At 39.7% G+C, this 52,858-nt stretch carries 58 protein-coding genes; 36 read left to right on the top strand and 22 right to left on the bottom strand.

Going from position 1 to position 52,858, the window contains the following annotated elements; all coding sequences use genetic code 11:
- From FPQ10_RS13190 to FPQ10_RS06495, 3 genes are all read right to left on the bottom strand, one after another.
- On the bottom strand, positions 1 to 196 hold a 196-nt coding region (locus FPQ10_RS13190), incomplete at its 3' end, for a hypothetical protein (protein ID WP_222103057.1).
- Positions 193 to 351 (bottom strand): hypothetical protein, encoded by a 159-nt coding sequence (locus FPQ10_RS13030; RefSeq protein ID WP_186278585.1) that lies wholly within the window; start codon positions 349 to 351, stop codon positions 193 to 195. The genes FPQ10_RS13190 and FPQ10_RS13030, both read right to left, overlap by 4 nt.
- A gap of 18 nt (positions 352 to 369) precedes the next feature.
- Positions 370 to 762, bottom strand: a complete 393-nt coding sequence (locus tag FPQ10_RS06495; RefSeq protein WP_144088219.1) for a hypothetical protein — start codon at positions 760 to 762, stop codon at positions 370 to 372.
- 255 nt (positions 763 to 1,017) lie between these two features.
- Between FPQ10_RS06495 and FPQ10_RS06500 the strand changes: the two genes are divergently transcribed.
- The 3 genes from FPQ10_RS06500 to FPQ10_RS06510 all read left to right on the top strand — a co-directional run bounded on the left by FPQ10_RS06500 (position 1,018) and on the right by FPQ10_RS06510 (position 4,407).
- Positions 1,018 to 3,108, top strand: coding sequence for an MMPL family transporter (locus tag FPQ10_RS06500; RefSeq protein ID WP_144088218.1), 2,091 nt, complete (start codon positions 1,018 to 1,020; stop codon positions 3,106 to 3,108).
- A 182-nt stretch (positions 3,109 to 3,290) separates the two neighbouring features.
- Positions 3,291 to 3,992 (top strand): CAP domain-containing protein, encoded by a 702-nt coding sequence (locus FPQ10_RS06505; protein ID WP_255439758.1) that lies wholly within the window; start codon positions 3,291 to 3,293, stop codon positions 3,990 to 3,992.
- Between the two features lie 52 nt (positions 3,993 to 4,044).
- A complete protein-coding gene (locus FPQ10_RS06510; RefSeq protein WP_144162085.1) occupies positions 4,045 to 4,407 on the top strand; it encodes a hypothetical protein in 363 nt (120 codons plus the stop codon).
- Between the two features lie 13 nt (positions 4,408 to 4,420).
- On the opposite strand, the gene FPQ10_RS06515 is transcribed toward FPQ10_RS06510, so the two are convergent.
- Positions 4,421 to 4,942, bottom strand: coding sequence for a D-glycero-alpha-D-manno-heptose-1,7-bisphosphate 7-phosphatase (locus FPQ10_RS06515; RefSeq protein WP_144162088.1), 522 nt, complete (start codon positions 4,940 to 4,942; stop codon positions 4,421 to 4,423).
- Between the two features lie 76 nt (positions 4,943 to 5,018).
- Here FPQ10_RS06515 and FPQ10_RS06520 point away from each other — a divergent pair, with 76 nt between their 5' ends.
- Positions 5,019 to 5,513 (top strand): NUDIX hydrolase, encoded by a 495-nt coding sequence (locus FPQ10_RS06520; RefSeq protein WP_144162091.1) that lies wholly within the window; start codon positions 5,019 to 5,021, stop codon positions 5,511 to 5,513.
- Between the two features lie 82 nt (positions 5,514 to 5,595).
- Here FPQ10_RS06520 and FPQ10_RS06525 read toward each other — a convergent pair whose 3' ends face one another.
- A complete protein-coding gene (locus FPQ10_RS06525; protein WP_144088213.1) occupies positions 5,596 to 5,937 on the bottom strand; it encodes a YflT domain-containing protein in 342 nt (113 codons plus the stop codon).
- A gap of 72 nt (positions 5,938 to 6,009) precedes the next feature.
- Positions 6,010 to 7,578 (bottom strand): FAD-dependent oxidoreductase, encoded by a 1,569-nt coding sequence (locus tag FPQ10_RS06530; protein ID WP_255439759.1) that lies wholly within the window; start codon positions 7,576 to 7,578, stop codon positions 6,010 to 6,012.
- Between the two features lie 280 nt (positions 7,579 to 7,858).
- Between FPQ10_RS06530 and FPQ10_RS06535 the strand changes: the two genes are divergently transcribed.
- Both FPQ10_RS06535 and FPQ10_RS06540 read left to right on the top strand, forming a co-directional pair.
- The gene (locus FPQ10_RS06535; protein ID WP_144162094.1) at positions 7,859 to 9,535 is read left to right on the top strand and encodes a sensor domain-containing diguanylate cyclase; all 1,677 of its coding nucleotides are present in this window, start codon (positions 7,859 to 7,861) and stop codon (positions 9,533 to 9,535) included.
- A gap of 44 nt (positions 9,536 to 9,579) precedes the next feature.
- Positions 9,580 to 9,837, top strand: coding sequence for a hypothetical protein (locus FPQ10_RS06540; protein ID WP_144162097.1), 258 nt, complete (start codon positions 9,580 to 9,582; stop codon positions 9,835 to 9,837).
- A 265-nt stretch (positions 9,838 to 10,102) separates the two neighbouring features.
- Here the strand turns inward: FPQ10_RS06540 and FPQ10_RS06545 are convergent, their stop codons facing one another.
- Both FPQ10_RS06545 and FPQ10_RS06550 read right to left on the bottom strand, forming a co-directional pair.
- Positions 10,103 to 10,957, bottom strand: a complete 855-nt coding sequence (locus FPQ10_RS06545) for an MBL fold metallo-hydrolase (protein WP_144162100.1) — start codon at positions 10,955 to 10,957, stop codon at positions 10,103 to 10,105.
- Between the two features lie 159 nt (positions 10,958 to 11,116).
- Positions 11,117 to 12,634 (bottom strand): potassium/proton antiporter, encoded by a 1,518-nt coding sequence (locus FPQ10_RS06550; RefSeq protein ID WP_144162103.1) that lies wholly within the window; start codon positions 12,632 to 12,634, stop codon positions 11,117 to 11,119.
- 269 nt (positions 12,635 to 12,903) lie between these two features.
- On the opposite strand from FPQ10_RS06550, the gene FPQ10_RS06555 reads away from it, so the two are divergent.
- From FPQ10_RS06555 to FPQ10_RS06565, 3 genes are all read left to right on the top strand, one after another.
- A complete protein-coding gene (locus FPQ10_RS06555; RefSeq protein WP_144162106.1) occupies positions 12,904 to 13,878 on the top strand; it encodes an ABC transporter ATP-binding protein in 975 nt (324 codons plus the stop codon).
- Positions 13,856 to 14,629, top strand: a complete 774-nt coding sequence (locus FPQ10_RS06560) for an ABC transporter permease (protein ID WP_144162109.1) — start codon at positions 13,856 to 13,858, stop codon at positions 14,627 to 14,629. Before FPQ10_RS06555 ends, FPQ10_RS06560 begins: the two co-directional genes overlap by 23 nt.
- A gap of 760 nt (positions 14,630 to 15,389) precedes the next feature.
- Complete coding sequence (locus FPQ10_RS06565; protein WP_144162112.1) at positions 15,390 to 16,322, top strand: DMT family transporter; 933 nt, start codon at positions 15,390 to 15,392, stop codon at positions 16,320 to 16,322.
- Positions 16,323 to 16,487: 165 nt separating this feature from the next.
- Here FPQ10_RS06565 and mreBH read toward each other — a convergent pair whose 3' ends face one another.
- Together mreBH and FPQ10_RS06575 are read right to left on the bottom strand one after the other, a co-directional pair.
- Positions 16,488 to 17,495 carry a rod-share determining protein MreBH gene (mreBH, locus tag FPQ10_RS06570; RefSeq protein WP_144162115.1) on the bottom strand — a complete coding sequence of 336 codons (1,008 nt, stop codon included), beginning with the start codon at positions 17,493 to 17,495 and terminating at the stop codon, positions 16,488 to 16,490.
- 302 nt (positions 17,496 to 17,797) lie between these two features.
- Positions 17,798 to 18,628, bottom strand: a complete 831-nt coding sequence (locus FPQ10_RS06575) for an HAD family hydrolase (protein ID WP_144162118.1) — start codon at positions 18,626 to 18,628, stop codon at positions 17,798 to 17,800.
- A 175-nt stretch (positions 18,629 to 18,803) separates the two neighbouring features.
- On the opposite strand from FPQ10_RS06575, the gene FPQ10_RS06580 reads away from it, so the two are divergent.
- Together FPQ10_RS06580 and FPQ10_RS06585 are read left to right on the top strand one after the other, a co-directional pair.
- A complete protein-coding gene (locus tag FPQ10_RS06580; protein ID WP_255439760.1) occupies positions 18,804 to 19,529 on the top strand; it encodes a lysophospholipid acyltransferase family protein in 726 nt (241 codons plus the stop codon).
- Between the two features lie 147 nt (positions 19,530 to 19,676).
- Complete coding sequence (locus FPQ10_RS06585) at positions 19,677 to 20,342, top strand: SOS response-associated peptidase (protein WP_144162121.1); 666 nt, start codon at positions 19,677 to 19,679, stop codon at positions 20,340 to 20,342.
- A 63-nt stretch (positions 20,343 to 20,405) separates the two neighbouring features.
- Here FPQ10_RS06585 and FPQ10_RS06590 read toward each other — a convergent pair whose 3' ends face one another.
- Positions 20,406 to 21,761 (bottom strand): alanine/glycine:cation symporter family protein, encoded by a 1,356-nt coding sequence (locus FPQ10_RS06590; RefSeq protein ID WP_144162124.1) that lies wholly within the window; start codon positions 21,759 to 21,761, stop codon positions 20,406 to 20,408.
- A 188-nt stretch (positions 21,762 to 21,949) separates the two neighbouring features.
- Between FPQ10_RS06590 and FPQ10_RS06595 the strand changes: the two genes are divergently transcribed.
- The 3 genes from FPQ10_RS06595 to FPQ10_RS06605 all read left to right on the top strand — a co-directional run bounded on the left by FPQ10_RS06595 (position 21,950) and on the right by FPQ10_RS06605 (position 23,641).
- Positions 21,950 to 22,435 carry a low molecular weight protein-tyrosine-phosphatase gene (locus FPQ10_RS06595; protein WP_144162127.1) on the top strand — a complete coding sequence of 162 codons (486 nt, stop codon included), beginning with the start codon at positions 21,950 to 21,952 and terminating at the stop codon, positions 22,433 to 22,435.
- The gene (locus FPQ10_RS06600; RefSeq protein WP_144162130.1) at positions 22,435 to 22,695 is read left to right on the top strand and encodes a YtxH domain-containing protein; all 261 of its coding nucleotides are present in this window, start codon (positions 22,435 to 22,437) and stop codon (positions 22,693 to 22,695) included. Before FPQ10_RS06595 ends, FPQ10_RS06600 begins: the two co-directional genes overlap by 1 nt.
- 97 nt (positions 22,696 to 22,792) lie before the next feature.
- Positions 22,793 to 23,641 (top strand): YihY/virulence factor BrkB family protein, encoded by an 849-nt coding sequence (locus FPQ10_RS06605; RefSeq protein ID WP_144162133.1) that lies wholly within the window; start codon positions 22,793 to 22,795, stop codon positions 23,639 to 23,641.
- A gap of 499 nt (positions 23,642 to 24,140) precedes the next feature.
- Here FPQ10_RS06605 and FPQ10_RS06610 read toward each other — a convergent pair whose 3' ends face one another.
- Positions 24,141 to 25,316: an MFS transporter gene (locus FPQ10_RS06610; protein WP_144162136.1), complete on the bottom strand. Its 1,176-nt coding sequence runs from the start codon at positions 25,314 to 25,316 to the stop codon at positions 24,141 to 24,143.
- A 106-nt stretch (positions 25,317 to 25,422) separates the two neighbouring features.
- On the opposite strand from FPQ10_RS06610, the gene FPQ10_RS06615 reads away from it, so the two are divergent.
- From FPQ10_RS06615 to FPQ10_RS06635, 5 genes are all read left to right on the top strand, one after another.
- Positions 25,423 to 25,809: an OsmC family protein gene (locus FPQ10_RS06615; protein WP_144162139.1), complete on the top strand. Its 387-nt coding sequence runs from the start codon at positions 25,423 to 25,425 to the stop codon at positions 25,807 to 25,809.
- 209 nt (positions 25,810 to 26,018) lie between these two features.
- Positions 26,019 to 27,332 carry a Na+/H+ antiporter family protein gene (locus FPQ10_RS06620; protein WP_144162142.1) on the top strand — a complete coding sequence of 438 codons (1,314 nt, stop codon included), beginning with the start codon at positions 26,019 to 26,021 and terminating at the stop codon, positions 27,330 to 27,332.
- A gap of 105 nt (positions 27,333 to 27,437) precedes the next feature.
- A complete protein-coding gene (gene pdaA, locus FPQ10_RS06625; protein ID WP_144162146.1) occupies positions 27,438 to 28,217 on the top strand; it encodes a delta-lactam-biosynthetic de-N-acetylase in 780 nt (259 codons plus the stop codon).
- Between the two features lie 108 nt (positions 28,218 to 28,325).
- Positions 28,326 to 28,610 (top strand): hypothetical protein, encoded by a 285-nt coding sequence (locus FPQ10_RS06630; protein ID WP_144162149.1) that lies wholly within the window; start codon positions 28,326 to 28,328, stop codon positions 28,608 to 28,610.
- Between the two features lie 34 nt (positions 28,611 to 28,644).
- The gene (locus FPQ10_RS06635) at positions 28,645 to 29,514 is read left to right on the top strand and encodes a DNA-3-methyladenine glycosylase family protein (RefSeq protein ID WP_144162154.1); all 870 of its coding nucleotides are present in this window, start codon (positions 28,645 to 28,647) and stop codon (positions 29,512 to 29,514) included.
- 451 nt (positions 29,515 to 29,965) lie between these two features.
- Here the strand turns inward: FPQ10_RS06635 and FPQ10_RS06640 are convergent, their stop codons facing one another.
- Complete coding sequence (locus tag FPQ10_RS06640; RefSeq protein WP_186278586.1) at positions 29,966 to 31,447, bottom strand: prepilin-type N-terminal cleavage/methylation domain-containing protein; 1,482 nt, start codon at positions 31,445 to 31,447, stop codon at positions 29,966 to 29,968.
- Between the two features lie 46 nt (positions 31,448 to 31,493).
- Here FPQ10_RS06640 and FPQ10_RS06645 point away from each other — a divergent pair, with 46 nt between their 5' ends.
- The 9 genes from FPQ10_RS06645 (at position 31,494) to pilO (ending at position 39,178) form a co-directional block, all read left to right on the top strand.
- A complete protein-coding gene (locus FPQ10_RS06645) occupies positions 31,494 to 31,910 on the top strand; it encodes a type IV pilus modification PilV family protein (RefSeq protein WP_144162160.1) in 417 nt (138 codons plus the stop codon).
- On the top strand, positions 31,907 to 32,428 hold the full coding sequence (locus FPQ10_RS06650) for a hypothetical protein (protein WP_144162163.1): 522 nt from the start codon (positions 31,907 to 31,909) through the stop codon (positions 32,426 to 32,428). The genes FPQ10_RS06645 and FPQ10_RS06650 overlap by 4 nt, the downstream gene beginning before the upstream one ends.
- Before the next feature lie 429 nt (positions 32,429 to 32,857).
- The gene (locus FPQ10_RS06655) at positions 32,858 to 34,516 is read left to right on the top strand and encodes a GspE/PulE family protein (protein ID WP_144162166.1); all 1,659 of its coding nucleotides are present in this window, start codon (positions 32,858 to 32,860) and stop codon (positions 34,514 to 34,516) included.
- Between the two features lie 15 nt (positions 34,517 to 34,531).
- On the top strand, positions 34,532 to 35,740 hold the full coding sequence (locus FPQ10_RS06660) for a type II secretion system F family protein (protein WP_144162169.1): 1,209 nt from the start codon (positions 34,532 to 34,534) through the stop codon (positions 35,738 to 35,740).
- Positions 35,741 to 35,825: 85 nt separating this feature from the next.
- A complete protein-coding gene (locus FPQ10_RS06665; RefSeq protein WP_144162172.1) occupies positions 35,826 to 36,254 on the top strand; it encodes a type II secretion system protein in 429 nt (142 codons plus the stop codon).
- A 79-nt stretch (positions 36,255 to 36,333) separates the two neighbouring features.
- Entirely contained in the window at positions 36,334 to 37,092 is a 759-nt protein-coding gene (locus FPQ10_RS06670) for a prepilin peptidase (protein WP_144162175.1), read from the top strand.
- An 11-nt stretch (positions 37,093 to 37,103) separates the two neighbouring features.
- Positions 37,104 to 38,078 carry a type IV pilus biogenesis protein PilM gene (pilM, locus tag FPQ10_RS06675; protein ID WP_144162178.1) on the top strand — a complete coding sequence of 325 codons (975 nt, stop codon included), beginning with the start codon at positions 37,104 to 37,106 and terminating at the stop codon, positions 38,076 to 38,078.
- Positions 38,079 to 38,612 (top strand): PilN domain-containing protein, encoded by a 534-nt coding sequence (locus tag FPQ10_RS06680; RefSeq protein WP_144162180.1) that lies wholly within the window; start codon positions 38,079 to 38,081, stop codon positions 38,610 to 38,612.
- Positions 38,609 to 39,178, top strand: coding sequence for a type 4a pilus biogenesis protein PilO (gene pilO, locus FPQ10_RS06685; RefSeq protein WP_144162183.1), 570 nt, complete (start codon positions 38,609 to 38,611; stop codon positions 39,176 to 39,178). The genes FPQ10_RS06680 and pilO overlap by 4 nt, the downstream gene beginning before the upstream one ends.
- Here pilO and FPQ10_RS06690 read toward each other — a convergent pair.
- From FPQ10_RS06690 to FPQ10_RS06705, 4 genes are read right to left on the bottom strand one after another with little or no spacing between them, the layout of a single operon-like run.
- Positions 39,143 to 39,421: a hypothetical protein gene (locus tag FPQ10_RS06690; protein ID WP_144162186.1), complete on the bottom strand. Its 279-nt coding sequence runs from the start codon at positions 39,419 to 39,421 to the stop codon at positions 39,143 to 39,145. The genes pilO and FPQ10_RS06690 overlap by 36 nt on opposite strands.
- Positions 39,422 to 39,435: 14 nt before the next feature.
- Positions 39,436 to 40,209, bottom strand: a complete 774-nt coding sequence (locus FPQ10_RS06695; protein WP_144162189.1) for an ABC transporter permease — start codon at positions 40,207 to 40,209, stop codon at positions 39,436 to 39,438.
- On the bottom strand, positions 40,209 to 41,117 hold the full coding sequence (locus FPQ10_RS06700) for an ABC transporter ATP-binding protein (protein ID WP_144162192.1): 909 nt from the start codon (positions 41,115 to 41,117) through the stop codon (positions 40,209 to 40,211). Before FPQ10_RS06700 ends, FPQ10_RS06695 begins: the two co-directional genes overlap by 1 nt.
- A gap of 3 nt (positions 41,118 to 41,120) precedes the next feature.
- Complete coding sequence (locus FPQ10_RS06705; protein WP_144162195.1) at positions 41,121 to 41,324, bottom strand: PLD nuclease N-terminal domain-containing protein; 204 nt, start codon at positions 41,322 to 41,324, stop codon at positions 41,121 to 41,123.
- A gap of 56 nt (positions 41,325 to 41,380) precedes the next feature.
- Here FPQ10_RS06705 and FPQ10_RS06710 point away from each other — a divergent pair, with 56 nt between their 5' ends.
- Positions 41,381 to 41,704 carry a hypothetical protein gene (locus FPQ10_RS06710; protein WP_144162198.1) on the top strand — a complete coding sequence of 108 codons (324 nt, stop codon included), beginning with the start codon at positions 41,381 to 41,383 and terminating at the stop codon, positions 41,702 to 41,704.
- A 130-nt stretch (positions 41,705 to 41,834) separates the two neighbouring features.
- Here the strand turns inward: FPQ10_RS06710 and FPQ10_RS06715 are convergent, their stop codons facing one another.
- From FPQ10_RS06715 to FPQ10_RS06725, 3 genes are all read right to left on the bottom strand, one after another.
- Positions 41,835 to 42,254 carry a helix-turn-helix domain-containing protein gene (locus FPQ10_RS06715; RefSeq protein ID WP_144162201.1) on the bottom strand — a complete coding sequence of 140 codons (420 nt, stop codon included), beginning with the start codon at positions 42,252 to 42,254 and terminating at the stop codon, positions 41,835 to 41,837.
- Between the two features lie 975 nt (positions 42,255 to 43,229).
- Complete coding sequence (locus FPQ10_RS06720) at positions 43,230 to 43,781, bottom strand: GNAT family N-acetyltransferase (RefSeq protein WP_144162204.1); 552 nt, start codon at positions 43,779 to 43,781, stop codon at positions 43,230 to 43,232.
- Positions 43,782 to 44,032: 251 nt separating this feature from the next.
- Positions 44,033 to 44,929: a TIGR01777 family oxidoreductase gene (locus FPQ10_RS06725; RefSeq protein ID WP_370512029.1), complete on the bottom strand. Its 897-nt coding sequence runs from the start codon at positions 44,927 to 44,929 to the stop codon at positions 44,033 to 44,035.
- A 66-nt stretch (positions 44,930 to 44,995) separates the two neighbouring features.
- Between FPQ10_RS06725 and recX the strand changes: the two genes are divergently transcribed.
- Both recX and FPQ10_RS06735 read left to right on the top strand, forming a co-directional pair.
- Complete coding sequence (gene recX, locus FPQ10_RS06730) at positions 44,996 to 45,817, top strand: recombination regulator RecX (RefSeq protein WP_144162209.1); 822 nt, start codon at positions 44,996 to 44,998, stop codon at positions 45,815 to 45,817.
- A gap of 16 nt (positions 45,818 to 45,833) precedes the next feature.
- Entirely contained in the window at positions 45,834 to 46,172 is a 339-nt protein-coding gene (locus tag FPQ10_RS06735) for a YfhH family protein (protein ID WP_144162212.1), read from the top strand.
- A gap of 46 nt (positions 46,173 to 46,218) precedes the next feature.
- On the opposite strand, the gene FPQ10_RS06740 is transcribed toward FPQ10_RS06735, so the two are convergent.
- On the bottom strand, positions 46,219 to 47,202 hold the full coding sequence (locus FPQ10_RS06740; protein WP_144162215.1) for a metal-dependent hydrolase: 984 nt from the start codon (positions 47,200 to 47,202) through the stop codon (positions 46,219 to 46,221).
- 54 nt (positions 47,203 to 47,256) lie between these two features.
- Here FPQ10_RS06740 and mutY point away from each other — a divergent pair, with 54 nt between their 5' ends.
- Positions 47,257 to 48,339 (top strand): A/G-specific adenine glycosylase, encoded by a 1,083-nt coding sequence (mutY, locus tag FPQ10_RS06745; protein WP_144162218.1) that lies wholly within the window; start codon positions 47,257 to 47,259, stop codon positions 48,337 to 48,339.
- A gap of 94 nt (positions 48,340 to 48,433) precedes the next feature.
- Positions 48,434 to 48,607, top strand: coding sequence for a gamma-type small acid-soluble spore protein (locus tag FPQ10_RS06750; RefSeq protein ID WP_144162221.1), 174 nt, complete (start codon positions 48,434 to 48,436; stop codon positions 48,605 to 48,607).
- Between the two features lie 956 nt (positions 48,608 to 49,563).
- Here FPQ10_RS06750 and FPQ10_RS13290 read toward each other — a convergent pair.
- Positions 49,564 to 49,689, bottom strand: a complete 126-nt coding sequence (locus FPQ10_RS13290) for a hypothetical protein (protein ID WP_255439762.1) — start codon at positions 49,687 to 49,689, stop codon at positions 49,564 to 49,566.
- A gap of 137 nt (positions 49,690 to 49,826) precedes the next feature.
- Here FPQ10_RS13290 and ntdP point away from each other — a divergent pair, with 137 nt between their 5' ends.
- The 3 genes from ntdP to FPQ10_RS13295 all read left to right on the top strand — a co-directional run bounded on the left by ntdP (position 49,827) and on the right by FPQ10_RS13295 (position 52,687).
- Positions 49,827 to 50,351, top strand: a complete 525-nt coding sequence (gene ntdP, locus FPQ10_RS06755) for a nucleoside tri-diphosphate phosphatase (RefSeq protein ID WP_144162224.1) — start codon at positions 49,827 to 49,829, stop codon at positions 50,349 to 50,351.
- A 116-nt stretch (positions 50,352 to 50,467) separates the two neighbouring features.
- Positions 50,468 to 52,255, top strand: coding sequence for an ABC transporter ATP-binding protein (locus FPQ10_RS06760; protein ID WP_144162227.1), 1,788 nt, complete (start codon positions 50,468 to 50,470; stop codon positions 52,253 to 52,255).
- A 258-nt stretch (positions 52,256 to 52,513) separates the two neighbouring features.
- On the top strand, positions 52,514 to 52,687 hold the full coding sequence (locus FPQ10_RS13295) for a Fe3+ hydroxamate ABC transporter substrate-binding protein (RefSeq protein WP_144162230.1): 174 nt from the start codon (positions 52,514 to 52,516) through the stop codon (positions 52,685 to 52,687).
- The last annotated feature ends 171 nt before the right edge of the window (positions 52,688 to 52,858 follow it).

Below are 52,858 nucleotides of genomic sequence, written 5' to 3' on the forward strand. Positions count from 1 at the left end.
AAGCGTTCGAGCCGCTCGACGAAGCGCGGTAACCGCTCGACAAAACGCCGGAACCGCTCGACAAAGCGTCGGAGCCGCTCGACGAATCGCCGGAACCGCTCGACAAAGCGTCAGAACCGCTCGACGAATCGCTGCAACCGCTCGATAAAGCCTTCCAACCGCTCGACGGTCTCACAAAGATATCGTTCAAGTTCATCGGTTTTGCTCTTCTAGTTGTCTTTCGAGTTCGTCAACGCGTTGTTGTAACTTTTCTGTAGGTTCTTGAAGTCGATGTGTAAAGCTTCTGATCATCGCAACAACGGTCAAAATAATCACAACGAAAGCAAGCCCGAACATGACATAAATAATCATTAGGAAACCTCCTAAAAATTAATCGTTAGACAGGAAAAACGTTAGTAAGAAAAATAGGATGAAACTGAGTAATAAAATGGAACCACCGATAATATAAACGAGTAGGTTAATTGTATCTGAAATCGGAAGTGGATTTAAAAATTCCAACCACATACCGACCGTAAGTCCGATGGAGCCGATAATGCCTGTAATAGCATGGGCGATGGCGAGTTTCGGTGCTCTTACTTCAACGACACGGTAAAAAATGCCCCAAGCAAAAACAGTTAGCCATCCAGCTACAAGAATGTGAGCGTGAATAGGTTTAAGTGCGTACGAACCTGCACCGGCCATGTGTGCACCTAATCCAGCGCCAATTGCTCCAAATAATGCTGCTAATCTAATCAGTGTATTACTCCAAAAACGTTGATTCATCTTGTTCACTCCAAAACATGTTGTTTTCTTTACTATAACAATGAATAATATGAATTCATAGAAGGGTGTAGCAATTTTTTGAAGTTACTATCTTACAGTGGGCTTCTTGCTTAAAGCAAAGTATAATAGGGAAGAGTTTTGAGAGCTTGTACATAAAATAATATCTTTCTCAAAAATAAAACTGCTCGTTCAAACGAATAAAGTGCAACATGAAACTGTATAAGAAAAACGATACTGAAGAAAAGAGGCGAGTATATGAAAGCAATTATACAAAGCGTTACAAATAAAGTGACGACTAAGAAAGGTATGTGGGTGACTCTTTCTGCTTGGCTACTTATTTCAATTTTACTTGCACTGTTGGCACCTAGTGCGAAAGATTACGAGGTTACAAGTATTGAATCTTTGCCGGAAGATGTTCAATCTGTCATTGCACAAAATAAAATTGATAAACATTTTGGTAAAGAAGAAGATATTCCTGCCTTGCTAGTTTTTAAGGCGGAAAATAACGAGGTTGAATGGCAGGAGCTGACGAATATTGTGGATGCAATCCGCCAATCTGAAGTAGAAGGATTGAAAAGTATCCCACCATTAAGTGAAATGCCTCCACAGGCAGCAGCTTCTTTTCTTTCGGAAGATAAATCGACGGCTTTGATTCCGATGGCATTCGATCAGTCGATGGAAAACGCAGATCTTGTCAAAGAAATAGAAACGATTCATGAAGTTGTTGCTAGTGAAACAGATATAAGTTTATATGTAACAGGTCCTGCCGGAATTTCAACGGATACATTGGACTTGTTTTCCCGTGCAGATCTCGTATTGATTTTATCTACAGTTGGGTTAATTTTAGTCCTTTTAATTATCATTTACCGTTCACCACTATTGGCACTGATCCCATTACTCGCCGCGGGTTTCGTATATTTTGTTACGCTACAAGTGTTAGGGATTTTCGGGGCGTTCGGTCTCGATTATTCCAATCAAACGATCTCAATTATGTCTATTTTATTGTTTGCCGCTACAGTCGATTACTCCTTGTTTGTTTTCTCCCGCTTTCGAGAAGAGTTGAAGATCCATGAAAACAAGCATGATGCCATGCAAGCAACGATGAGTGCATTAGGACTGCCATTATTCATATCAGGAGGGACAGTGCTTGCCGCTATGCTCGTCTTGTTTTTCGCTCGATTAGGAGACTACCAAAATTTCGCTCCGAGCTTTGCGACGACGATGCTTGTCATTATTATTTCTTCACTGACACTCATACCTGCATTGTTTGCGCTGTTCGGAAGAAAATCCTTTTGGCCAAAAATTCCCAATGTCGGTGATGATAACATAAAACCAAACTCTTTCTGGCATAAAGTTGGTGAAGGAGTAACGAAAAAGCCAGGAGTTAGTGTTGTGGCTACACTAATCGTAATAGGTATCGCTGCAAGCAATTTAATGAACTTAGAATATGATTTTAATTTGCTCAATTCGTTTCCGGATGACATGGAATCGAAGGAAGGCTATGAATTAATTGAGGAAAAATTCGCAAGTGGTGACTTGGCTCCGACGACCGTTCTCTTTGAAGGAAAAGAAGAGGCCGCAGAAGAGGATTTACAAAAATTACGTGACGAGTTATCTAATGTAGAAAATGTCCAATCTGTTGAGCTACTAGGAACGACGGAAGGCAATAGGGCAGCTCGGTTTACACTGACTTTCATGGGTAACCCTTATGAAAAAGAAGCCATGGATCAACTAGAAACGATGGTTGATGAAGAACAAACGTATGTAAAAGCGGCAGGTTTAAAAGGAGATTTATATTTTGCAGGTGAAACCGCAGCCCAAGTGGATGATCGAGCACTGAACCTACGTGATTTTTTCGTCATCGTTACGTTAGAAACATTGTTGATTTTAGGTATGTTGATGTTTTTGACGAAGTCATTTAAACGTGCGTTTTTAATGATGGCGACAAACTTGATTTCCTTTGTTGCAGCAATCGGAGCAGGAATCTTTTTAACGGAGTTATTCTTTGATATCGGAACGATCAGTAACCGGGTGCCACTCTATGCTTTCGTTTTCTTGGTGGCATTGGGAATAGACTACAGTATTATGCTCGTTTCACGGTATTTGGAGGAACAAGAGCAACTAGATACTAGAGAAGCAGTTCATACTGCAATTGCAAATACAGGTGGTGTCATATCCTCAGCAGGGCTATTATTGGCGGCAACATTTGCTGTTCTTATGACACAACCGGTCCAGCTATTGTTTGTTTTCGGCTTTATCGTTGCCGTCGGAATTTTAATTGATACGTTTATTATTCGAGGTGTTTTACTACCTGGATTGTTGGTCCTTTTTGATAAAAAGAAGTAGCATTAAAAAACGCTGCAACAGTGTCATTCTGATGCAGCGTTTTTAAGTGCGGACGAAACACTGGTTGGGCATATTGTAGTAGAATAGAGATAAAAGGTTTAATCACATATGAATCTGTGAAAACTGATAATAGTTTTTACTGATTGCAAGCAACAAAGAGGAACACCAGGGGAGGAACCGAGATGAGGCTACTGCGTTTTATTGGAATGATTGCTATTCTAATTTTTATATTTTTTGTTCTTCCGATCAATGAATGGATGGCCAAGCCGAGCGGTGAATTGACGGTTTCAACCATGTGGGAAGATACAAAAGACAGTGTTCGACAAATCGATTTAAAAGAAATTGGTGACCGGATGGAATCAACCGCGAAGCGTGCAAAGTTTTTGATTTCCAGCTTAATGGACGACGAATCATCCGTGCAATTTCAAGAAATGCCCAAGCATGAACCGACGAAACAAGGTCATAACAATAAACCTGAAATTGAATTGACGGAAGCGGATATACAAGAATTCGAATACCGAGTATTGGAGTTAGTGAATGAAGAACGAAAAGCAGAAGGATTAGAGCCACTTGAATTTTCAGTGGAAGTTAGCGAGGTAGCTCGTGCTAAATCTCATGACATGGCGGACGCTAATTATTTCGATCACCAGTCACCGAATTATGGGTCGCCTTTTGAAATGATGCAAACGTTTGGTGTGGATTACCGGGCGGCGGGTGAGAATATTGCCATGGGACAACGGACGCCTGAAGAAGTCATGAATGGTTGGATGAATAGTGAGGGTCATCGAAAAAATATTTTGCATGATCAATTCACACATCTTGGGATCGGCTATGTCGAGAAAAATGGCACAACGTACTGGACGCAAATGTTTGTCGGACGATAATTTTTATGAAAAAGGGGAAGATGTACTATAGAGTCACAAAGGAGGGATTCAATTGCATCTTATTAAACCACATGATTATATTATTTTAGGCATTTATACGGTGGTCCTTCTATGGGATTATGTGACGACTGGAGATTTTGGTGAATTCTTGATTTTTGTCTTGGCTGGTGTTGTTATTTATGCGCTGAATTACAAAAAATATAAAGGCGTATCCAATAAAGAAATCATGAATTGGCAATTGTTCAGTACAGGGTGGATTGTTGTACTTGTCGGTCTGTTGGCATTAATCTTTGGCTATGACCAGGCAGCAATATTTTTCGACCACGGTCTATTGATCTTCATCATTCTACTGACGCTATTTGAAGTCTTCTTATCATCTGGAAGGCAGAAAAGAAACGAAGATCCTGCACGCTAAAGCAGGATCTTTTTTATGTTTCACTAATAATCCAATCCGCAGCTTCTCCGAGATCCTTAAAAGACTTGTAGGCCAAATCAGATTCATCGGAGACCATTAAACTTTTAAGCCCTGCAGCATTTCCGGCTTCTAAATCAACTTCACGGTCGCCAATCATGTAACTTGAATTGGGATCAACGTCATAAGCTTCAACCAAATCTTTGATCATTCCAGGTTTCGGCTTTCTACATGCACAGTTCGATTTTGGATGGTGAATACAAGCTTTGACTTCAGTAATTTTCCCGCCAGCTTTCTCTAGTTCATAAACCATTTTGTCATGGATATCAATCAGCTCTTGGTCTGTCATATACCCTAATCCGACGCCACCTTGGTTGGTTACGACAAATAACTGATAGCCTGCCTCATGTAGCTTTTTGACGGCTTGCTTAACGGTTGGAAGAAAATAAAGATCTTTAGGCTTGTTTACATACTTCACACGGTCCGTAAGTACTTCATTAATGACACCATCTCGGTCCAAAAATACAGCTTTGTTCATGAAATCACCCTCCTACCAATATGCTCTAAGCTTATGATATCCTAAAACACAACAAAGATAAAAATAGGAGATAAAAATGAAAATAAGACAAATGGCTGTCGCTTTATTATATAAAAATGGAAAAGCTTTATTTGTGCAACGAAATCAACACAGGATGTTTTTACCAGGTTACCTTGTACCTGTCGGAGGCCATATTGAACCCTATGAGTTAAATGAACCCAAACATGCCTGTGTCAGAGAAATTTATGAAGAAACGAGTATTCGCGAAGAGGAGATTGACGGACTACGATTAAAATATATTATTTATCGAATGAAAGACGAAGAGGTTCGAGTTCAGTACATGTTTGTAGGTGACGTATTGACGGACCGGAAACTCGTTAATAGTGACGATGAGGAGTTGGTCTGGTTATCGTTGAATGAGCTGCAAAATAAAAAAGTCACCTTTGCGTGTTATTCAGCCGTTCGCCATTTTGAAGAGCTTGGTATTCAGGATCATGAAATTTATGTCGGAACGATGAATAGGGTGGACGGTGAACTCCATATGAGTTGGGCCATGTTACAGGACGGTTGAGGTACCATTCGGTTGGAGAGACATCGAATTATTCAGTAAAAATCCCTCGACTTATGGCAAGTCGAGGGATTTTCAATACTTATTAAAAGCCTAATACATTTTCCACATTTTCATCTTCATCAACGATTAATAGGATTTTACCTTTATCCATTTCTTTTTCATAATTTGTTGCTTCTGCTTCAGAAAAACCAACTTCTTCTAACTTGCTGCGAAGCTCGTCACCTTTTTTGTTGAACATATTGCCGACAGCATCAGAGAAGTCCTGTTTGATTGTACTTGCATCAGCATTATCTGCTACGCGATTTGTTCTGTCATCATCGTGGGACAATACATATACATTGTCTTTATTTACACCGTTATCTCTAAGCTTTTGAACATCTTTTGCTAATTCTTCATCATTATTGTACTCTTTTACAAATGGCATGTTGATCACTCCTTGTTTGATTTGTCTACTAAGTGTTTACCACGTGAAAATGGATATAAACATTCGAATATTTTATTCCTTCCAATCACTAGGCATCAAGCTATCGAGCATGGTGTGATCATGTTTTTGTAAAGGTTCCTTGGCTGGTCCTTCCAACACTTCACCAGTATATGAAAACCGTGAACCGTGGCATGGGCAATCCCATGACTTCTCACCACTGTTCCAATTGACCTCGCAACCAGCATGGGTACAAGTCGTATCGACAATATGAAGTTCACCAGAAGAATCACGATAGGCACCTTTACGGCCACCATCCATTCGGAAAGTAGTTGCTTCGTCATTATTTAGTTCATCAATATTATTGTTTTTTCGGTCCATTTTTCCTTTGACTAATTCTTTAGCGACATTCACGTTTTCTTTTACAAATTGTTGGATACTCGGGTTAGCCTCAAAACGGGAAGGCTTGAATAAATCTGCATAAGGCGTAATTTCTCCAAGCACGAGGTCACTTAAAAGCTTTGCTGCAACCGTACCATTGGTCATACCCCACTTACGATAACCAGTTGCTATTAAAATATTCGGGTTATCTTTCGTCATCGGTCCGATATAGGGCACCTTATCCATGCTTGTTAAGTCTTGAGCCGACCATCTATTCAAAATTTCATAGTCATCAAAAAGCTCATCCGCAAATCGCCGTAATGCTTTAAAATGTTCCATCATGTCTTGTCCTTGGCCGGTCTTATGATTTTCTCCACCGATAATGTATAGTTCACCATCGTCTGTCGGTTGGTAACGGATGGAACGTTTCGGTGTGTCTGTTTTTAAATACATCCCACCCGGATAAGGTTTATTTGCTTTTATACTTAATGCATAAGAACGTTCTGGGTAAATACGTGTAGACCATAACGCTTTTCCTTCATAAAACGGAAAATGCGAACAAATGAGTACATAGTTGGCTTTAATTTCTTTTCCATTCTCTGTTTTAATCGTCACTCGCTTGTCATCTTTTTGGATATCGACTGCACTCGTATTCTCAAACAATTTCACACCGCGCTGGTCGACTAAATTGATGATATGTTTTAAGTATTTGACTGGGTGAAATTGATATTGGTTTTTCATGGATAAGGCATTTTCAATCGTCAAATCCATCGGAATTTTAGTTGTTAAATCACCTTTAATATTCAATTGATCATAAGCTTTATATTCCGTTTCCAACTTATTTGCGTACTCACCAGTCGTAGCATATAAAAAAGCATCTTGCTGTTCAAAATCACAGTCAATTTGATTTTCCTCAATAAGTTCCTTCATATATCGAATGGCGTTTTTGTTTGCTTCGTAATATTTTCGAGCAGGTTCAACACCGTGCTTGTTAATGAGCTCATCATAAATTAATCCGTGTTGAGCAGTTACTTTCGCTGTCGTATGACCAGTCGTTCCACTGACGAAGCGACTGGCTTCGATTAGAGCGACATTCAACTTTTCTTTAGATAATATCTCTACGGCAGTCAATCCGGTGATCCCACCACCGACAATAATCACATCCACGTCTAGATTATGCTCTAATGTCGGATAAGAAGATAGTTCAGTTGATTCGCGCCAAAAAGGGATGGCATCGGCAGGTAAGTCTGGCAAGCTAGACATCGAATTCCTCCTCATTCTTTTATGATTAACGTTTCCTAACAAATTCGATCTATACAATCCATACCACATTACATGAAAAATAAATTATCTTTGGAAAAAATTATAATTTTTACGGAAAGAATTTGGAAATATCACTACACTTTAGTATAATGAAAAATAAGTCAAAAAAATTGTCGATTATGAAAATTATGGAATAAATAGACAAGGGTACAAGTTGCTATCTAGTTCTTTTTACCTAAATATAAATTAGGTCTAAAAGTTAAAAAGGAGATAGGTGGATATGGACCAGACAAAGTTATTGCAAGATCTTTTCTTTGATGGAATCCAAGACGCTATGATTATCATTCGTGTAGGGGATCAAGAAGATTACTACTATGAAATGATTAATCATAAAGCATATGAATTAACAGGACTTTCTGAAGAAAACCTCGGAGAACAGCTTACGGAAAAAGTACCTGGAATTTCTCGTGTTTTTGTGTTGGATAAATTTGACGAGATTGTCCATACAAAACAATCCTATTCATTTACAATGGGCTTTCCACAACCTAATAAGGACACGATAGCTCTTCATGTGACTTTGCGACCGATAGAATTACAAGATAGTAATTTTATCCTTGTTCATGCACGCCAAATGGATTACAAAGGACCTGCTGAAAGTCAGTATTGGTTGGATGATCAAAATCTAGAATTGAGTAGGCAGCGTTATCGATCGCTTTTCGAGAATAATGCAGATGCTATTTTTTCATTGGATTTAGATGGTAACTTTTTAGAGGTTAATAAAGCATTTGAAGTTCTTTCAGGGTATCGGAAGTGCGAATTAATTGGCAACTCCGCTTTTAGCTATATCGAACGAAAACTGCAGCAAATACTTAAAAAGCATTTTATCAAAACGATACGTGGGGATGCACAAGTTTTCGAACTGACCGTTCCAGTAAAGAGTACAGTGAAAAAAGAACTTCACGTGACGATGACGCCATTAGTTATTGAAGAGGGAATTGTCGGGATTTATGTCATTATGAAAGATGTCAGTGAGCAACGAAAAGCTGAACGTGAATTGAGAGAAAGTGAAGAACGCTTTCGGATGATTGCTGAGAGTTCACATGACTTGATCACTTTGTTGGACCATGATGGTAATATTTTATATGCATCGCCTTCGTATGAATTTATTCTAGGCATACACCCAGATGAATATGTTGGTCAGTCACTTTTGTACAATATTCATGAAGAAGACAAAAACAAAATCATCAGTGAATTCATTCGATCGATCAATGAAAACGTACCAATCACCTTGGAATTTAAGCAACGACATACGGAAAAAGGATGGCTATGGTTTGAATTGCAAGGCAAACCGATTTTTGATGTAAGTGGCGGATTTCTCCACATGGTTGTTGTGACGAGAGAAATTTCCGAACGAAAGAAATATGAAGAGAAATTGCGTACGCTCGCTTATCAAGACCCATTGACCAACTTACCAAATCGAAGGTATTTCCAAGATCGATTGTCAGAACGATTAGCAGAAGCTCGTCGACAAGATCATTCTAATTTTGCTGTCATTATGGTCGATATGGATAATTTAAAAGAATTGAACGATCAATACGGCCACGACTTTGGAGATGAAGCATTACGCGTATTCAGTCGGCGAATTTTAAATAGCTTACGGAGTGATGACCAAGTAGCTCGTCTTGGTGGTGATGAATTCATCATTCTGTTAAGCCATGTGAAATCCAAGAAAGACTGTGTCGATGTCGTCAAAAGACTGCACAATAATATTCGCAAGCCGATTAAAATTAAAGACGTTACATTAACGTTGACAGCAAGCATGGGACTAACGATGCCGAAGAACCTTACATTTACGGAAGAAGAAATGATTAAACAGGCTGATAAGGCACTTTATCAAGCGAAGCAATCCGGTAAAAACACATATGAAGTTTTACTTACCGCAGATGAGGAAATATAGATATATAGATGGTATTCGTATTTCATCTGAGGAGGTAAAATAATATGGTTGTCACATTAGTTATTCTTATTGCGTTAGTTTCAATTGCTGCGTTAATTGCTACGTGGATGATCGGAAAGAAATATGAGGAACAAGAGCAAGAACGGCTGCGTGAAAATAATGCAACGTTTAGAGATGAACTGGAACGTTCTTGGGAATATGAAAAAACGGCGTTGAATCGAAATATTCCTAATCTGACATTTATTTATATTGCTTTCTTCGCGATTGTCATTTTGGCAGGCATCATTTTATATTTAACTTAACGAAATAGTAATCAAAATGTAACGTTCAGACGTTAGTTTATCTGCTAAACTATATGTGTTCCTTCCTTAGTAAAGTAAGGAATGACTTAAACATCCAAGAAGTGCAGAAATTGATAGCGTCTACTAGATACAAAGAGCTGGTTAAAGGATAGTATCCTTTGCCAGCTCTTTAATTTTTGTTGGGAGAATTAAAAATATATATGAAAAAAATTAAGCCCGATCGATTTCTTTACTTCATCGATCGGGTTTCGATTTGAATTTACGTTTATTTTTGATCGTCTTCATCGACGTAGTGGCCGTGGTCTGGGATGCCGACTTCTTTAAAATTATCCGCTAAATAATTCAAGCTTTTGTGTAATTCTTCACCTTGCATTGGATGTCCATGTCCTGTGATGGCAAGTTTTGGTTGTAGGTCTCTTAATTTTAATACAGATGTTTCTGCATCCTCCCAGTTCGGTGTCAAATAACGTGGAGGCGAGCTAATTTGCTTCTCTTGTGTAAATACGTCATATAAATTTTCCTGTTTGACAGTGACGAATGCGTCTCCGGCAATTAACGTTCTGTCTTTTTCTCTGAATAGAGCAATATGACCAGGTGTGTGCCCGGGTGTGTGAATCCAACGCCAATCTTTCATGTGTGGAATACTGCCGTCTTCTGGCAACGGTTGAACTTTATCCCCAAGATTAATTGGCTCTACAGGGAATAGAGGCGATAGTTTGGCGACCATGCCACCTTCAACTGTAGGGTCCGGTTCTGGATATTTCAACTCACCTTGCAAATATGGAAGCTCGTATTCATGTGCATAAACAGGAATTTTCCAGTAGTCAACGAGTTCTATAATGGCTCCGACATGATCAAAGTGTCCATGTGTCAAAACAATTGCGACAGGGGGCTTTGAAAAGTTTTCATTAACCGTATCAATGATTTTATTAGCTGACTTAGGCATGCCAGCGTCTACTAATACCCACTCATCATCTGACGGGTTATTTACGTAGTATAGATTCACAATTTGAATTGTTTGATACCAAAGGTCTTCGGCAATTTTTTCAAAATGTCCACTTTCTGTGGAAGTGGTTGGGATATATTTGTAATCATCGCCATAACTCATACTGTCTTTCATGCTGTTACCTCCTATAGGTGCTATTTCTATTCTATATATTTATCCGAAAATCGAAGTTATAAACAAAAAATTTCGTAACAATAAAACTTCTACATAAAAAATGCTCAGAAGTACATGTCAGCTTTTTTGCTAGAGCATGTAATCCTGAGCATTGCCAATTTATTTTGTTTTATTTTTTTTAGGAACTACACCGTTATCGTGGTGATCTTCATTTTTTTGGTTCAATATAACGCGCAAATCTTCTTTGAATTTACGTGTAACCAATATATACAAGTAATCCCCTTCTTGAATCTCTGTATCGCCGTATGGGGTGATTAAATTTCCATTACGAACAATCGCTGCAATGGAAGCTTTTTTTGGAAAATTAATATCTCGCAATTTATTACCGACGACGGCATGTGTTTCATTTGTTTGAAACTGAACCATCTCAGCATTCGCTTTGCCCAATGAAATCAATTCAATTGAATGTTCAGGCGTTACTTTCTTCGGTCCTAGTAAATCAAGCTTTTTGGCAAACAACGTTATCGTTGAGCCCTGTACGAGTGCAGAAATTAATACTGTAAAGAATACAATATTAAAAAACGTTTCTGAATGTTCTACACCTGCAACAATCGGAAAGGTGGCTAGAACGATTGGTACAGCACCACGTAGCCCGGCCCATGAGATGAAAATTTTCTCCTTAAACGTATAGCCCATCTTGAACGTGGAGATAAAGACAGCGATCGGGCGTGCGACCAAAATGAGAAATAAGGAAATCAAGACACCGGAGAAAACGATACTCCCTTCAAAAACTTGTTCGGGAAAAGCGAGCAAACCAAGAATCATAAACATAAAGATTTGTGCAATCCAGGCAAGTCCTTCGTTAAATTGAAAGATTGGATAGCGATAAGTCAGTTCGGAATTCCCGACGATTACACCAGCAACGTATACTGCCAAGAACCCACTTGCACCAATCAGAGAAGCTGCACTATAGATCATGAAAGCAAAAGCCAAAGCTAATATTGGATAAAGACCACTGGACTCCAGGCTAATTTTATTAATAATAAATGATGCGAAGCGCCCTAAGAAAATTCCTAGGATTAGACCAACACCCATTTGCCAAAAAAATGCGGGGATCATCACGATTAAACTTGAATCATAAACAATCATTTCTATGAAAATGAGTGTTAGAAAAACGGCCATCGGATCATTTGTGCCCGACTCGGCTTCTAGTGTCGAAGCGATTTTTGGTTTTACATTCCGTTCTTTGAATGTGGCAAAAACAGCTGCTGCATCTGTTGAACCGACAATGGAACCTAACAACAGAGCATGAAGCCAAGGAACGTCAAGTAAATAATGAGCAGCAAGACCAGTCAAAACAGAAGTGATAAAGACTCCGACCGTCGCAAGGGAAAGGGCCGGAACAATCGTCGGGCGCATCGTTTTCCATTTTGTCTGTAGTCCACCCTCGAAAAGAATCACAACAAGTGCTGCGACACCAATGATTTGAGCGATATCCGCATCATCAAAATAAATCCAACCAAAGCCATCACTTCCGATCGCCATACCGACGGCGATAAATAATACAAGGGAAGGGAGCCCCATTTGGCTGGAGAATTTTGCGGCAAGAACACCGCTAATTAAAAGAAAAGCGACTAATATAATTAATTGGTCATTTCCTACTGAATCTAAAAACATTAGAATCCTCCATTATTTTTCTGTTTTAATTTTATCATAATTAGTATTAATTTACTTATTAGATGACTGATATAATTTTTTTGAAAATAGTTAACAATTTGACATTTATTCGATATACTAAATACATCATTTTGCGTTTTTACATATTGTTATGAAATCGTTCCAATATTCAGACTGAAGACGGAACCAATACAGTGCTTCAGTCTGTTCGCTAGTTGCGAAGGGATTGCTAAACTACAGCTAAAGCTATACGGAAGGGTGGAAGTCGGTTGAAAGAATATTTAATTGAAGTGAAAGGTCTTAAGAAAGGTTACAAAAAAAGAAAAACAAAAGAATGGGTTCAAGCTGTTGATGATGTGAATTTTACGGTGAAACGCGGAGAAATTCTCGGTTTACTCGGTCCAAATGGTGCGGGTAAGACGACGACGATCAAAATGATCTGTGGACTCATCGTTCCTGATGAAGGTGAAGTCGTCATTAACGGAATTACGATGCAAAAGAACCGTCTACAAGGGTTGGAACATATTAGTGCTGTATTAGAGGGTAACCGGAATTTATATTGGCGCTTAACAGCGAAAGAAAACCTAGAATACTTTGCAGGAAACCGTGGGAAAAGTCGAAAAGAAAAGATGGGTGAAATTGAAAAGTTATTGAGTAAGTTCAAGTTAAAACAAAAGGAAAATGAACTCGTCAGTAATTTATCACGCGGTATGCAACAAAAGCTGGCATTAGCAGTCGCTTTACTGGCCGACAGTGATGTGATTTTGCTCGACGAACCGACGTTGGGTCTTGATATTGAAACAGGGTATGAAGTGCGTCAATTATTGAAGAAAATTTCAGAAGCAGGGAAGACGATCATCATTAGTACGCATGACATGCCGGTTGTACAAGATTTATGTGAGCGAACAGTAATTATTAACAACGGAAAGGTAATTGCAGATGAAAAAGTAGAGGAACTGATGAATTTGTTTGAAACAAGTGCTTACGTATTGACGTTAGGGAATGAGCTCACTGAACAGCAACAAAAGGAATTGGACGCCAAGTTTCCGATAAATGAACTGCTGGATGGGGGTAAATTAACGATAACTTTGGAACAAGATAATGATATTTATGACTTAATGGATTTATTGAAAAAAGAAAACACAATTATTGAAAAAATCGACCGAACGACCATCGACTTTGAAGAAGTATTCATGAATTTGATTCAGGAGGAGAAGAACCATGCCATTCATTCAATTAATTAAAGCAAATACACGGATGGAATTCATTGAAATGAAGCGTTATCTTCCGAATACACTCAGCATGATTGCAACTGTCTATATCATTTTTTTAGGAATGCTTTTGGGGATTAACGTCATCGGTGACCCGGCACAAGCAGAAGCTAATATCCAACATCTTATCGTGAACTATATTTTTTGGTATTTAACTTTGATGACATTATCTAATATTGGATTTACGATTACGATGGAAGCGACAAGAGGTACGTTAGAACAATTATATATGTCACCACTAGGGATGTGGAAGATCCTTTTATCACGATTGATCGGTTATATAGCGTTGCATGGAGTCATTGTCATTGGTCTATTATACTTAAGTATGGCTACCGCCAATCAGTGGCTCTATTTAAAGCCTGATATAACCCTGACCATTTTGCTGATAACGTTGGTCGGAATCGTTGGTGTCGGTTTTATGATTGCAGGTGCGAGCGTTATATTTAAACAGATTCAAGCGTTCATGCAAATACTCCAGTTTATTTTAGCTGCTCTTGCATTTGTTCCACTATCTGTCGCACCATTTTTAATACTAGCACCGTTCGTCAAAGGGGTGGATATGATCCGCCACGTTATGATTCAAGGGTACTCGTGGGAAGATTTTACAGCGATGGATTACACCGCATTGATTGTGAATTCAGTTGTTTATCTGCTGGTTGGAATTTTCTTTTATCTGCGGTGTGAAAAAATTGCGATGTCAAAAGGGTTGCTAGGAAACTACTAATTTAATTTCTATAACGAAGCGGCCGGGACGGAATTCTCTCGGTCGCTTTTTAAATGTGATTTGTAGCTTGGCCGACGAAAAGATTTCTCAACGCAAGTATGGTAGTTGAGGGAGCGCCTAAAGTCGTTGAGAGAGCGTCTAATCCCCTGGATCGGGAGTGAGAGTGAAATTTCAGTGGAATAACCGGCGCCTAATCCCCCGGATCGGAAGTGAGAGTGAAATTTCAGTGGAATAACCGGCGCCTAATCCCCCGGATCGGAAGCGAGAGTCAAGTTTCGGTGGAATAGCTGGCGTCTAATCCCCCGGATCGGAAGCGAGAGTGAAATTTCGGTGGAATAGCCGGCGTCTAATCCCCCGAATCGGGAGTGAGAGTGAAATTTCGGTGTAATAGCCGGCGTCTAATCCCCCGGATTGGGAGTGAGAGTGAAATTTCGGAAGAATAGCCAGCGTCTAATCCCCCGGATCGGGAGTGAGAGTGAAATTTCAGTGTAATAGCCGGCGTCTAACCTCCCGGATCGGAAGCGAGGGTCAAGTTTCGGTGTAATAGCCGGCGTCTAATCCCCCGGATCGGGAGTGAGAGTGAAATTTCGGTCGAATAGCGAACGCCTAATCACCCGAAACGCAATCGGGGGCTCATTTCAGTCGAATACACCAAGTGTTAGGTAAGTGGTCAGCCTAGCATGCATATAGTGAGGAAAACAGTTATGCACCATTGACCATATAATAATAAAGAGTATGATAGTCTTTAGGTGGTGATTCGATGGTTAGGTCTTATATTTTTGTGTTGATTGCTGTTACCATTTTTTCCAGCAACTTGGTAGTCGGTAAAGCAGTTAGCCATATGTCACCTGTAACTGTAGTGTTCTTTCGTTTATTCATTGCTTTCCTCGTTACTTTGCCTATTGGTTATAAACAGGTGAAATATCATATGGACATATGGAAGGAAAATTGGAAATACTTATTTGCGTTTGCTGTGACTGGCATTTCATTTTTTAACTTCTTTGTTTACTTATCCTTAAATTATACATCATCGACAAACGCTGGAATTGTTGAAGCAACGACACCAGTTTTTTCTATTTTTCTAGGTTATTTCATATTAAAGGAACGGTTGACGAGACGACAATTAATCGGAGCTGGAATTTCCTTTATTGGAGCAATCTGGGTCATTGCGAATGGTTCCTTGGAAGTTTTATTAGCGCTCGATTTCAATATTGGTGACATCTTCATGATTGTTGCTGTTCTAATTTGGGCGATTTATGGAATGTATGTCAAGCAACATAATCACAAGTTTCCTGTGTATGGCGGTGTAGTGATCATGCTGGGAATGGGCTTTTTGATTATCTTGCCGTTTGCTATTGCGAATTGGATCATCAATGGGTTTCATGTTGAAATCACGGATTATAAGGGCATAGCCGGATTGTTATACCTAGGGATTTTTCCGTCAGTAATTGGGCTTATTTTTTGGAATAAATCCGTCTCGAATTTAGGTCCTTCGTTAGCGAGCATTTTTTTGAACTTGTTACCTGTCTTTACAACAATCATGGCTGTCATATTCTTAAATGAAAAACTTGTTCCAGCTCAAATTTTCGGTGGAATCCTTGTGGTCGGTGGCGTCCTACTCGTTAATTTGAATTTGAAGAACATCAAGCGATTTTCAAAAAAAGATAAGAAAGCAATTGAAACGACGAATTAACCGGACCCCGTTACCTGATTGAAAAGGTAGCGGGATTTTTGTTACAAAACAAATACGACGAAAGTACACCACATGGACGATAAAAATAGCTTATTCAATCCACGCCAAAAAGCACACCACCCACAGGATGATATGCAAATGTGACGTATGTGATTGATAAGTTAATTATTTTGTCGCTTTTTGAAGTTTATGAATGATACTCAGTGATTTCCCGGTACCAACAGCAACGCATTCAATCGGGTTCTCGGCAATGTGCACAGGAACATCGATTTCGTTGGATAACCAGTCTTGCATGCCTTTCAAGAGTGCGCCGCCACCGGTCAGCATAATCCCGTGATCGACAATGTCACCACTTAATTCTGGTGGACAGTTTTCAAGGGTGTCGCGGATGGCCTCCAAAATGGCTTCCAATGACTCACGGAGTGCCTGCTGAATTTCATGTGAGTTGAGTTCAATCGTTTTTGGTAAACCTGTCACCAAGTCTCGCCCACGTACTTCCATAGTGAGCGGATCGTGGTCAACTAAAGCATAACCAATTTCCATTTTGACGTTTTCAGCTGTTCGTTCACCGATTAGGACATTGTATTTTTTGCGAACATGCTGAATGATCGCGCTGTCCATATGGTCCCCGCCTGTGCGGATTGATTTCGCTGAAACGACACCGCCGAAGGAAATAATCGCTACTTCGCTCGTTCCTCCACCAATATCAACAACCATATTGGAAACAGGCTCCTCAACAGGTAGTCCAGCACCAATAGCAGCAGCGACAGGTTCTTCAATAATGTGTACTTGTTTGGCGCCATATTCGCGAATAGCATTATCGATGGCACGACGTTCAACAGAAGTAGATCCTGTCGGTGCACAAACGATGACATTCGGCTTTCTCAATGAGACGCCAAGTTTTTTGCTTACTTTTTTCAGCATTGTACTGAGCATTTGTGACGTGATTTCGTAATCAGCGATGACCCCATCTTTCAATGGGCGGATCGATTGAATATTATGCGGGGTTTTCCCGATCATTTCTTTAGCTTCATTACCTACTGCCAATACTTTTCCAGTATGTGTGTCTATTGCAACAACAGAAGGTTCATTAAAAACAATTCCTTTATTCTTTGTATATATCAATAGGTTCGCAGTACCTAAATCAATTCCAATTGCAGTATTTGAAAACATTGTGTTGCCTCCATCTCTCTTGTGTGGTAATTTTTCTCGAAGTTAACGAAATTAAACTCTGATATGCTTCATTTTTATTGTTCGTTATGTGACGAATTGTGTCAACTGATATCCTTTTGTCTATTGAGGAAATGTTTTCTATATACCCATTTCCCATACCACGTTAGTTTAACATTTTTTTAAAAAGTTTTTGTTAAAAATAGATAACAAATGAATGACACACAGCAAGGCTGATGTAATAATTCTTAACAATCATAAAAAAAGAAACCCGCTCATTAAAAGAACAGGTTTCCGATAGTCAATTATTCAAATGTTGCTAATGTATTGGTCAAAATCAGACGATCATCATCGACAGGTGCTTCTTCAACATCAGTAATCCAAACAGTGTTCATTCCAAGCTGTAAGGCTGGTGCTATTTCATTCATAAAGTTATCACCGACAGAAACAAGCTTCTCAGCATCCACGTTGTATTTTTCGATGACATAATTAAAGTGTTTCTTTGTATTTACTGGCTTCAATGCAGATGGAATTACTTCAACGAAAAACTGTTCTAACTCTAAAAAGCTTAGCAGCCTTTTGGCATCTTCTAAATCACTGTTCGTACAAACAAGTAATGTCTTGCGTTTCGAAAGCTCCTCCAAGTATTCTTTTAAACCCGGTGTATGATTCAAGAATCCTTCAAGTTCAGCCATCTGGACTTTTGTTTGATCATACGATTCTTTAATTTCTTCTACAGTAACGCCAAAATGACGTGCAACGGCATAAGGTGGCCACCAACCATCACCAATTGGTACCCATTGGTCAAAATCAAAGTCACTCGCTTGCATATAAGAAGGTGCGTTTTCGACTTCCACAACCTCATTTTCCCAGTTTCTAGCTTCTGTCAACGTTTCTTGAAAAGGATCCCAAGACCAGATCAAATCTCTTTCGCCGTCATAAATTTTACCGATTTGAAGAGGAGACTCGCCATTTTCATATTGATTGTATTTCTCTTGAAAGGCTTCTTGTAAATCCTCACGTACACGAGATTTCAAATTTTCTGTATGTAATTTAAAATGTCCTTTTCCTTCATACAATGTTCCGTCTAAATCAAAAATAACCACATCTGCTTGTTCGATGATATTTCGATACATGCCAAAATCCCTCACTTTGTTTATTCTAAAAATTATTTTACCATAGGAATGATAGGCTTGGTAATAAAACCATATGTTAATCAAAAGTGCTTTTTTTCATGGATGTTTTTCTATACAATAAAAGGTGAATCGTTCGATAATTATTAAATCATACAACAAAGAGGGATGGATAAAGGTGCGCACATTAAAAACACTGGTCGTGAGCATTTTTCTAGTGCTTCGATCTGTTCCAAGATTGAAGAAAATACAGAAGATGGACAAAAAGAACTATAGTCGTGAAGAATATAATGAAATCGTGCATAAACGTCCGAAAAAAATCGGGAGAAAGATTTTTAAGTCTACAGGAAGCAGAATTGTCGTTAACGGGGAAGATAAACTTTGTGATTCGCAAGTATTGTTTGTATCGAATCATCAAGGAAACTTTGACATCTTTGCGCTTCTCGGTTTCTTGAAGAAGCCATTTGGCTTTATTTCAAAAATTGAAGTGAAAAAGATTCCAATTGCTCGCACGTGGATGGAGAAAATGGACTGCCTGTTTTTGGATCGGAAAGATCGCCGTCAGTCATTAAAAACATTTAAGCGAGGAATTGAGTTGCTGAAAGAAGGACATAGCCTATTAATTTTTCCTGAAGGTACACGGGCGAGAAGTGATGAACTGCTTGAATTTAAAAGTGGAAGTTTATCCTTGGCTAAAAAGGCGAATGTTCCCATCCAACCAGTGATGGTAAATGGCACGTATAACATTATGGAAGCTAACAACAATCGGATTCGTAAAGGAAAGGTTTACTTGACGGTTTGTGACCCGATTATGCCTGAGGAATATGAAAACTTGAGTCTCGACGAGCTAGCAGATGAAACGAAAAAACGAATCCAAGAGGCGATGGACCAGACGACAGCGTAGGTCGATCGGTTGATATAACTCACGGCGAATGGATATATGTTCAGATGCAAAATGTTCAACAAGCAATCGATGTTTCAAAGAGGACCAGAAGCAAAACCACCGGTCGAACAGGGCTGGAATTGACTTGACTAAAAGAGAGGTGCTCGTATGTGCGGTCGCTTTACGTTAACTGCTTCACCAGAAGAAATTATGGAGACTTTTGACTTAGATGAGTTGCTGGATTGGGATCCTAGCTATAATATTGCTCCGACACAAAATGTGCTGACGATTGTTAATGATGGTCAGAAAAATCGGGGCGGAATGATGCGCTGGGGATTGGTTCCCTCATGGGCAAAAGATTTATCCATTGGCAGTAAGATGATTAACGCGCGCTTGGAAACCGCGAATGAAAAGCCAAGCTTTAAACGGTTGATGGAGCGAAGACGCTGTTTGATTGTGGCAGATAGTTTTTATGAATGGATGAAAGAGGATGGAACGAAAAAGCCGCAACGGATTTTTCGGGATGATCAGCAGCTCTTTACATTTGCAGGATTATGGGATCGCTATCGAGAAGGTGATCAAGAATACATTACATGTACGATTTTAACGAAAGACTCGAATACCTTTATGCAGCCAATTCATCATCGTATGCCAGTCATATTGCCCAAATCCCATGAACAAGAATGGATTTCGTATGAACAAAAAGATGCGACCGAAATGCGTGATTGGTTGTTATCACTAGACGATGTCACATTCGATCGCTATGAAGTCGACTCTTACGTCAATTCTCCTAAAAATAATGATAAAAACTGCATCGCTCCCTTGGCGACATAAATCTGAAACACAAAAAGGCCAGTCTTGGTTCGAACCAAGACTGGCTGTTTCATGTATATTCGGTTAACTGGCTTTACTTCGTTCTTCTTTGGCAACGGATGAGAATCTTCTTGTTTCTGCGACGACAATTCCAGATAGACCGAGTAGGCCGATTAAGTTCGGGAAGGCCATGAGTCCGTTCATGACATCCGCAAAAACCCAAACCGTTTTTAGCTGAGCGACTGCACCGACAAAGATCAAGCCGATGAAGACGACTCGGTAAATGAATAATCCACGTTCATTCGTTAGGTAGTTAAAACACTTCTCTCCGTAATAAGACCAGCCCAGTAATGTAGAAAAAGCGAAGAATACCAAACCGATCGCAACAATGTAGCTACCGAAATCACCAAGGAAGTGTCCGAAAGCAGCAGATGTTAGATCCGCTCCATCATATCCACCTGCGAAAAATTCAGAGCCCGCCATAACAATTGTAATACCGGTAACGGAACAAACGATAATCGTATCAATCAGCACTTGTGTCATGGAAACTAACGCCTGTCGAGCAGGGTAGTCTGTTTTAGCAGCAGCAGCTGCAATCGGAGCAGAACCTAAACCAGCTTCGTTCGAGAAGACCCCACGAGCAACCCCGTAACGGATGACAGCACCAATCGCACCACCAGCAACTGCGTTACCAGTAAATGCATCTGTGAAAATTAATCCAAGCGCAGCAGGTACTAAATCGAAATTCACGAATAAAATGATGAGCCCACCCAAGAGGTAAAGCGCTGCCATTATCGGTACGAAAAATGCAGTAACTTTTCCGATACTTTTGATACCGCCGATAATGACTAATCCAGCTAATAATGCTAAGACGGCACCTGTGGCAATCCCTGGAATGTCGAAGTTACTTCCGAGAACGTCAGAAACCGAGTTCGACTGCACCATGTTTCCGATACCGAATGCAGCAATGGCTCCGAATAAAGCGAAGAGTACACCGAGCCATTTGGCGTTCAAGCCTCTTTCCAAGTAATACATCGGGCCACCAGACATCGTTCCATCTTTACTTTGGACACGGTATTTAACGGCCAGTAATGCTTCTGCATATTTGGTCGCCATACCGACTAATGCCGTGATCCACATCCAGAAAACAGCACCTGGTCCCCCAAGCACGACAGCTGTAGCAACCCCGGCAATGTTACCGGTACCAATTGTTGCCGCCATCGCAGTTGTCAATGCTTGATAGTGAGAGATGTCCCCATCTGACTTTTTGTCTTGCTTTCCTTTGGAAAAAGATAATTTAAGTGCATAACCCATGCTGTGGAATTGCAGAAAACCAAGACGAATCGTCAAGTACAGTCCTGTGCCAACGAGCAGCACAAGAAGGGGAATCCCCCAAACAATGTCACTTGCCTTACTGAGAATATCATTTAACTGTCCCATTCGTATTCCTCCTTTTTTTGATAATTTGTCATCAACTAAATTTTCAGAAAAATCAAGGCAAATGTCAAGTAATTTTTGAATAATTTGTGAACTTACTCAAAAAAACTTGTTTACTAGCACTATTCGAAGGAAATAGATATTATGAATGTAACGTTTTTATTTTATATTATAATTAAGCAGGTGATGGAATGGTGAAAGTATTATTTGTCTGTCTCGGAAATATTTGTCGCTCACCGATGGCAGAAGCAATTTTTCAAGAATTAGTGAGTGAAAAAGGGTTGGACGATCAAGTCGTCATCGACTCTGCCGGAACAGGCGATTTTCATGTTGGTGAACCGCCACATGAAGGAACAATAAAAAAATTAACGGATGCGGGCGTCAATTCCAATGGTCTCGTTGCTCGGCAAATTAGCGAGGAAGATTTTCTTCATTTTGATTATATTATTCCAATGGACGACGATAACTTGGAAAACATAAGAAAACAAATCGATGATGATACAAATATCGTCGTAAAAAAATTATTGGATTTCGTGCCGGATTCTAAAGTGAAAAACGTACCAGATCCGTATTTTACGGGAGATTTTGACGAAACATATGAATTAGTTTTTGAAGCTTGTCAACATTTATTGAACGATGTAAAAGTAAAACTTGAACCATTACAGGAGGAATACTAATGGAAAAATGGAAAAAAGGTATGTTAGTTGGAGCTGCACTTGGACTGTTGGTTTCGTTAATTGATCGCCAAGAGAGAGAAAAAGTCAAAGACTATTCAAGAAACATGAAAAATGAAGTGCGCCAAGTGTATTCACAACCATCACAAGCCATCACGCAATTACGAACAAAGTTACATGATGTCACAAGAGGCACTGATCGTGTCATCCAACAACTGGATCAGTTAGAGTCATTCTTTAATAAGTATGATAACCGTAAATAAACATGCATATAGTGAACGATAAGTACGAGTATTATTCTCAAAAACTTATCGTTACTTTTTTTAGTTAGTAAAAATGATAGATATTGCAGGTGACAAAATGATTTTTGAAAAGCAATTTTGGAAGGAACTGTTTTCGGAATTCAGTAATGATGACGTAACTGGCCTTGCCGCTCAATTATCTTATTTTTTCTTGCTATCGTTATTTCCATTACTGATTTTTTTGCTATCACTCGTTTCATTTTTACCGGTTACTCAAGAGGACATTTTTAATATGCTCCAAGAGTATTTACCACCGAATACGCAAGATTTAATTCAAAATAACGTTCAGCAAGTGATTGATGGCGGAGGTGGCGGTTTATTATCTTTCAGTATTATCGGTACAATTTGGTCTGCTTCCGTCGGTGTCAATGCGTTATTGCGGTCGTTTAATCGTGCCTATGAAATCGAAGAAACACGTTCGTTTATTGTTGCAAGAACACTTTCTATCGGCCTCACGCTATTGGTCTTATTTTTGATTGCCGTTGCACTGATGATTCCTGTGTTTGGCCGGGTACTTGGTGAAAATGTATTCGGGATGATTGGGCTCTCGGAACAATTCGTCGAAGTCTGGTTTATCATTCGTTGGATATTGACGGCGCTTATTTTGATTGTCGTGTTAACCATTCTATTTTTTATCGGTCCAAACAAAAAGCTGAAACTTGTGCACACCTTGCCTGGCGCTACTGTCGCGACAATAGGTTGGATGCTCACTTCATGGGGATTCTCTTACTACGTTTCCAATTTCGGTAACTATTCAGCGACATACGGCAGCCTCGGAGGGATCATCGTGTTGATGGTATGGTTATTTTTATCAGGCATGATGATTATTATCGGTGGTGAGGTCAACGCAATTCTTGATCGAAATAATCGCCGCCTGCTTTCAAGAAAAAAACAGATAGTGGAATAGCCAGTAAGCAAATGGCTTTAATCGAAATAAACCCGAACAAAGGATGGACAGTCCTTCGTTCGGGTTTGTTTTTTGCGTTCCAGAATAGAAGCGTTCAAATCGGAGGTAGCGCCCAAAAAAAGAGCTCTACCCCCGAATAGAAGCGCTCAAATCGGATGTAGCGTCCAAAAGATAAGCTCTACCCCCGAATAGAAGCGCTCTAATCAGGGGTAGCGATCAAAAAAAGAGCTCTACCCCTGAATAGAAGCGCTCTAATCGGCGGTAGCGATCAAAAAAAGAGCTCTATCCCCGAATAGAAGCGTTCAAATCGGGGGTAGCGACCAAAAAGTGAGCTCTATCCCTGAATAGGAGCGCTCAAATCGGCGGTAGCGCCCCAAAAGATAAGCTCTACCCCCGAATAGAAGCGCTCTAATCAGGGGTAGCATCCAAAAGATAAGCTCTACCGCTGAATAGAAGTGCTCTAATCAGCTCAGAAGAATAAGATCTCACCAAAAAAGCGCTAAGCGTTAATCGGTTTTTTCATTTTTTTCGGACCAAAGAAGTACATCATGACACTGACGACTGCCATAAACAATGCAAGCATCAGGAAGAAGGATTGATTCGCAAAATAATCGAGATAAAAACCGCCGACAATTGGTCCAGTGATGCTTCCGATACTAAACGCTGCACCGCATAAAATATTCCCAGCAGGCAGGAGCATTTTTGGTAAAAGATCCGTCATATAAGCAATCCCTAGGGAAAAAAGTGAACCTAATAAAAGTCCCGCCATAATGAATGTAGCAAACAATCCGATGAGATATTGGTCGAACCATGTACCCGCCAAGAAAATTGCGGTACCACCAAATAAAACAATCGTTAACATCTTCTTTCTGCCAATACGATCGCTTAGTGTGCCGAGCGGTATCTGGGAAATGATTCCTGCACCAGCGAAGCAAGGTACGATAATCGAAATCAATGCTACGTCAATGCCAATACGCATGGCGTAAATCGGAAAGATACTGTGCAAAACAGTTTCTAAAAATCCATAAGCGAACGGTCCGAGCATGGCAATCCAAGCAATTTTCGTCGCGTTGGTAAAACGCTTTAATGTATTATTAGAGGAAATATCAAACTCTGTCTCGTCGACTGGATAATCATTTCGAATCCAGAACATAAATAGCCAAACAAACAGGCATAATACAGAGCTTATTATAAACGGAAGATTTTGATGGATTTCTACTAACTGGGTAAATAATGGACCAATCGTGAAACCCAAACCAAACATCAGTCCGTAAATGGCAATATAAGTTCCGCGTTTATGATCAGGTGTTGTTGTCGTAATCCATGTTTGTGTACCGAAATGGAGGATGTTGTCCCCGATGCCGATGAGCAATCGTAAAGCGAACCAAAACCACATGGATTCCCAAAGCGTAAATGAAAATAATGCGATAAATACAACGGCTCCACCGAGTAAAATGACCGGTTTATAGCCAAATTTACGTAGTGGTGGTTCTAAAAATGGCGAAACGATTAAAATACCTATGTATAATGCTGTAGCATGTAATCCGTTTAAAGCGGAAGAAATGCCATTTTGCTCAAAAATGATTGAGATCAGTGGTAGAAGTAAGCCTTGAGAAAAACCCGAAATGCCGACGAGCCCAACGAGCACGGCAAATCTTCTTGCGGAATAGGACATATGCAATCCTCCAATGTTTGTAAGCAAATTGAATGACGAACTACTTCTCTATGTTAAAATAGATACAATTGAAAATCACGAAAAAAGAAGGATAGGTGAGTTTCGAATGAAATTTACAGTGACTGACGAAAAGATAACAAGTGAGCTACCAGCAGGCGAACTGACGATTTCCGGAGATGAAAATGAAGGGTTCCGTCCATTCCAGTTAATGGTTTCATCTTTGGCAGGCTGCAGCAGCTTAGTATATAAACGTATTTTGGCGAAGCAAAAGATCGAATGGGATGAAATGACTGTTGAAGCGGACGTCATTCGAAGTGAAGACGAAGTCAACCGCATCGAAAGAGTGACGCTGTTATTTAAGGTGAAAGGCAAAGACTTGAAACAAGAAAAATTACAAAAAAGTTTAGAGATTGCTTCGAAAAACTGTTCAATGGTTCAATCCGTTGTACCAACAATTGAAGTAGAAGAAAAAGTAGAGGTCGTAGATGCATAACGTTATAAAACGATTGACACACTCATTCTAGCTAATGCTAGGATGAGTTTTTTTGTATCGGCTCATCCGAAAAGATCTGAAAAACACATCCCTTAAAAGCATATTTAAAAATAAAATGAATAAATTTGATAAAAGGGTTGTATTCCTTTAAGAAATCCTTTACTCTAGTAAACAGATAAAGAGATGAATCGTTAAAGGGGAGAACTACAATGGCATTTGTTGTCATCGCTTCAGTATTAATCATGGTTATTTTAAGTTTATTGAAAGTAAACGTACTTTTGGCAATCGTGATTTCAGCACTCTCAGCAGGGCTCATGTCCGGCTTGTCGCTCGCAGATACGGTTGCATTATTCGTCGAAAACATGGGAGGAAGTGCAAATACAGCACTCAGCTACGTGTTGCTCGGTGGATTTGCAGTAGCCATTAGTTTGACAGGTATCACAACAGGACTTGTTCAATTTTTACGGAAGGCAGTCAAAGGAAAGCGCGGGTTTATGTTAATCGCAATTGCTCTCATCGCATCCTTGTCTCAGAACGCAGTGCCGGTGCATATCGCGTTTGTTCCGATTTTAATCCCGCCATTAATTGCTTTGTTCGACAAAATGCAGTTGGATCGTCGTGCCGTAGCGACTTCTTTGGTCTTCGGGTTAAAAGCTCCATACGTCATGCTACCGATTGGCTTCGGATTGATATTCCAAGGAATCATCCGAGATAACATGGTTGAAAATGGCATTGAGTTTTCATTGAATGAAGTGACTCAAGCCATGTTGATTCCAGGAGCAGGAATGATTGTCGGTTTGCTAATTGCGCTATTCATCACATACCGTAAAAAGCGTGATTATAGCCAAATCCAAGCGAGTGAGACGGCTTCAAGCATAGCAGAAGAAAGTGATGCACCTTTCCAATTCGAAACAAAACACTTTATGACATTGATCGCCATTGTTGCTGCGTTAGTGGTACAAATCCTAACAGGTGAAATGGTACTCGGCGCCTTAACGGGATTGCTCCTTATGTTTATATTGGTCGCTGTACCGTTTAAACGCGGCGAAGAGGTTATGGCAAAAGGGATCGGTATGATGGGCATGATTGCATTTATTATGCTTGCTGCGTCAGGTTTCGGTGAAGTTTTAAAACAGACAGGATCTGTCGAAGCATTAGTAGACGCCTCATCGGGTATGTTGGAAGGAAACAAAGCATTAATCTCAATGATTTTACTGCTTGTCGGTTTACTAATCACGATGGGAATTGGTACATCATTCGGTACGATTCCAATCATTGCGGCATTGTACGTTCCGATTGCTTTAGCAGCTGGATTTTCACCAATGGCGATCGCCGTTCTGATTGGTACAGCTGGAGCCTTGGGTGACGCAGGTTCACCAGCATCTGACAGTACACTCGGCGCGACTGCTGGTTTGAATGTCGACGGAAAACACAATCACATTTGGGATACATGTGTACCGACATTCATCCACTTCAACATTCCATTGCTTATTTTCGGTTGGGCCGCGTCCTTATTCTTATAAAATGAAGACTAGGTTGGTTTCTCTTTTCAAAAGGGATGCCAACCTTTTTGAATGGTTTTTCTTCTTTCTGCGAAACCTATAGGCAGAGAAGGAGGAAGATTTTTTATGAAAAAAATATCAACTGCTTTTTTAATCATTGTTTTTGTCATTGCACAAAGTTTGCCCATTTTAGCTCTCTCTAATGAATCTCATGGGTATGGTTATAAAAAAAGTGAGGGAGAATCACCGCCCGACTTAGGTTTCTACGCCCCATTAATTGAAAAATATAATGGTTATTATATGGGTGATCCAGATGAGAAGAAAATTTATCTAACCTTTGATAATGGCTACGAAGAAGGTTACACCGGAATGATTCTTGACGTTTTAAAAGAAAAACAAGTACCGGCAACATTCTTTTTGACCGGCCATTATGTCGATGATGAGCCAGAGCTGACAAAACGCATGGTAAATGAAGGACATATTATTGGAAATCATTCGGATAAACACCTGGATTACACAGAAGCAAGTGACGACAAAGTAAAAAAAGATCTTCAAACACTAGATGAAAAAGTTAAAAAGGTGACCTCACAAGACCATGTGAAATTTTTCCGACCAGCCAAAGGCGTCTTCAGTGAACGAACACTCGACCTTACGAATAAACTAGGCTATGTCAATGTGTTCTGGACCGTCGCATTAGTTGATTGGAATACAGGAGAGAAAAAAGGGTGGGAGCAAGCCTATCGCGGTGTCATCGATCAAATTCATCCAGGCGCCATCGTGTTATTACATGCCGTCTCTGAAGACAACGCCGAAGCACTTAGCCATTTAATTGATGATTTGCGAAAAAGAGGATATGAATTTGGTTCACTGGATGAATTACTGTGGGATGAACTGTTGCCGTTTTAATCTGTTGAGTGGGTTTATCGTCAGTTAGCGAACACTTATCAACAGTCAGGGACGCTTTATCGACAGTTAGCTGGCGTTTATCAACAGTCAGGTTCGCTTTATCGTCAGTTGGCCGGCGTTTATCAACAGTCAGGTTCGCTTTATCGACAGTTGGCTGGCACTTATCAGCAGTCAGGTGTGTTTTATCGACAGTTAGCTGGCGCTTATCAACAGTCAGGGTCGTTTTATCGACAGTTAGCCGTCGCTTATCAACAGTCGTCGCCGGTTTATCAACAGTTAGAGAACGCTTATCAACAGTCACCACCCGAATTAAGTTTGCTCGCTCTTTTCAAAGCTCCTTTCTCAGCTAATGTAGTAAATCAATTTTTTGTCAGCCAGCTGTTAACCATGTAAACTATAGGATAGTTTGAAAAGGGAGAGAAAATGAATGTGGAAAGAATATTATCACGTGACGGGGATATACGATTTTGATTATGCTTTACAGCGATTATCTCTAGATCCGTTAATTCAAGTAAATAAAAAAGAACGATATGTCGATGTACCGTTGAAGTTGGCTGAGGACGATTATTGTGTTGTTCGAGTGAAAGCAGAGGGCACGATCGAGAAGCCTGTTTTCTCTGTCATGTCCGATCATGATGAACAACAAGATGTCATCTTCGAGCACATCCGAAATATTTTCCAGTGGGATAAAGATCTACAGGAAGTTCATGATTATTTCCAAGGAACCGATTTATCGTTGTTATTTTTCACATACCCAGGCACGCCGATTGTGCGGGACTTTGATTTGTATGGTTCATTAATGAAAACATTGATCCATCAGCAACTTAATTTGCGATTTTCGTATGAATTGACTTCGAGGTTTGTGAAAGCATATGGAAAAGAAATCGACGGTTCTTGGTTCTATCCGTCGCCAGAAAAGATTGCGGAACTTGACTATGAAGACTTGAAGGAACTTCAGTTCAGTCAGCGTAAAGCCGAGTACGTTATCGATACGTCACGAATGATCGCAAATGGCGAGCTTGATTTGAAAGAAATTAGCCGCTTAACGAACGAAGAAGTGTTCAAGAAGTTAGGTGCCATTCGGGGCATTGGTCCTTGGACAGTGCAAAGCTGGTTGCTGTTTGGCCTAGGTCGTGATGATCTTTTGCCTGGAGCAGATATTGGGCTTCAAAACGCTTTGAAGCGACTTTGGAAAATGGAAACGAAACCATTGAAAGATTATATTGAAGAAAAAGCCGAGGATTGGGCGCCGTACCGGAGTTATGCGGCCATTACTCTTTGGAGAAGTATAGAATAAGGTAGCGGATAAAAGATGAGAGACCAAGTCGTCTGAAGACTTGGTCTCTTGTTTTGTTTTATTAAAAGAATTTTGTGGCTGGGCGCATACATTTTGATTATGGGCTCATATATTTTTAATTTGGTCGCATATCTTCTAGCATTGGCCACATTTCTTCTCTTATACGGATCATATCGCAGCATGTTGGAAGCATATAATTTCAAATACGGTTCATAACGCTGATTCCAATAGGATCATAATCAGAACCGCAGCCTATTTTGTGGTCGGCTCATATTATTTAATTATAGACTCATATACCTTGAATTTGGTCGCATATCATCTAGCCTTGGTCACATATCTTCTCTTATACGGCTTATATCGCAGCATGTTGGGAGCATATAATTTCAAATAGGGCGCATAGCCCTGATGCACAGAGTCTTATTATAATAAAAGTTAAGTCACATTTCCTCTATTATTTAAACGGAACGTCTTTTGAGGAAGAAAAATAATGTTGAATGTTCCTGAACGTTATATCTGTTCCTCCGCGGCTTGTATCGAATCCATCTTTTGCAATAACCATACCTTTAAAAGATTCTCCCTTAAAAATCACTTTACCGTTCGGTGCAAATAAAATTCCAGAGAGGGAGATTCCTCCCATATTACTCAAATCGATGTCTCCCTTACTGACAATAGTGACATTGTTCAGGTCATAGTCCTGGTCCTCGCCTTGTAATTTACGAAAAGTGAAATCATTTGTAAAAATTTTAACATTATCTTCCAATGTATCTTTACGTTCATAACCGTTGTTCGAGTACCAATTTTCCCCTCTTAGCTTAGGGATTTGAATTTTCGGATGTTTTGGTAAGTCGCTTGAAATGAACTCGCCATGAGGGATGTTTTTATGGGCATCATTGTTTGTCGCTGAGTAAACATTTCCTTCAACATAGATTTCTTTTGCATTTATATAGGTATCCCATTTATTGAAATTCACATCGCCGCTAATATATACTTTGTCTGCATTAATACGGCCGCTTCCATCAAAAGTGACACTGCCATCAATATAGACTTCCTTTGAACTTAATGTAGGATTACCGTTATTTATTACTACATTTCCTTTTATATATGTTTTTTCTTGAGACTCAATTTTTGCACTTCCATCAAAGATTATTGATCCATCAATGAAGATTTCCTTTGAAATGATTTTCGGATTGCCATACTTAATCTCCAAATCCCCTTTGATACTAATTAATTCGGTGATTCCTGATTCTCCCATGCCTGAACCACCTTTATAACGGATTGTATTCCCAGTTTTATCAATATAGATTTTAGGTACAGATACAGTCTGTCCACCTCTAGTAAATTCTAAATCTTTCTTGTTAGAGTTATCAATCACGATTTGTCCCTCACCACCATGGCTTTTAACGTTATTTCCACCACCAATATCTATACCAGCTCCATAGACAAATACATTTTCCTCTTTCAGATAAGTATAGAAATCTCTCTGAAAGCTCGGCAAAGAGATACTTACTTTACTTTTTTCTATAATTTCCTTCTTCGCTTCAATAGTTGTATCGATGGTGAAATCATTGTCAAATTCATCCAATAAGGTAAAGCTCACGAGCAGATCTTCATGAGGGTTTTTGTTCTGGCAATTTTCAAAAGGAGTTCCATCTATACTGAACGAATCAAACTCGAATTGTTGACTTGGCTGGACATCTTCTAAGCACAAAGCGTACTCTTCACTCTCTTCTGTGTGATGCTTGTTCCGAATCTGGCTAATCACAAGATTGGCTTCTTGGCGAACATTCACATGAGAAGTTGACCGAGCGTTCTGTTCGACGACATTAATGAGAATTGAGAACGAAAGTGTTAAGATAATAGAAAGCAATAGAAGAACTGCGAGAACTTCAACTAATGTGATTCCTTTCTGATTATCTAAGTGGTTTTTGAACATATCATCACCCATTTTCTATTAAGCTAGTATTAAAAGAGGTGCACGAATGAAACGTCTAAACTTTATGTATAATGACCAAGGAATGACTTTAATAGAAATTCTCGGTGCAATCACAATTCTGAGTATCGTCTTGATCGGTTTCATGAGTTTTTTTCCACAATCTATTTTAATGTCTCAGAAGGCGGAAGACGAACTGACAGCGATCAATGTTGCTGAGCGTGTTTTGACGGAAGTAAAAGCTGATCCCCAATTGATTGATGAAGAATGGGGACCCATTGAAGAAAATCAGCAAAATTATTATCCTATAATCGAGATGGTTCCCCAATCAGATCATGACCCAACAGAAATTGAGTACGGACTTACACGTATCCTCATCAAGATTTATGCAGAAAAACCACCTTCTGAATCAAGTCGTTTATCAGCCCAATTATATGGGTATATAGAACTGGAGGGGAATCAATGAGTCAATTTCATAAAAACGAAAACGGTGCAGCATTAGTTATCGTACTGTTGATCATCACCGTCATCGGAATCATCACCCCACCAATTATTTCAAATATTTTAGGCAGTATCGAACAATATCAACGAACCGAAGAAAGTGTACAGCGTTCGAAGTTGGAAGACATGGGTCTTACATATATGGAAAATGCGATTATACAAAGTGAAGAAGTCGCTTCAGGCGAAATTGAAACTTGGTTAGGAAATTTAGACAGCGCACCAAATAATCATGTGATCGTTCGCCAATTCAAAAACTCACTGGAAAATGAATTCAGGAAAAACGGTTTGATTGATGGTGTTGAAATTTCAATGACTGACCAAATCCGCTACCGGATCTCCATATCAGACATCAAGATAGCGAACGGTCAAAACATTGTTGTCAACTATGCCGTTGCGCCAACCATCAATGGAGATTATCGTTCCAATCACCTAGTGGAAGAAATGAAAACCATCCAAGTTGCTATTGAGGATGAAGCCTCGTAAACCAGGATGAACCTCGATTTTGAGATTTCGAGCGTGGAATCTTCCCACAGTTCCACTAGCAAGAATACTAGAGTCTCCATAGTAACCCCACTTCTCTTATTACTCAAGATAAGCACGATGAAATGAAATGTTTGTTTGCAGGTTTTTTTACCACAAAATTTACCCTCGCTTGTGAAACGCCTGCTTAGCATTTGCGGGGGGTAGGAAAAAAGACCCAGCAATACGATGGGGAAAATCATGATTGCCCTACACATCTCAATAAGCGTGAAACGTCGATTATAGTCAAGGAAAATATATTTATTTATTGAATAACCTCGATTTAAACATAGTACTTTAGTATAATGTAATTATAAAGTGTAATATAATATAAAACTACTAGATATAGCTCTAAAAGTCACATAAAAGATGACAATTTAAGGGGAATGACAAGTGGTCAAGAAAACGAAGCTTCGACTCGGGGAATTACTCGTTCAAGCTGGGTTGATTTCCGAAGAACAATTGAATGAAGCGCTTGAAAAGAAAGACTCCGGTCAAAAACTCGGAGACTATTTGACTGAGCAAAACTTAATTACAGATGTTCAAGTTGCTGAATTGCTGGAAGAGCAGCTGGGTTATCCGCATATTCGTTTACACAATTATCCTTTCGATCAGACATTATTGAAGTTGATTCCAAAAGAGTATGTTCAAGAAAAGAGTATTGTTCCATTGAAGCGTGAAAAAAACAAACTCTTTCTGGCCATTTCTGATCCATTGGATTATTTTACACTCAACGATGTCCGTTTAATGACTGGATTTGAAGTCGAGCCTGTGATTGTCGTCAAAGATGAAATACGACAAGCGATTTTAACACTTTATGAACAAGAGGATTTTACCGAAGAACTGGAAGAGCAATTTCGAGAAGAAGCGGTTCATGATTTAACGATGGAAGAAGCCAGTTCGCCAATCGTAAAAATTTTAAACCAGCTTTTCCAGCAAGCCGTTGTCCAAAAGGCGAGTGATATTCATATTGATCCCCAAGAAATGAAAGTGTTCGTCCGGCTTCGTATTGATGGAGCGTTAAGGACAGAGCAAACATTTTCTAAAGGTGTACAAGCGTCGATGATCACCCGAGTGAAAATTTTGGCCGGGCTTGACATCACGGAACAAAAGATCCCGCAAGACGGACGGATCAAAATGAAGATTGAAGGAAGAAAGGTCGACTTTCGAGTCAGTACTTTACCAACCATTTTTGGTGAAAAAGTCGTTATTCGGGTGCTTGATACCGCAGCTACTTCAAACAACTTGGAAGAACTCGGCTTCTCTGAAAAAAATTATGAGAAGTTCATCAAGATGATTGAAGAACCTTTTGGCATTGTGCTATTGACTGGACCAACCGGCTCTGGAAAAACATCAACCATGTATGCCGCACTAACTCGGTTAAACGATGAATCGATCAACATCATCACTGTCGAGGACCCGGTAGAGTACCAATTGGATGGAATTAATCAAATTCAAGTCAATCCGAAAGTTGATCTAACGTTTGCGAATGGTTTGCGGGCGATCCTCCGACAAGATCCCGATATTATCATGCTTGGTGAAATTCGTGACCAAGAAACGGCAAACATGGCAGTTCGAGCGTCAATCACAGGACACTTGGTCCTTAGTACGCTTCATACCAATGATTCGATTGGGGCAATTGACCGATTGAAAAACATCGGTGTCGAGCAATTTTTGATTGGTTCTTCCATAAATGGTGTCGTTGCACAGCGTTTAGTACGAACCGTTTGCCGGGAATGCGTTCGAGTCGTTGAGCCATCTGTTCGTGAAAAAGCGATTTTTAACCGATACAACATAGAAATCGATTCAATTAAACGAGGTGCCGGCTGCCCATCATGTAACCAGACAGGCTATCGAGGAAGAACAGCGATTCATGAAGTGTTATATATTGATGACGAGATCCGTGAAGCGATTTTAAATGAAAAAACATCCGTTGAAATTGAACAATTAGCGAGAGATAAAGGGTTTACCTATTTGTTCGAGGATGGCTTGCATAAAGTAAAACAAGGACTTACGACGACCGAAGAAGTCTTCCGAGTCGCTCAAGATTAATTGGGGGAATCGATCATGGCATCGTTCCGGTACACCGTATTTGATATCGAAGGAAACGTTGAAAAGGGGAAGCTTGAAGCCTACAACAAACAACAAGCACAAAAAATGTTGAAGGATCAAGGCTATAAAATTGAAGCCCTTCATGAAATGAAAGAAACGATCTGGAATAAAGATATTCATTTCGGAAAAATCGTCAAACCACGTGAATTCGTTGTTTTTCTAAGGCAATTCCAAGCGTTATTGAAAGCGGGATTGACCATTGTAGAAGGCATTCATTTATTGAGAGAACAAACGAAAAATAAATATTTTCACAAAGCGCTGTATTATATCGAAATCGATTTGCGCCAAGGAAAGTCATTGACGCAAGCGATGGCAAACCACCCGAAGATTTTCTCGGAATTTTTCCGCAATATGATCCGTAGTGGGGAAGAGAGTGGCTCGCTCGAACCGACACTCAGTGCATTGGCCGATTACTATCACAAACACCACCAGACGAGTCAAAAAATGAAATCTACCTTTGCCTATCCAGCCACCGTACTCATCGTCGCCATTGCCGTCGTTGTCTTCCTGTTAATCTATGTCGTTCCACAATTTGTCGCGATGTTCAATTCCTACGAAGCCGAGTTACCGGGTGTGACACAATTTGTACTTGGAGCGAGTGATTTTGTCGGCAACTTTTGGTGGTTGCTTTTACTAGTAACAGTTGGTATTATTTCCTTGGTCTATTACTTATTTCAACAAGAACAAACAGGAATGAAGATGGAAAAGTTCTTATTAAAGCTGCCAGTGATTGGAAGTATATTGGTGAAATCAAATCTAGCAGCCATTGCCCGCTCAATGAGTTCTTTACTCGGAAATTCTGTACCAATCATCCAAGCAATGGAGTTGACCGAAAACACGACGAGCAACCGTATTTTCAAACAAGCCCTTGTACGAACGAGACATTCATTGATCCAAGGCGGTTCTTTTGCCGAACCACTTAAACAACATTGGGCATTCCCATATATGTTCACCGAAATGATTGCCGTCGGTGAGCGAACCGGTTCATTGCCGGAAATGTTAAAGCAAGTCGCAAGCTTTTATGAAGAAGATTTGGAAACAGCCAACGAGCAACTGAAATCATTATTGGAACCATTATTGATTATCACATTATCCGTGGTCGTTGGAACGATTATATTATCGATTATCATGCCGATGTTTGAGCTGTTTAATCAAATTAATTAACTAAGTTTTCATCACATCGATAACTACCGCGCTATAACCTTATCGATGTTTGAATATAATTAAATTATTTAAGGGAGAGGATTTCATGCAAGCTATTTTAAGAAAGCGCGTCAGCAATTCAAAAGGGGTCACACTTCTTGAATTACTAGCCGTACTCGTTATTTTGGGGATTATCGCGTTGATCGCTGTGCCGGCGATTGCAGGGGTGATTGAGGATTCGAAAGAGAGTAGTATTAAATCTACTGCGATTAATATGATTAATGCTGCTGAGTTGTATGCAGTAACAAACGATGTTACTGAAGTAACATATGATAATATAAAAAATGATTATGTAAAAGAAAGAGACGGGATCACCTGGAAAACAACACCAAAATTTGATTTGTCTGGTGATGAGATCAAGTTTTCAGGTAAAGCAACTATAGATGGTGTGTCAGTTACATTTACAAATGCTACTGTTAACATGATCAATGAGTCTGATGGTAGAACCGTCAGTGCTACCGGCGGTGGAAATTAAAATAAAACAGTTGAAAGTTTGATTAAAAAGCGCGGCAATTCGCCGCGCTTCCTATTAATCTAGTCAGGAATGATGACGTTTGAACATAGGTATTTATTTATACATAGCAGTCCTTGGTTTAATCTTGGGATCCTTTTATAATGTGGTCGGTTTGCGCATACCAAATGGTGAGTCAATCGTACATCCGCCATCCCACTGCCCGAGCTGTAACAATCGTCTAAAACCAATGGAACTCATTCCAGTTTTTTCATACATGACACTCGGCGGAAAGTGTCGAAACTGCCAGTCGAAAATTTCACCAATATATCCATTTTTCGAAGCGTTGACGGCGGTATTGTTCGTATTTGCTTTTTATCAAATCGGTTTTAATTGGAATCTATTAATCGCTTGGAGTTTGATCAGTTTATTAATCATCATTTCAATTTCTGATATCCATACACAATTAATCCCCGATTGGATTCTCATTTTCTTCTTCCTATTAATCGGTGTGTTGCGTGTTTTTGTTCCAACAGAACCTTGGTATGATGCTTATCTTGGAGCTATCGTTGGATTTGCCATCTTGTTGGCTCTCGCAGTCATCAGCCGTGGGGGCATGGGAGGCGGCGATATTAAGTTATATGCCGTCATTGGTCTTGCCCTCGGTATGCAAAATACGATTCTATCATTATTATTGGCCGCATTTCTCGGTACAATCATCGGCTTGATATTAATGCCATTCGGCAAGGTTAAACGGGGAGTACCTTTTGCATTTGGGCCATTTATCGCGATCGGTGCATTATTGGCCTATTTTTATGGCGATTTAATGATTGATTGGTATGTCACAACATTCTTCTACTAAAAGGTGAAAATATGAAAAAAAATCTATTTATCAACTTGGAAATCAAAGACTATGTCATTCGATTCGTTGAATGGAATGCGGAGACGAAAACGATTGTGAAATTCGGCGAGCATTATATTTCGCGTGGAATCATTTCCAATGGAGCGATTGAGAATCGAGACGAGTTTTTAAAAATCATTCGGATGTTAACGAAAAAATGGCGTTTGAAACGGAAACAGATCAGAATGACGATGCCTGATGCGTCCGTTATTATCAGGAAACAATCTATTCCTTCGACAGTTTTGGAGGATGAGATTCAACAATACGTATCATTTGCGTTAGGCGAATCGATTCATCTGCCTTTTGATCAGCCAGTCATCGAAACACTTTCTTTGAGTACAGATGAAGAAAATCCTGGAGACGAACGTGACATCGTTATTATTTCAACGGATGAAGAATTGGTTATTGAGTATTCGGATTGTTTTTATGAAGCGGGTTTAAAGCTCGTTTCAATCGATATTTCACCATTAAACTATTATCGTCTATTGGAAGAACAAGAACTTATTGATGAGTCGGATGAGCTATTATTAATTCAATATCATGTCGAGAGCGTCGTATTTGCTGCGATGGAAAATGGATATCCGATTTTTATCCAACAATTTTCATTATTCGACGATACGACAGATCCACAAAGCTACGGACCGACATTGCATAAAGAGGACTTTAGTCGCCAAAAAGTGATGGAACAATTCGATGAAATAAACACGGAAATTGAACGAATTCAACGGTTCTTTCGCTATTCGATGAACGATGGGAAGAAGCAATTTACGAAGCTGGCATTAGTTGGCGATACGCCATTTTTAAGTGAGATTCGTAGTCAATTGGAAGAGCTTAATGATATCCCGGTAATTGAATTGGATGTAGAACAAATTTCCGGACCAAAAGGCTTAGAGGTCGAGCAACGATTTCATCAAGCTTTAGGGCTAGCAATGAGGGCGGGGATCTAGATGGCAATCGAAATCAATTTATTACGTAAAAAAGAACCGAAAAATCAAGGCTCTTTTTTAGTCGGTGCATTGTTGACGATTACAACGATATTAGCTATTGCCATCTGCTTTTTGCTCGCCTGGCAACAAGGGAATGAAATGAGTTTAATCGATAGCCGCCTCCAGCAACAGGAGAAATTTAACCAAGCATTGATCGAGCAAGTTGAAGGTCCATTGAATGATAGTGAATTACAAGAACGAAAAGGATATGTCGAACAACTTCGTCCATTACATCCGAAAATTAGCTCAGCTTTACAAAAGGTCTCTAACCAATTGCCAAGTTCAGCAACGATTGAACAGCTTACCTATAATGAAAACATCGTTGAAGTCTCGGTGAATGTACGTTCGAGTCATCAAGCGACGCAATACTTAAATCAATTGAGAGAGCTTCAAGGTGTGGATGATGTGTTGCTACATTCGATTTTGGCTATCCCAGAGGACAATCAATACTCCGCTGTTTATACGTTGCAAATTGAAGCAGGTGAATCATCATGAAAATAAAGCTTCAACCAAGTCAAATTAAAATTATCATTGTTTGGATGCTCCTTCTTGTTGTAGGGGGGGCGGCGTTTTACTTTTTTTATTATAATAGTCAAGCAGATGAATTAAGCCGAACTGAACAAAAGCTGGAGATCGAAAAACAGCGAGAAAAAGCACTGAAGCAAGCTAAAAATGAACAAGAAGAAATGGATGAAATAACGATGGATGATTTACTCGTTCAATTGCCCGAAGGACTTGATGAAGAAGCTTTTGTACAGTCGATCGAGCGAGCAGCAAAGAAAAGAAACCTTGTCATTGAAGAATATCTTTTTGAAGAGCCAACAGCCGTATTCGAAGACAAAGAAATCATCCAGCAGGCCGTGACACTGAATGGGCAGGCCAATTCGACACGTGCAATTGAGCAGTTCATTCATCAATTGGAATCAGATGTACGGATAATCCAAGTAAGCCGAATGACATATCAAGAGCAGGATGCCGATGATATAGGATTCCAGGCTGAAGTCATCATCTATGGAACAGGTGAACTAGTGAATCGAGAAGATGGACAAGAAGAAAGCTGAGCAGTCGATAAGGTTATCGATTCTCAGCTTTTTTTGTACTGAAAAAGCTTCAGCATTAAATTCGATTTCTTCAGCGTTAATTGAGTCAGCATCAGTGTTGAATCCAGTTTCTTCAGTGTTAATTGAGTCAGCTTCAGTGTTAAATCCGGTTTCTTCAGTGTTAATCAGCTCGGCTTCAGTGTTAATCACGACACCTTCAGTGTTAATCAGCCCGGCCCCCATCTTTACCACTTCGCGTGACAACAACGACCTTCCTTTTAATCAATCGCTTTGTTTCGTAAAGATACTATTGCGAATAGTAAACATGACAAACTCACTAATAATGCAATCAAGGAACTAAACCAAATATCTGTATTCAAGTCACCCGTGTGCAAGTAGATGGCAATATATTCCGTTATTTTAGCTGGGCTCCATCCGAGTACATGGCCAAAAATATTCGTCAAAACTGACAAAATAATGACGGTAATAATCGATAAGAAAGCGATCAATCCAGGTGATTTGAACCAAGTATTATAAAGGATGACGATGGCGATGAGTAAAGTTAGCCAACAAGCATAGAACAACGCAGCTACAATTAGTTGGCTAAACGCTAAGTCTCCGAAAAGAAGATTAATATAATACCAACTTGCCAATAGTCCGAGAAACAATGAAACAATCATGAGTAGCCAGTAAGAGAAGAACTTTGCGGTAACATAATTCGTATATTTTACAGGTTTGGCGAGAACCAGTTCATACACACCGCTTTTGATCTCACCTGAAATGGTACCCATAGAAATGACTGTCAGTATTAAAACACCGATGATATTTAACTGAGAAAAACTCATCATCATCGCTTCGGAAGGATTCGGCATTGGAATATCGATGACTGTACCTTCTGGTAGCCCACCGGCAGCTTCGATGATTATGGGCATGTAGTAAGTAGAAATAGGATCCATAACCGAGATAAGGATGAACACAATCGGCACCCAAATCCATTTGAAATTTCGCCAGTTTTCGGTTAGTTCTTTTTTAAGAATGACGGTCCATTGCATTATTTATTCACCGCCTTCATAAAGATATCTTCCAATGTCCCTGATGTAATTTCAAACAATGAAAGTTCCCAACCCTCTTCTTGAACACGTTCAAAAATTGCTTTTCGAGCAGCATTTAAATCATGCACAGTAACATCAAAGACGCCGTTTTCTTCAGTCACTTGGTACACTGAATCAAACTCTTTCAATTTCTCATGAATGAATTTCGGTTCTTTTTCAAAGGAAAGACGGATTGTAACTGTCTGTTGCATGCCACGAATCTCTGAAATCGGTCCTTGTTCGATTAATTTTCCATCATTCATAAGAAGAATCTCTTCGCTCACTTCTTCAGCATCATTTAAAATATGAGTGGAAAATAAAACAGTTGCATCTTTTTTCAATTCACGGATTAGATTCAAAACTTCTCTTCGGCCAATCGGGTCAAGGGACGAAACCGGTTCATCAAGCATGATTAGTTTTGGTTGATGGATCAATGCTTGAGCAATCCCGAGTCGCTGCTTCATTCCCCCAGAATATTTTCCGATTCGTTTTTTGCCAGCATCTGTTAAGTGTACAAGCTGCAAAAGTTCCTCTGACCTGTCAGAGACTTCATGTTTAGTCAAACCAGCAAGTTGACCAGCATAGTGTAAAAATTCCTCACCGGACATCCACGGATAAAAGCTTGGATGTTGTGGTAAATAACCGACATATTTACGGAAATCCTTTGAAAGCGTATCTTCATTAAATGAAATTGTACCACCAGTCGGCTGAATGAACCCGGCTAACATACGCAATGTCGTTGTTTTTCCAGCACCATTTGGTCCAAGCAAAGCGACACACTTTCCCGGTTGAAGATCAAAACTGACATGATCCACGACAGCATGCTTCGAATAAGTTTTCGTTAAATCATTCACAGACACTAACTCCATTTTTTATCTCCTCTTTCCAGCGATAAAATAAACGATTGGACCAATAATATTGACAAAAATAATGACAAGCGCCCAAACCCACTTCGGTCCCCGTGGATCTTCATTTTTAGCCAAATCAATCAAGGCAATGACCATTAAAATCAATTGCAGTACAAACAGCGGTGCAAGAATCGCTAAATTCTCTTGAATAATTTTTAACCCTTCCATTTGATCTCCCATCCTTTTGCTGATAGATTCTATAATTCTCTAAACTGCATGGTGTGATGAGTGAATACCGTTCAAAGAATTGCGCAGACTGTTCAAAGCTGCGTGTTGACCGTTCAAAGAATTACGCAGACTGTTCAAAGAAGCATGTTGACCGTTCAAAATATGCGCAGACTGTTCAAAGAAGCGTGCTGACCGTTCAAAATATTGCACAGACTGTTCAAAGAAGCATGTTGACCGTTCAAAGAATTGCGCAGACTGTTCAAAGAATTGCGCAGACTGTTCAAAGAAGCATGTTGACCGTTCAAAATATGCGCAGACTGTTCAAAAAAAGCACATCACCGCTCATGCAAGCGAACACCTTCAATCAAGCAACGGACTGAACCGCTATAATATACGTACGGTTAATCATTCAAAAAGGTTTCAAGTCATTCTATTGAACTTTTAATGTAATATTTAACATAAAAAAAGATAGCCAATACTAGTATCGACTATCATTCCTCTATTCATAACTTATATTTTATTTAAATCAGATATTAATTTTTCAAGCATGTTCAATACGATGCGTTGCTTTTTTACAGGCATTCTAGCAAGCTCGCGAAACCGTTCGTTGAATTGTTTGTTGCGTATGATGAAATCTATGAGTTGGATAATGTTTTCATCTTGTTGTGAAACTTCTTCTTCCAATGAATAAATGCGTTCAATTTCCCGAAGAACGTGTTCTTTCGTGATTGATCGTCCAATGAGTTGATCAAGGGAAATTTCGAAAAGTTCACTTAGCTTGATTAACATATGTAAGTCGGGCTGCGCTGATTGGTTTTCCCATTTGGCAATCATTGAACGAGAGACATTCAGAGCGTCTGCGACATATTGTTGTGTCCAGTTATTCTGTTCGCGAAAATATCGGATATTTGCTGCTAAATTGAATGGCATTTACACACACGCTTTCCGTTTAAGAAGTAACGGTAACAACCGCTTGATCAAGCAACCAGGATACTGGAAACATACGTTATATCTCATCATGCTATCACTAAAAAAAACGGAAAGGGAGGCAGTTCGTGTTCTTATTCTTCACAATGGAGAAATTGTTCTAAATAAGAACAAAAAGTCATGAAAAAAGAGCCACTGATTGGTTGTTCCGTCAATGACTCTATATACAGGTTATCCACAATAGAAATGGGATTTATTTAGCTATTAACAGACTTATTCACATTATCCACAAGCAAGAGCGTATGTTCTTGTGAATAAAAGGAGTTGAAAAAACAGGCATTCACAGAGTTACTCACAATTTGTGGACAGTTGTGGATAACTTAGTTGTTTTTGATCAGAAAATCATTTCAGAATACCGATGGACTGATTTATACAACTAAAAGATTAAGATATGCACCTAAGTCAGCGGGATATACGGCCAAGCCGGTGTGATATGAACCCAAATTGGAAGGATATGTGCCCAACCCGATGGGATATGCTCCCAAGTCGGCAGGATATACACCCAAGTCAGCGAGATATGAGCCCAGTCGCAAAGATATGCCCAAACTGATGGTATATTAGCTTAATCAAAATTATATACACTCAAACCGGTGAGATATGCTCCCAACTCAAAAGGATATGCTCCCTAACTGGTAAGATATGCGCTCATATCGATGAGATATGCACCCAATTGAAAGTACATGCCCAGCCCGGTGGGATATGTGTCTAAACTGGTGAGATATGCTCCCAAGTTAAAAGGATATGCGCCAAAACTCGAGAGATATGCAGCCAAGTCGGCGGGATATGCACCTAAACCAATGGGATATGCTCCCAAGTCAAAAGGATATGCGCCCAAACCGACGAAATATGCACCCCATTCTATAAAATATGCGCCCATCCTACATACATACGTTAATAAGTATGTGCCAGATCATTTACTTAAGCCTCCAACTCATCCGCAATAAGTTGTTCACGCTCGTTCATAAACAATAGATAGGCTTCTTTATGAATGGCGAACAGTTTGTAACGTTTATTCCCTTGGTTGAGCTTTTCATAAACGTGTGGAAAAGTGTCATTGGCAATAACGGCGTACGGTATTTTATTCATGGCTGCGATGGACCGGGCATTCAATTGATTAACTTTCAAAAAAACTAGGTCGATGTCGTGCTCGACGAACAGTTCATATAAAAATTGTTCCTTGGCGTATTGATTATAGCCTTTTCCGAAAAAAGATTTTCCTAGCCATGTGGCCAAAAAGCCAGAGCGATTCTCAATATCATATAAGGTAATCGCACCAATTGGGCTGCCCCAATCATCCATGATTGTTCTTGAAATCAATTCGCCATTGTCCTCTTGCTGGGCTAGCCGGTTCATCAAGAAATAATAGGCTTCCAATGAATCGGCTTTTTCACGGACATAAGGTTTTACCGCTCGGTCATTCAATAGGGGAAAGAGAATGTGCGCATCTTGTAAATCACGTTTTTTAAGCATAATAAAACACCCTCCATTTTTATGAGGGTGTCAAAGAAAACGGCACATATGTGGCGTTCGTTTCACCCTCGAATTTTTATCTGTTACAACAAAAATTCGGGGTGGGAATCGAACCCACTAGAACCGCTTGAGACCAAGCGGTGGCGCACCATTTGCCTTCCCTATTTCTTTAAAAAAATCATACACTTTTTTCGGTCGTTTGCCAATCGCTTTTTATGTCGAAAAGCAAATTTTTTTAAAGAGAAGGTCAATTATTTATAAATATTATCAAGTGCTCGATCCAGTGAACGATATTTAAACGAATAACCGCTGTCCTGCAGCTTCCTTGGTAGAACATATTGACCTTTTAAAATTAAATCACTCATATCACCTAACGCTACTCTTACGGGGGAAGAAGGGATGGAAAGCCATGTCGGTCGATTCAATGTCTCAGCCAATTTTTTGCCGAAATCCTTGTTTCGTTTCGGTTTAGGTGCTGTAAAATTCACAGGTCCCGACAGTTCTTCTTGGTGAATGATCCAATCAATCGCACAGACGACGTCTTGGATATGGATCCATGACATCCACTGCTCACCAGAACCAATTTTTCCGCCGATCATCATTTGATAAGGTAGTGCGAATAACGGTAATACCCCGTTGTTCCGATCCAGAATCAGTCCGAATCTGGCGAGTACAGTTCGAACACCGATCGTTTCGGCTGCCTGGGCTTCAGCCTCCCACACATCACAAACTTCCGCCAAAAAGTCGCGTCCGGCGACCATCGTATTTTCCGTGAAAATTTTTTCGGTCGATGTTCCATAATAGCCGATTGCTGAAGCGTTAATATACACTTCAGGCTTTTCTTTTAAAGCGTCCATCACGCGAATGAACTCTCTTGTCGTCGTCATGCGGCTTTCCAAAATTGATCGTTTTCTTTCTTCCGTCCAGCGACCACTATTCAACGATTCACCAGCTAAATTAATGCAAACATCAACGTGCTGAATGGGTATTTCTGGTTGGCTATCTGGCGTTAACCATTCGATGTATTTTACATAAGGTTCATCTTTATGTTTTTCTGGTTGACGTGTTAGTACATAAATCATATTCTCCGGATTCCGAAAATGGTCAATCAATCGTCTGCCGACAAATCCGGTGCCACCAGCAATCATGATTCTCAAGTGGAAGTCCCTCCTATCGTGTATTATAATGGAAGTAATTTAAAATGAGGTGTCAATATGATAGTCAGTCGGATAACAACGCAAAAGAAGAATAAAAACCGATATAATGTTTTTATAAAAACGAATGAAGTAGAATCGTTCGGATTTGGCGTTCATGAGGACTTGCTGATCCGACATGCGATTCGAAAAGGGATGGAAATCTCCCAATCCGAAATAGATGAAATAAAAAAACAAGATGCAATCCACCAATACTATACCCTTTCCATCAATTATTTAAGCTACCGAATGCGTGCAGAATCTGAAATGGTTGATTATTTAGTGAAAAAGGAAGCGACAGAAGAAGAAATCGCTTTTGTGATGGAAAAATTAATTCAAGAGAAATTAATCGATGATGTAGCCTTTAGTGAAGCTTATGTTCAAACGAAAATAAACACGACAAGTAAAGGACCAAATAAAATTAAGCAAGAATTGATGCAGAAAAAGATTTCGCCTGCTACGATTGACGGAGCGATGGAAAAGTACTCAAAAGAAATAGAAGTTGAAAAAGCAGCCAAACTATTACAGAAAAAGACACGTTCTTCCAACAGGGAGTCATTCCATACGCAATTGAACAAAGCCAAGCAATCGATGCTGCAGCAAGGCTATCAAATGGATGCCATCCAAATGGCGGTCGAAGAAATCGATTTGGAAAAAGATGAAGATGCAGAAAAAGAAGCTGTCTTTTATCAAGGCGAGAAAATTTGGACGAAACAAGCACGGAAGCATGAAGGTGGCATGTTGATTCAAAAGGTGAAGGCATCCCTTTATCAGAAAGGTTTTCAAGGCGATTTGATCGAACAGTTTATCGATGAAAAAATGAATGAAGAAGTAGAATCCTAAAAAGGAAGTGAACATAATGGAAAAAAGATATAGTGAATACACCATTCCGGAATTACGTTCTGAGATCGGCCGGTTGAAGGCAAGAGCACAGAATGCCGAACAACTCGGTATGATTAATGAGTTTGAAGTATATCAACGCAAAATGGTCATGGCGGAAGCCTATATGATGGACCCGAAGGATTACAATAAAGGTGATGTATACGAGCTTGAAGGTGCGGTTGGTGAAACATTCACGATTAGCTACCTGAAAGGCGTCTTTGCTTGGGGAACGAGAAGAAGTGTAGAAGGGGATATCATCGATGAAGAAGAAGCCCTTCCAATATCCTTGTTGAAAAATAAAATTGAGCTGTATTAATTCAAAAACAAGGCTGCCTCGAATACAATCGCTAGGCAGCCTTGCTTTAAGGTAACACGTCTAATTTTTTTTGTAGCTTTTCTTCGGAATAAACCCATCCGGTGTACGATGTCAGGATATTATAAAACTTATCCATCGAAACGACCGCAACGAACGGATAATGACCTTTCGACCGATACCGTAAGTCGATGAAGCGGATTTCGATATAATCATCGTGACGATCGATTTCATACCGATAAACCGGCGAAAAGTTGACGAATGCTTGCACATTTTTATCGAGAAGTGCCGCATTCATTTCAGCTGTTTCCGGTAACGATTTTCGGTCAAATATATCGAGAATTTCAATATGGCCATCCACACTATCGGCAATGAAAAATTGATCATCTGTAACAACGGCAATACGCCACCAATTGTGCTTGATCGTTGGTTGAGTAATGATTTTTTCAATATTTTTATCATGAAAATGCCGTTTTAAAATATCTACAATTTCTTTTTTGTCCAAATATCTTTTAATGTGATAAAGAATATCGATAAAAAAGACGATTGTGAAGGTGTAAATCGGGTTGGCTCCGAGAACCCATGCAAAAATGCCGGCGACGAAAAGATAAAAAATAAACGGATCGAACGTATTGATGAATCCCATGGCCAACCATTTTCGACTGAATGGCCTGAGCGCTTGCGTGCCATACGCATTAAAAATATCGACCGTTACGTGTAAAACGATTGCAAGCATCGTCCATAGCCATAAGTGAAGATAAGACACTTCCGGCATAAAAAGCAGAATTGGGAGTGACACGAAAAAGCTCCAGAAAATGAGCATGGGCGGTGAGTGGGAGCTTCCGCGATGGTGTCGTATATACGTTGCGTTGTCCTTTAATTTAAAAATCGTATCGAAGTCTGGGGCGATTGACCCGATGACGACGCCGAAAAAAGTGGCAGTAAACAAACTTGGATCGGCCTCGACCACTGGATCTAAAGCAGATAACCCGCTTAATGCAACCCCCATCGTCAAGTGAGTTGCAGTATCCAACAGTGCACCTCCTTTAAGATTATTTATGTAAACATAAAGAATGGTGAGTGAATCATGAAAAACACGTCAACCACATATATACCCGAAACATTTGATAAACATTCATTTCAGCAGGACCTAATTGATTGGTACCAAACCATTAGAAGAGAGCTCCCTTGGCGAGAAAATCAAGACCCGTATCGTGTATGGGTTTCCGAAATCATGTTACAGCAAACACGCGTTGATACCGTAATCCCGTACTTTAATCAGTTCATGGAACGATTTCCAACTGTAAACGATTTAGCCAACGCAGATGAGCAAGAGGTGTTAAAGGCATGGGAAGGTCTTGGTTATTATTCACGCGCTAGAAATTTACATACAGCGGTGAAAGAAGTCGTCGCTACTTATGATGGCCAAATTCCATCACAGTCATCCGAACTGAAAAAGTTGAAAGGTATTGGACCCTATACATTAGGAGCAATCATGAGCATTGCTTTTGATGAGCCCGTACCAGCCGTAGATGGCAATGTGATGCGTGTCATGTCGCGAATTTTTGAGATGTATGACAATATTGCTGATCAAAAATCGAAGAAAAAATTTGAACAGATTGTTGAAGCGGTTATTTCAAAAGAGGATCCGTCATCCTTTAATCAAGGATTGATGGAACTCGGTGCTTTAATTTGCTCGCCGAAAAAACCAAAATGCAATGAATGCCCTGTTTCATACTATTGTACGGCATTCTCAAAAGGTATCCAAGAAGAATTACCTGTAAAGAAAAAAGCCAAGAAACAGAAAACAATCGCTTATTTTGCCATGGTCATTGAAAGTAGAGGAGAATATCTCATTCAACAACGACCAGATCAAGGGCTGCTCGCAAATTTATGGCAATTTCCCTTGGTCGAGCAAGCTGAGTTTCCGAAAGATGAAGCCATTCACTATATGGAGCTTGAATATGGTTTTAATCTTGAAATGGTTCAAGAAGGTAAACCAGTGAAACATGTGTTCAGCCACGTAATCTGGGAAGTGTACCCGATTTTTTGTCGCGTTTCTGACGGCGAAGTTTCAAAAGAGCTCGGCCAATTTGTGACATTAGAAGAGATGGATCAGTATCCACTTTCAAAAGTCCAGCATAAAATCAAACAACAGATTTACGCTTGATAGAAGCTTTAACACTTGAAATAATTGACATTAAAATTCAATGGATAACCTCCGTGAAACTTGGACAAAGTAATCACTGCGGAGGTGATATGAGATGGCTAAAAACAAACGCCAGCCAAACGAAACTGCTGCAGGAACAAATATCAAAAAGGTGCAGAAGCAAAACCAAAACGCTGCACAAGAAAATCAGTTTGCTGAAGAATTTGCAAGTGAGACGGACGCTCAGGAAGTTCGTCGTCGAAACAAGCAATCTGAACAAAAAAAGTAAAATAAGTAACAATGCGACCAGTCGTGCGAACAAGCGCGGCTGGTTTTTTGAGCTTTTATAAGCAGACGGGGGAGTTTATCAGCAATTAATGTCGCTTTATCAACCGCCAACGTGCGCTCATCGTCAGTAAGCCTCAGTCTTTGGCTATTTTATTCTCTCGTTCACAAATTATAGTTGAATGGCTCATATATTTTTGAATTGGGCACATATTTTTTGACGTAGGGAGCATATCTCGGTGATCCAGGTACATATCGAACAACTTAGGAAGCATATATCATCATTGAAGCTCATATCCGCCTAATTAGGGAGCATATCCATGGCAACAAGTCCCCGCCCCATCTGAATAAAGGAGCATATCCCAATGATCGAGTCACCTATCCGGCTATTTTATCAACAGTCAACACTCTCTTATCGTCAGTTAGCCTCAGACTTAGGCTATTTCATTCCCTCGATCATAAATAATAGTTGAATGGCTCATATATTTTTGAATTGGGCACATATTTTTTGACGCAGGGACCATATCTCGGTGATCCGGGTACATATCGAACAACTTAGGAAGCATATATCATCATTGAGGCTCATATCCGCCTAATTAGGGAGCATATCTATGGAAACAAGTCCCCGGCCCGTCTGAATAAAGGAGCATATCCCAATGATCGAGTCACCTATCCGGCTATTTTATCAACAGTCAGCACTCGCTTATCGTCAGTTAGCCTCAGACTTTGGCTATTTCATTCTCTCGATCACAAATTATAGTTGAATGGCTCATATATTTTTGAATTGGGCACATATTTTTGGGAGTAGGGAGCATATCTCGATGATCTGGGTACATATCGATCAACTTAGGAAGCATATATCAAGATTGAGGCTCATATCCGCCTAATTAGGGAGCATATCCATGGCAACAAGTCCCCGCCCCATCTGAATAAAGGAGCATATCCCAATGATCGAGTCGCCTATCCGGCTATTTTATCAACAGTCAGCACTCGCTTATCGTCAGTTAGGAGTGCTTTATCGACAGTCAGCACGTATTTATCGTCAGTTAGCAACACTTTATCAACAGTCAGCGTGCTTTTTTTCAACAGTCTCCGCCACGAATATGTTACATACCAAATCCTGCCACATACCTAACGCATGTTAATCGCTATGGTGTATGTCCTGTGTTACAATTAATTCAAAATGCATTTTGAAACGTAATTGTGAGGAAAGTAGGTATAACATGAAGAACCCAAAGGCTGGTGAAGTGATTGAAATTCAGAGTTATAAACATAATGGCTCCATCCACCGGGTTTGGGAAGAAACGACCGTCTTAAAGAGTACCTCTTCGATGTTAATTGGTGCGAACGATCGGGTGTTGGTGACGGAAAATGATGGTCGGACTTGGTTTACACGCGAACCGGCGATTGCTTATTTTACGGCGAATTACTGGTTTAATGTTATTTGTATGTTACGAAATGACGGTGTCCATTATTACTCGAATATCGGCTCGCCTTATGTACTTGATGAAGGTGCGGTTAAATATATCGACTATGATTTGGATATTAAAGTTTATCCGGATATGACTTATAAAATATTGGATGAAGACGAATTTATCGAGCATAAACAGTTAATGAATTATCCGGTAGTGCTCGAACGTATTTTGTACAAGCAGTTAGGTATTTTGGAACAATGGATTTTACAGCGAAAAGGACCATTTGCACCTGATTTTACCGAGCGTTGGTATGAACAGTATTTAACTTATTAGATTGTGCAATAATAAATACGCTACAGGCTGCTGAATTATATTAAAGGCAGTCTTTTTTGAAAAAATATCATGATATAAAAATAAGTAGTTGTTTGAAATGACAAGCAGGTGAAGACATGGATAGTATTAAGAGGTATTTGGCCTTTGTGAAACCATATAAATGGAAAATTTTCTTTACGATTTTAATAGGCATTGTGAAATTCAGTATTCCGCTATTGATGCCGTTAATCATTAAATATGTCATCGACGACATTGTCGGGGCGGAAGCGTTAAGTGATAGTGAAAAGTTAGAAAAACTACTCTGGACGATGGGAATTGCATTCTTTTTATTCCTTATTATACGTCCACCAGTAGAATATTTCCGTCAGTACTACGCCCAGTGGGTAAGCAGTAAAATTTTATACGATATTCGAAATACGTTATTCGATCATATTCAGCGGTTAAGCTTGAATTTCTATTCCAGAACGAAAACTGGAGAGATTATTTCTCGAGTGATTCACGACGTGGAACAGACAAAAACGTTTATTATGACTGGTCTCATGAATTTATGGCTAGATATGGTAACCATTCTTATCGCGATTGGTATCATGATCTGGCTTGATCCATTGTTGACAGTGGTCGCAATCATCTTGTTCCCGGTTTACGGTTTTTCAGTAAAATATTTTTATTCCCGATTGCGTAATTTGACTCGCGAACGGTCGCAAGCACTGGCTGAAGTACAAGGTCATTTGACGGAGCGTGTACAAGGAATGCCTGTCGTACGTGGATTTGCTTTAGAAGAACACGAACAAAAACAATTCGATGATCGAAATGCTCACTATTTAAATCGTGCTTTGGCGTTCACCAGTTGGAATGCGAAATCTTATTCAGTGACGCATACGATTACAGATTTGGCGCCATTATTGTTGCTCGCTGTTGGAGGTTATTTTGTCATCGATGGAAACGTATCGCTCGGTACATTGGTTGCTTTTACGGCTTATATGGACCGGGTATATAATCCACTCCGCCGATTAGTCAACTCATCGACCCAGTTGACGCAAGCACACGCTTCAATGGACCGGGTGTTTGAATTTATGGATGAAGAATATGACATTACCGATGAACCGAATGCCAAACCGATGCATGCTGTAAAAGGTGATGTTCATTTTGAAAATGTCGCATTTAAATACAACCCAGACGAATCGTATGCACTTAAAAATATCGACCTGAAAGTTGCACAAGGTGAGACGGTTGCTTTAGTCGGCATGAGCGGTGGAGGAAAGTCTACGCTTGTCAGCTTGATCCCTCGATTTTACGATCCAAGTCTTGGGAAAATTACGATTGATGGCATAGATATTACGAAGGTCCAAGCACGAACATTGCGCGACCAGATTGGACTCGTTCTTCAAGATACCATTTTATTCAGTGATTCCGTTGCGACGAATATTCGGATGGGGAATCCAGAAGCAACGGATGAAGAAGTGATCGAAGCGGCAAAAGCAGCAAACGCCCATGACTTTATCATGGAACTTCCAGAAGGCTATGATACGCTCGTTGGAGAACGTGGTGTCAAACTATCCGGTGGTCAAAAACAGCGTGTTGCGATTGCGCGTGTCTTTTTGAAAAATCCACCACTACTTGTGTTGGATGAAGCAACATCTGCGCTTGACTTAGAAAGTGAACACTTAATTCAAGAGGCAATGAACAAACTTGCCCATGACCGCACGACATTTATCGTGGCTCACCGTTTATCAACGATTACCCATGCGGACCGAATCATATTGATTGAAGATGGACAAATAAAAGAACAAGGCAGCCATGAGCAACTCATGCGGAGAAAAGGAATTTATTATAACCTTTATCAAGTACAAGAACTGGATGATGAAGGTAAGCTAACGAAAAATAAAGTGAGAAATATTCGATAGAGTACTTCAAGAAAGCTAAAGTTAGAATAACCTACAAATAAGAGGTCTAAGCCACGTACGGCTTGGACCTCTATTTTTTGGCGTTATAAATGTTTTCGTGACCAGCAGGAATGCGAGGTTTAGTCAATTGACTGAAAAATTTGCTAAATTCTTTGCAGATAAATAGAGGGTTTCTGATAAAATGTATATAACATTTAATTGAAATGTTCATCAAACGCAGCCAGATGATAAAGAAATTTAAAGGAAAGAAGTGATATTTTGCTAGAGGATAAACCTAAATGTATTGAATGTGGTAAAGAGATTAAAGCTGATGACGTTGTTTTTATAAGAATGCGCTACCCAAAGCGTAAGGGGTTCACTGAAATAAAGGCGTATTTAAGTAACGAAGGGAAATTTATTTGTGAAAGCTGTTTTAATAAAGATACTAATTAAGGAATAAGGTTTATTGAATTAACGCGAATATTAGCGAACGAAGTATATTGTAAAACAAACATATATGAACGATTTTTGAGTAGCTAACTAAGGGGTGTATAGTGCAAAATAAAAGTAGAGAGAATTGCAAAGAAAATCTTAGAACTATGCAATTATCATAAGGCAAAGAAA

This window comes from Allobacillus sp. SKP2-8, assembly GCF_007559355.1.
GTDB lineage: Bacteria > Bacillota > Bacilli > Bacillales > Alkalibacillaceae > Allobacillus > Allobacillus halotolerans.

Excerpts from the sequence above, each read along its gene's own strand:
- FPQ10_RS13030 (WP_186278585.1), bottom strand. The coding sequence starts at position 351 with ATGATTATTTATGTCATGTTCGGGCTTGCTTTCGTTGTGATTATTTTG.
- FPQ10_RS06495 (WP_144088219.1), bottom strand. The coding sequence starts at position 762 with ATGAATCAACGTTTTTGGAGTAATACACTGATTAGATTAGCAGCATTA.
- FPQ10_RS06500 (WP_144088218.1), top strand. The coding sequence starts at position 1,018 with ATGAAAGCAATTATACAAAGCGTTACAAATAAAGTGACGACTAAGAAA.
- FPQ10_RS06505 (WP_255439758.1), top strand. The coding sequence starts at position 3,291 with ATGAGGCTACTGCGTTTTATTGGAATGATTGCTATTCTAATTTTTATA.
- FPQ10_RS06515 (WP_144162088.1), bottom strand. The coding sequence starts at position 4,942 with ATGAACAAAGCTGTATTTTTGGACCGAGATGGTGTCATTAATGAAGTA.
- FPQ10_RS06520 (WP_144162091.1), top strand. The coding sequence starts at position 5,019 with ATGAAAATAAGACAAATGGCTGTCGCTTTATTATATAAAAATGGAAAA.
- FPQ10_RS06525 (WP_144088213.1), bottom strand. The coding sequence starts at position 5,937 with ATGCCATTTGTAAAAGAGTACAATAATGATGAAGAATTAGCAAAAGAT.
- FPQ10_RS06530 (WP_255439759.1), bottom strand. The coding sequence starts at position 7,578 with ATGTCTAGCTTGCCAGACTTACCTGCCGATGCCATCCCTTTTTGGCGC.
- FPQ10_RS06535 (WP_144162094.1), top strand. The coding sequence starts at position 7,859 with ATGGACCAGACAAAGTTATTGCAAGATCTTTTCTTTGATGGAATCCAA.
- FPQ10_RS06540 (WP_144162097.1), top strand. The coding sequence starts at position 9,580 with ATGGTTGTCACATTAGTTATTCTTATTGCGTTAGTTTCAATTGCTGCG.
- FPQ10_RS06545 (WP_144162100.1), bottom strand. The coding sequence starts at position 10,957 with ATGAAAGACAGTATGAGTTATGGCGATGATTACAAATATATCCCAACC.
- FPQ10_RS06550 (WP_144162103.1), bottom strand. The coding sequence starts at position 12,634 with ATGTTTTTAGATTCAGTAGGAAATGACCAATTAATTATATTAGTCGCT.
- FPQ10_RS06560 (WP_144162109.1), top strand. The coding sequence starts at position 13,856 with ATGCCATTCATTCAATTAATTAAAGCAAATACACGGATGGAATTCATT.
- FPQ10_RS06565 (WP_144162112.1), top strand. The coding sequence starts at position 15,390 with ATGGTTAGGTCTTATATTTTTGTGTTGATTGCTGTTACCATTTTTTCC.
- mreBH (WP_144162115.1), bottom strand. The coding sequence starts at position 17,495 with ATGTTTTCAAATACTGCAATTGGAATTGATTTAGGTACTGCGAACCTA.
- FPQ10_RS06575 (WP_144162118.1), bottom strand. The coding sequence starts at position 18,628 with ATGTATCGAAATATCATCGAACAAGCAGATGTGGTTATTTTTGATTTA.
- FPQ10_RS06585 (WP_144162121.1), top strand. The coding sequence starts at position 19,677 with ATGTGCGGTCGCTTTACGTTAACTGCTTCACCAGAAGAAATTATGGAG.
- FPQ10_RS06590 (WP_144162124.1), bottom strand. The coding sequence starts at position 21,761 with ATGGGACAGTTAAATGATATTCTCAGTAAGGCAAGTGACATTGTTTGG.
- FPQ10_RS06595 (WP_144162127.1), top strand. The coding sequence starts at position 21,950 with ATGGTGAAAGTATTATTTGTCTGTCTCGGAAATATTTGTCGCTCACCG.
- FPQ10_RS06600 (WP_144162130.1), top strand. The coding sequence starts at position 22,435 with ATGGAAAAATGGAAAAAAGGTATGTTAGTTGGAGCTGCACTTGGACTG.
- FPQ10_RS06605 (WP_144162133.1), top strand. The coding sequence starts at position 22,793 with ATGATTTTTGAAAAGCAATTTTGGAAGGAACTGTTTTCGGAATTCAGT.
- FPQ10_RS06610 (WP_144162136.1), bottom strand. The coding sequence starts at position 25,316 with ATGTCCTATTCCGCAAGAAGATTTGCCGTGCTCGTTGGGCTCGTCGGC.
- FPQ10_RS06615 (WP_144162139.1), top strand. The coding sequence starts at position 25,423 with ATGAAATTTACAGTGACTGACGAAAAGATAACAAGTGAGCTACCAGCA.
- FPQ10_RS06620 (WP_144162142.1), top strand. The coding sequence starts at position 26,019 with ATGGCATTTGTTGTCATCGCTTCAGTATTAATCATGGTTATTTTAAGT.
- pdaA (WP_144162146.1), top strand. The coding sequence starts at position 27,438 with ATGAAAAAAATATCAACTGCTTTTTTAATCATTGTTTTTGTCATTGCA.
- FPQ10_RS06635 (WP_144162154.1), top strand. The coding sequence starts at position 28,645 with ATGTGGAAAGAATATTATCACGTGACGGGGATATACGATTTTGATTAT.
- FPQ10_RS06640 (WP_186278586.1), bottom strand. The coding sequence starts at position 31,447 with ATGTTCAAAAACCACTTAGATAATCAGAAAGGAATCACATTAGTTGAA.
- FPQ10_RS06645 (WP_144162160.1), top strand. The coding sequence starts at position 31,494 with ATGAAACGTCTAAACTTTATGTATAATGACCAAGGAATGACTTTAATA.
- FPQ10_RS06650 (WP_144162163.1), top strand. The coding sequence starts at position 31,907 with ATGAGTCAATTTCATAAAAACGAAAACGGTGCAGCATTAGTTATCGTA.
- FPQ10_RS06660 (WP_144162169.1), top strand. The coding sequence starts at position 34,532 with ATGGCATCGTTCCGGTACACCGTATTTGATATCGAAGGAAACGTTGAA.
- FPQ10_RS06665 (WP_144162172.1), top strand. The coding sequence starts at position 35,826 with ATGCAAGCTATTTTAAGAAAGCGCGTCAGCAATTCAAAAGGGGTCACA.
- pilM (WP_144162178.1), top strand. The coding sequence starts at position 37,104 with ATGAAAAAAAATCTATTTATCAACTTGGAAATCAAAGACTATGTCATT.
- FPQ10_RS06680 (WP_144162180.1), top strand. The coding sequence starts at position 38,079 with ATGGCAATCGAAATCAATTTATTACGTAAAAAAGAACCGAAAAATCAA.
- pilO (WP_144162183.1), top strand. The coding sequence starts at position 38,609 with ATGAAAATAAAGCTTCAACCAAGTCAAATTAAAATTATCATTGTTTGG.
- FPQ10_RS06695 (WP_144162189.1), bottom strand. The coding sequence starts at position 40,209 with ATGCAATGGACCGTCATTCTTAAAAAAGAACTAACCGAAAACTGGCGA.
- FPQ10_RS06700 (WP_144162192.1), bottom strand. The coding sequence starts at position 41,117 with ATGGAGTTAGTGTCTGTGAATGATTTAACGAAAACTTATTCGAAGCAT.
- FPQ10_RS06705 (WP_144162195.1), bottom strand. The coding sequence starts at position 41,324 with ATGGAAGGGTTAAAAATTATTCAAGAGAATTTAGCGATTCTTGCACCG.
- FPQ10_RS06710 (WP_144162198.1), top strand. The coding sequence starts at position 41,381 with ATGAGTGAATACCGTTCAAAGAATTGCGCAGACTGTTCAAAGCTGCGT.
- FPQ10_RS06715 (WP_144162201.1), bottom strand. The coding sequence starts at position 42,254 with ATGCCATTCAATTTAGCAGCAAATATCCGATATTTTCGCGAACAGAAT.
- FPQ10_RS06720 (WP_144162204.1), bottom strand. The coding sequence starts at position 43,781 with ATGCTTAAAAAACGTGATTTACAAGATGCGCACATTCTCTTTCCCCTA.
- FPQ10_RS06725 (WP_370512029.1), bottom strand. The coding sequence starts at position 44,929 with ATGATTGCTGGTGGCACCGGATTTGTCGGCAGACGATTGATTGACCAT.
- recX (WP_144162209.1), top strand. The coding sequence starts at position 44,996 with ATGATAGTCAGTCGGATAACAACGCAAAAGAAGAATAAAAACCGATAT.
- FPQ10_RS06735 (WP_144162212.1), top strand. The coding sequence starts at position 45,834 with ATGGAAAAAAGATATAGTGAATACACCATTCCGGAATTACGTTCTGAG.
- mutY (WP_144162218.1), top strand. The coding sequence starts at position 47,257 with ATGAAAAACACGTCAACCACATATATACCCGAAACATTTGATAAACAT.
- FPQ10_RS06750 (WP_144162221.1), top strand. The coding sequence starts at position 48,434 with ATGGCTAAAAACAAACGCCAGCCAAACGAAACTGCTGCAGGAACAAAT.
- ntdP (WP_144162224.1), top strand. The coding sequence starts at position 49,827 with ATGAAGAACCCAAAGGCTGGTGAAGTGATTGAAATTCAGAGTTATAAA.
- FPQ10_RS06760 (WP_144162227.1), top strand. The coding sequence starts at position 50,468 with ATGGATAGTATTAAGAGGTATTTGGCCTTTGTGAAACCATATAAATGG.